This window comes from Bacillus sp. SIMBA_154, assembly GCF_046536015.1.
Taxonomy (GTDB): domain Bacteria; phylum Bacillota; class Bacilli; order Bacillales; family Bacillaceae; genus Bacillus; species Bacillus pumilus_P.
On sequence record NZ_JAWJBV010000010.1, the window covers coordinates 55,922 to 112,332 of the forward strand.

56 protein-coding genes, 1 pseudogene and 2 other annotated features (1 of these 59 cut by a window edge) are annotated in these 56,411 nt (G+C 40.2%); of the genes and pseudogenes, 24 read left to right on the plus strand and 33 right to left on the minus strand.

Annotation, left to right across the window (positions count from 1 at the left end; genetic code table 11):
- From R0K30_RS14090 to R0K30_RS14115, 6 genes are all read right to left on the minus strand, one after another.
- Positions 1–1,184 carry the 5' portion of a hypothetical protein gene (locus R0K30_RS14090; RefSeq protein ID WP_410611303.1) on the minus strand. The gene continues 97 nt to the left of window position 1, outside the view, so 1,184 of the gene's 1,281 nt are visible here — the first part of the coding sequence; the start codon lies at positions 1,182–1,184; its stop codon lies off the left edge, out of view.
- A 32-nt stretch (positions 1,185–1,216) separates the two neighbouring features.
- Complete coding sequence (locus R0K30_RS14095) at positions 1,217–1,786, minus strand: hypothetical protein (protein WP_410611305.1); 570 nt, start codon at positions 1,784–1,786, stop codon at positions 1,217–1,219.
- A 192-nt stretch (positions 1,787–1,978) separates the two neighbouring features.
- The gene (gene thrS / locus R0K30_RS14100) at positions 1,979–3,907 is read right to left on the minus strand and encodes a threonine--tRNA ligase (RefSeq protein ID WP_410611307.1); all 1,929 of its coding nucleotides are present in this window, start codon (positions 3,905–3,907) and stop codon (positions 1,979–1,981) included.
- 51 nt (positions 3,908–3,958) lie between these two features.
- Positions 3,959–4,183, minus strand: a binding site (T-box leader).
- Between the two features lie 37 nt (positions 4,184–4,220).
- Positions 4,221–4,445 (minus strand) — a binding site (T-box leader).
- A gap of 74 nt (positions 4,446–4,519) precedes the next feature.
- Complete coding sequence (locus R0K30_RS14105; RefSeq protein WP_410611309.1) at positions 4,520–5,704, minus strand: DUF1835 domain-containing protein; 1,185 nt, start codon at positions 5,702–5,704, stop codon at positions 4,520–4,522.
- 172 nt (positions 5,705–5,876) lie between these two features.
- Positions 5,877–6,200, minus strand: coding sequence for a carboxymuconolactone decarboxylase family protein (locus tag R0K30_RS14110; protein ID WP_099727643.1), 324 nt, complete (start codon positions 6,198–6,200; stop codon positions 5,877–5,879).
- A 26-nt stretch (positions 6,201–6,226) separates the two neighbouring features.
- Positions 6,227–6,616 (minus strand): tautomerase family protein, encoded by a 390-nt coding sequence (locus R0K30_RS14115; RefSeq protein WP_099727644.1) that lies wholly within the window; start codon positions 6,614–6,616, stop codon positions 6,227–6,229.
- A gap of 112 nt (positions 6,617–6,728) precedes the next feature.
- Between R0K30_RS14115 and R0K30_RS14120 the strand changes: the two genes are divergently transcribed.
- Positions 6,729–7,613 carry a LysR family transcriptional regulator gene (locus R0K30_RS14120; protein WP_099727645.1) on the plus strand — a complete coding sequence of 295 codons (885 nt, stop codon included), beginning with the start codon at positions 6,729–6,731 and terminating at the stop codon, positions 7,611–7,613.
- Positions 7,614–7,724: 111 nt separating this feature from the next.
- Here R0K30_RS14120 and R0K30_RS14125 read toward each other — a convergent pair whose 3' ends face one another.
- The 5 genes and pseudogenes from R0K30_RS14125 to R0K30_RS14145 all read right to left on the minus strand — a co-directional run bounded on the left by R0K30_RS14125 (position 7,725) and on the right by R0K30_RS14145 (position 12,054).
- Positions 7,725–8,135: a DUF6508 domain-containing protein gene (locus tag R0K30_RS14125; RefSeq protein WP_099727646.1), complete on the minus strand. Its 411-nt coding sequence runs from the start codon at positions 8,133–8,135 to the stop codon at positions 7,725–7,727.
- Between the two features lie 282 nt (positions 8,136–8,417).
- Entirely contained in the window at positions 8,418–9,179 is a 762-nt protein-coding gene (locus R0K30_RS14130; RefSeq protein ID WP_410611313.1) for a class I SAM-dependent methyltransferase, read from the minus strand.
- Positions 9,180–9,563: 384 nt separating this feature from the next.
- Positions 9,564–9,691: pseudogene (locus R0K30_RS14135) on the minus strand (peptidoglycan-binding domain-containing protein); the annotation flags it as partial.
- A 5-nt stretch (positions 9,692–9,696) separates the two neighbouring features.
- On the minus strand, positions 9,697–11,088 hold the full coding sequence (gene rlmD, locus R0K30_RS14140; protein WP_410611315.1) for a 23S rRNA (uracil(1939)-C(5))-methyltransferase RlmD: 1,392 nt from the start codon (positions 11,086–11,088) through the stop codon (positions 9,697–9,699).
- A gap of 96 nt (positions 11,089–11,184) precedes the next feature.
- Positions 11,185–12,054: a DNA-3-methyladenine glycosylase family protein gene (locus R0K30_RS14145; protein ID WP_230031560.1), complete on the minus strand. Its 870-nt coding sequence runs from the start codon at positions 12,052–12,054 to the stop codon at positions 11,185–11,187.
- 435 nt (positions 12,055–12,489) lie between these two features.
- Between R0K30_RS14145 and R0K30_RS14150 the strand changes: the two genes are divergently transcribed.
- Both R0K30_RS14150 and corA read left to right on the plus strand, forming a co-directional pair.
- Positions 12,490–12,996 (plus strand): stress protein, encoded by a 507-nt coding sequence (locus R0K30_RS14150; protein WP_410611317.1) that lies wholly within the window; start codon positions 12,490–12,492, stop codon positions 12,994–12,996.
- 132 nt (positions 12,997–13,128) lie between these two features.
- Entirely contained in the window at positions 13,129–14,088 is a 960-nt protein-coding gene (corA, locus tag R0K30_RS14155; protein ID WP_099727651.1) for a magnesium/cobalt transporter CorA, read from the plus strand.
- A gap of 34 nt (positions 14,089–14,122) precedes the next feature.
- Here corA and pdaA read toward each other — a convergent pair whose 3' ends face one another.
- On the minus strand, positions 14,123–14,902 hold the full coding sequence (gene pdaA, locus R0K30_RS14160; RefSeq protein WP_410611370.1) for a delta-lactam-biosynthetic de-N-acetylase: 780 nt from the start codon (positions 14,900–14,902) through the stop codon (positions 14,123–14,125).
- A gap of 114 nt (positions 14,903–15,016) precedes the next feature.
- Positions 15,017–15,208, minus strand: coding sequence for an SE1561 family protein (locus tag R0K30_RS14165; protein ID WP_034323464.1), 192 nt, complete (start codon positions 15,206–15,208; stop codon positions 15,017–15,019).
- A 148-nt stretch (positions 15,209–15,356) separates the two neighbouring features.
- Between R0K30_RS14165 and yfkAB the strand changes: the two genes are divergently transcribed.
- From yfkAB to R0K30_RS14205, 8 genes are all read left to right on the plus strand, one after another.
- A complete protein-coding gene (gene yfkAB / locus R0K30_RS14170) occupies positions 15,357–16,478 on the plus strand; it encodes a radical SAM/CxCxxxxC motif protein YfkAB (RefSeq protein ID WP_249705292.1) in 1,122 nt (373 codons plus the stop codon).
- 7 nt (positions 16,479–16,485) lie between these two features.
- Positions 16,486–17,322, plus strand: a complete 837-nt coding sequence (locus R0K30_RS14175) for a mechanosensitive ion channel family protein (protein WP_099727654.1) — start codon at positions 16,486–16,488, stop codon at positions 17,320–17,322.
- 102 nt (positions 17,323–17,424) lie between these two features.
- Entirely contained in the window at positions 17,425–17,826 is a 402-nt protein-coding gene (locus R0K30_RS14180) for a nuclear transport factor 2 family protein (protein WP_249705291.1), read from the plus strand.
- Between the two features lie 131 nt (positions 17,827–17,957).
- Entirely contained in the window at positions 17,958–18,677 is a 720-nt protein-coding gene (locus tag R0K30_RS14185) for a YebC/PmpR family DNA-binding transcriptional regulator (protein ID WP_099727656.1), read from the plus strand.
- Positions 18,678–19,255: 578 nt separating this feature from the next.
- Positions 19,256–19,969 carry a YIP1 family protein gene (locus R0K30_RS14190; RefSeq protein ID WP_410611322.1) on the plus strand — a complete coding sequence of 238 codons (714 nt, stop codon included), beginning with the start codon at positions 19,256–19,258 and terminating at the stop codon, positions 19,967–19,969.
- Positions 19,970–19,987: 18 nt separating this feature from the next.
- On the plus strand, positions 19,988–21,544 hold the full coding sequence (locus R0K30_RS14195) for a hypothetical protein (protein WP_410611324.1): 1,557 nt from the start codon (positions 19,988–19,990) through the stop codon (positions 21,542–21,544).
- Positions 21,545–21,558: 14 nt separating this feature from the next.
- Positions 21,559–22,221: an ATP-binding cassette domain-containing protein gene (locus R0K30_RS14200; RefSeq protein ID WP_060595779.1), complete on the plus strand. Its 663-nt coding sequence runs from the start codon at positions 21,559–21,561 to the stop codon at positions 22,219–22,221.
- Positions 22,214–22,780 (plus strand): stage II sporulation protein M, encoded by a 567-nt coding sequence (locus R0K30_RS14205; protein ID WP_410611327.1) that lies wholly within the window; start codon positions 22,214–22,216, stop codon positions 22,778–22,780. Before R0K30_RS14200 ends, R0K30_RS14205 begins: the two co-directional genes overlap by 8 nt.
- A 38-nt stretch (positions 22,781–22,818) precedes the next feature.
- Here R0K30_RS14205 and R0K30_RS14210 read toward each other — a convergent pair whose 3' ends face one another.
- From R0K30_RS14210 to R0K30_RS14220, 3 genes are all read right to left on the minus strand, one after another.
- Positions 22,819–23,601 (minus strand): YfkD family protein, encoded by a 783-nt coding sequence (locus tag R0K30_RS14210; protein WP_410611329.1) that lies wholly within the window; start codon positions 23,599–23,601, stop codon positions 22,819–22,821.
- A gap of 67 nt (positions 23,602–23,668) precedes the next feature.
- Positions 23,669–24,736 carry a calcium/proton exchanger gene (gene cax / locus R0K30_RS14215; protein ID WP_099727657.1) on the minus strand — a complete coding sequence of 356 codons (1,068 nt, stop codon included), beginning with the start codon at positions 24,734–24,736 and terminating at the stop codon, positions 23,669–23,671.
- 64 nt (positions 24,737–24,800) lie between these two features.
- Complete coding sequence (locus tag R0K30_RS14220) at positions 24,801–25,178, minus strand: OsmC family protein (RefSeq protein WP_410611332.1); 378 nt, start codon at positions 25,176–25,178, stop codon at positions 24,801–24,803.
- Between the two features lie 75 nt (positions 25,179–25,253).
- Between R0K30_RS14220 and R0K30_RS14225 the strand changes: the two genes are divergently transcribed.
- Both R0K30_RS14225 and R0K30_RS14230 read left to right on the plus strand, forming a co-directional pair.
- Positions 25,254–26,417 (plus strand): MFS transporter, encoded by a 1,164-nt coding sequence (locus R0K30_RS14225; protein ID WP_410611334.1) that lies wholly within the window; start codon positions 25,254–25,256, stop codon positions 26,415–26,417.
- Between the two features lie 17 nt (positions 26,418–26,434).
- Complete coding sequence (locus tag R0K30_RS14230; protein WP_367308296.1) at positions 26,435–26,944, plus strand: GNAT family N-acetyltransferase; 510 nt, start codon at positions 26,435–26,437, stop codon at positions 26,942–26,944.
- 209 nt (positions 26,945–27,153) lie between these two features.
- Here the strand turns inward: R0K30_RS14230 and R0K30_RS14235 are convergent, their stop codons facing one another.
- Genes R0K30_RS14235 through R0K30_RS14245 form a run of 3 tightly spaced genes read right to left on the minus strand, consistent with a single transcriptional unit; the run spans position 27,154 to position 28,814 of the window.
- A complete protein-coding gene (locus R0K30_RS14235) occupies positions 27,154–27,972 on the minus strand; it encodes a YihY/virulence factor BrkB family protein (RefSeq protein WP_099727660.1) in 819 nt (272 codons plus the stop codon).
- 18 nt (positions 27,973–27,990) lie between these two features.
- Complete coding sequence (locus R0K30_RS14240; RefSeq protein WP_410611339.1) at positions 27,991–28,323, minus strand: hypothetical protein; 333 nt, start codon at positions 28,321–28,323, stop codon at positions 27,991–27,993.
- 20 nt (positions 28,324–28,343) lie between these two features.
- A complete protein-coding gene (locus R0K30_RS14245; protein ID WP_230031554.1) occupies positions 28,344–28,814 on the minus strand; it encodes a low molecular weight protein-tyrosine-phosphatase in 471 nt (156 codons plus the stop codon).
- A gap of 174 nt (positions 28,815–28,988) precedes the next feature.
- On the opposite strand from R0K30_RS14245, the gene R0K30_RS14250 reads away from it, so the two are divergent.
- Both R0K30_RS14250 and R0K30_RS14255 read left to right on the plus strand, forming a co-directional pair.
- Positions 28,989–30,344, plus strand: coding sequence for an alanine/glycine:cation symporter family protein (locus R0K30_RS14250; RefSeq protein ID WP_099727664.1), 1,356 nt, complete (start codon positions 28,989–28,991; stop codon positions 30,342–30,344).
- Between the two features lie 77 nt (positions 30,345–30,421).
- Positions 30,422–30,637, plus strand: a complete 216-nt coding sequence (locus R0K30_RS14255; protein WP_034323493.1) for a DUF1128 domain-containing protein — start codon at positions 30,422–30,424, stop codon at positions 30,635–30,637.
- Positions 30,638–30,747: 110 nt separating this feature from the next.
- Here R0K30_RS14255 and R0K30_RS14260 read toward each other — a convergent pair whose 3' ends face one another.
- Positions 30,748–31,266 (minus strand): type 1 glutamine amidotransferase domain-containing protein, encoded by a 519-nt coding sequence (locus R0K30_RS14260; protein ID WP_249705288.1) that lies wholly within the window; start codon positions 31,264–31,266, stop codon positions 30,748–30,750.
- A 254-nt stretch (positions 31,267–31,520) separates the two neighbouring features.
- Between R0K30_RS14260 and R0K30_RS14265 the strand changes: the two genes are divergently transcribed.
- Complete coding sequence (locus R0K30_RS14265; RefSeq protein WP_410611343.1) at positions 31,521–35,801, plus strand: multifunctional 2',3'-cyclic-nucleotide 2'-phosphodiesterase/3'-nucleotidase/5'-nucleotidase; 4,281 nt, start codon at positions 31,521–31,523, stop codon at positions 35,799–35,801.
- Positions 35,802–36,034: 233 nt separating this feature from the next.
- Here the strand turns inward: R0K30_RS14265 and R0K30_RS14270 are convergent, their stop codons facing one another.
- The 7 genes from R0K30_RS14270 to R0K30_RS14300 all read right to left on the minus strand — a co-directional run bounded on the left by R0K30_RS14270 (position 36,035) and on the right by R0K30_RS14300 (position 44,485).
- Complete coding sequence (locus R0K30_RS14270) at positions 36,035–36,469, minus strand: terpene synthase (RefSeq protein ID WP_410611345.1); 435 nt, start codon at positions 36,467–36,469, stop codon at positions 36,035–36,037.
- A gap of 71 nt (positions 36,470–36,540) precedes the next feature.
- The gene (gene treR, locus R0K30_RS14275; protein ID WP_099727668.1) at positions 36,541–37,269 is read right to left on the minus strand and encodes a trehalose operon repressor; all 729 of its coding nucleotides are present in this window, start codon (positions 37,267–37,269) and stop codon (positions 36,541–36,543) included.
- A 19-nt stretch (positions 37,270–37,288) separates the two neighbouring features.
- The gene (treC, locus tag R0K30_RS14280; RefSeq protein ID WP_099727669.1) at positions 37,289–38,989 is read right to left on the minus strand and encodes an alpha,alpha-phosphotrehalase; all 1,701 of its coding nucleotides are present in this window, start codon (positions 38,987–38,989) and stop codon (positions 37,289–37,291) included.
- Positions 38,990–39,004: 15 nt separating this feature from the next.
- On the minus strand, positions 39,005–40,441 hold the full coding sequence (treP, locus tag R0K30_RS14285) for a PTS system trehalose-specific EIIBC component (protein WP_230031551.1): 1,437 nt from the start codon (positions 40,439–40,441) through the stop codon (positions 39,005–39,007).
- A gap of 163 nt (positions 40,442–40,604) precedes the next feature.
- Positions 40,605–40,991, minus strand: coding sequence for a DnaJ family domain-containing protein (locus R0K30_RS14290; protein WP_099727671.1), 387 nt, complete (start codon positions 40,989–40,991; stop codon positions 40,605–40,607).
- A 79-nt stretch (positions 40,992–41,070) separates the two neighbouring features.
- Entirely contained in the window at positions 41,071–42,795 is a 1,725-nt protein-coding gene (locus R0K30_RS14295) for a methyl-accepting chemotaxis protein (protein WP_230031550.1), read from the minus strand.
- A 31-nt stretch (positions 42,796–42,826) separates the two neighbouring features.
- Positions 42,827–44,485: a pyridoxal phosphate-dependent decarboxylase family protein gene (locus tag R0K30_RS14300; RefSeq protein WP_099727673.1), complete on the minus strand. Its 1,659-nt coding sequence runs from the start codon at positions 44,483–44,485 to the stop codon at positions 42,827–42,829.
- A 577-nt stretch (positions 44,486–45,062) separates the two neighbouring features.
- Between R0K30_RS14300 and ltaS the strand changes: the two genes are divergently transcribed.
- Positions 45,063–47,045 (plus strand): lipoteichoic acid synthase, encoded by a 1,983-nt coding sequence (gene ltaS / locus R0K30_RS14305; RefSeq protein WP_410611350.1) that lies wholly within the window; start codon positions 45,063–45,065, stop codon positions 47,043–47,045.
- A gap of 97 nt (positions 47,046–47,142) precedes the next feature.
- On the plus strand, positions 47,143–47,730 hold the full coding sequence (locus R0K30_RS14310) for a YjgB family protein (RefSeq protein WP_410611352.1): 588 nt from the start codon (positions 47,143–47,145) through the stop codon (positions 47,728–47,730).
- 245 nt (positions 47,731–47,975) lie between these two features.
- Here R0K30_RS14310 and R0K30_RS14315 read toward each other — a convergent pair whose 3' ends face one another.
- On the minus strand, positions 47,976–48,482 hold the full coding sequence (locus R0K30_RS14315; protein ID WP_099727676.1) for a DoxX family protein: 507 nt from the start codon (positions 48,480–48,482) through the stop codon (positions 47,976–47,978).
- 195 nt (positions 48,483–48,677) lie between these two features.
- Here R0K30_RS14315 and R0K30_RS14320 point away from each other — a divergent pair, with 195 nt between their 5' ends.
- Positions 48,678–49,436 carry a DUF817 domain-containing protein gene (locus R0K30_RS14320; protein WP_367308304.1) on the plus strand — a complete coding sequence of 253 codons (759 nt, stop codon included), beginning with the start codon at positions 48,678–48,680 and terminating at the stop codon, positions 49,434–49,436.
- 18 nt (positions 49,437–49,454) lie between these two features.
- Here the strand turns inward: R0K30_RS14320 and nagE are convergent, their stop codons facing one another.
- A complete protein-coding gene (gene nagE / locus R0K30_RS14325) occupies positions 49,455–50,819 on the minus strand; it encodes an N-acetylglucosamine-specific PTS transporter subunit IIBC (protein ID WP_367308305.1) in 1,365 nt (454 codons plus the stop codon).
- A gap of 188 nt (positions 50,820–51,007) precedes the next feature.
- On the opposite strand from nagE, the gene map reads away from it, so the two are divergent.
- The 3 genes from map to R0K30_RS14340 all read left to right on the plus strand — a co-directional run bounded on the left by map (position 51,008) and on the right by R0K30_RS14340 (position 52,315).
- Positions 51,008–51,757, plus strand: a complete 750-nt coding sequence (gene map, locus R0K30_RS14330; protein WP_410611356.1) for a type I methionyl aminopeptidase — start codon at positions 51,008–51,010, stop codon at positions 51,755–51,757.
- 124 nt (positions 51,758–51,881) lie between these two features.
- Entirely contained in the window at positions 51,882–52,043 is a 162-nt protein-coding gene (locus R0K30_RS14335; RefSeq protein ID WP_099727680.1) for a hypothetical protein, read from the plus strand.
- Between the two features lie 134 nt (positions 52,044–52,177).
- On the plus strand, positions 52,178–52,315 hold the full coding sequence (locus tag R0K30_RS14340) for a YflJ family protein (protein ID WP_003214303.1): 138 nt from the start codon (positions 52,178–52,180) through the stop codon (positions 52,313–52,315).
- 42 nt (positions 52,316–52,357) lie between these two features.
- Here R0K30_RS14340 and R0K30_RS14345 read toward each other — a convergent pair whose 3' ends face one another.
- On the minus strand, positions 52,358–53,008 hold the full coding sequence (locus R0K30_RS14345) for an MOSC domain-containing protein (RefSeq protein WP_410611359.1): 651 nt from the start codon (positions 53,006–53,008) through the stop codon (positions 52,358–52,360).
- Between the two features lie 121 nt (positions 53,009–53,129).
- On the opposite strand from R0K30_RS14345, the gene R0K30_RS14350 reads away from it, so the two are divergent.
- Positions 53,130–53,402 carry an acylphosphatase gene (locus R0K30_RS14350; RefSeq protein WP_249705282.1) on the plus strand — a complete coding sequence of 91 codons (273 nt, stop codon included), beginning with the start codon at positions 53,130–53,132 and terminating at the stop codon, positions 53,400–53,402.
- A 16-nt stretch (positions 53,403–53,418) separates the two neighbouring features.
- Here the strand turns inward: R0K30_RS14350 and R0K30_RS14355 are convergent, their stop codons facing one another.
- The 3 genes from R0K30_RS14355 to R0K30_RS14365 all read right to left on the minus strand — a co-directional run bounded on the left by R0K30_RS14355 (position 53,419) and on the right by R0K30_RS14365 (position 55,715).
- Positions 53,419–53,847 (minus strand): hypothetical protein, encoded by a 429-nt coding sequence (locus R0K30_RS14355; protein WP_249705281.1) that lies wholly within the window; start codon positions 53,845–53,847, stop codon positions 53,419–53,421.
- Positions 53,848–53,946: 99 nt separating this feature from the next.
- Positions 53,947–55,053: a nitric oxide synthase oxygenase gene (locus R0K30_RS14360; RefSeq protein ID WP_410611362.1), complete on the minus strand. Its 1,107-nt coding sequence runs from the start codon at positions 55,051–55,053 to the stop codon at positions 53,947–53,949.
- Positions 55,054–55,157: 104 nt separating this feature from the next.
- Positions 55,158–55,715: a PadR family transcriptional regulator gene (locus tag R0K30_RS14365; protein ID WP_367308308.1), complete on the minus strand. Its 558-nt coding sequence runs from the start codon at positions 55,713–55,715 to the stop codon at positions 55,158–55,160.
- Positions 55,716–55,827: 112 nt separating this feature from the next.
- Here R0K30_RS14365 and R0K30_RS14370 point away from each other — a divergent pair, with 112 nt between their 5' ends.
- Positions 55,828–56,313: a phenolic acid decarboxylase gene (locus R0K30_RS14370; protein WP_099727689.1), complete on the plus strand. Its 486-nt coding sequence runs from the start codon at positions 55,828–55,830 to the stop codon at positions 56,311–56,313.
- Positions 56,314–56,411 lie beyond the last annotated feature (98 nt).

The following is a 56,411-nucleotide window of genomic DNA, read 5'->3' on the forward strand; positions in this document are numbered from 1 at the left end:
TCAAAGACATAGATGGGTGTAAGCTCCAGGTACTCTCTCAATTTTTCAAAGGCTTCTTCCTTTGATAGGGTGATTTTATCTGGAGATTGGAGTTCATCCAACATCCCACACATCTTGAACATTTGTTGTCTATCTATGTAATTGACTGCTTCAAATGTATAGGCATCAATGAATATCATGATTTTACCTGTAAGCACGCTTTTCTCTTGTGTATTTGCTTTTACTGTTGCATGAATGTAACCATGATCACGGTGGAGAGAAAGTAAGATCCATTTTCCGGTGTCGTTAGGATATTCCTGCCGCAAAAAGATTTGAACTGCTTTCAAACACTTATCTTTTTCTTCTTCTGAAATTGGCATTGTATCTGGTGAAGGTTCACATGAAAAGGCTTGATCAGCTGAGATATCTTCTTGAATATTCAATTCCTTTCCTACAAAAGGTTCACTTATCGGGTCCTCCCATTCTATGAATTTATTTATATTGAAACAGTGATGTTCCTGAATCGTATCTTCAAACGGAATCGTTCCTGTTCCATCATTCTTAATATACACTTCTTCTAACGCATAAACAGGTCGGATTTTATTCTGCTCAAAGGAAGGCCATTCTACTCTTTGCACTTGCTGTTGTGCTAAGCTCTCGATCATCTCAATGAAAAGCGAATATTTTTCAGCTCTCAACATTTTTTTAGCTAGAAATGGCCCGTGATGAATAAAGTAAATGAGTTGTCCATGTTCATCCCATTTCACCTCTATCATGCCTGAAGGAGTCACTGGTACATCATCCATTTTTTCTTCGAAAAGAAGTTCCCCTTCTTTCTCCTTATGTAAGTGAAAATGCTCTCCATAGATCAAATTTGTTTCTTGTTCAATCCATTTGATGACTTCATTTGGATGGGCGTTATCAAACTGAACCCCTTTCTTTGCATATGTCTTGCCCATAACAAAAACCGCACTCTCAACCTGTCCCGTATTCAAATTCACTTCAATCACGGCTGTGCCATCAGGGTTTAAATCGTCATCCTCAGGTTCCGTTTCATAAGGAGGAAACCACTCCATATTCAATTTATAAATGGTTTCATTGAACATGTTGACATATCGATAAAAACCGTGTCTTTTTAAATGGTAATGAGCTAAGCCAAATTTCATCCTTGTCTGATCTATCAGTTGTTGAATGTTTGCATTCATTTATTTCACCTCAAAATGTTAAGTAATCAGTCTTATGGAAGGACAAAGACGATGATAAAGAAAAATATAACGATAACTGTCAAGAAACCTAAAGCTATTGCCATCATGTTTGTTTCCTTTGTATACCCTTTTAATTCATGCTCTTCAGTTGATCGGTCAATTTTTCTAAAGCGAAAAAGCATGCTTACATTGATAAGGGCTAGAGCAATAACCAATAAAAAAATTAGAAATATAGGTTCTATATCAAAGAATGGATTCGTGACATTTTGGAAGCTAAATGCCTGAAAGAACATAAGCCCACTCAATATCAATTTCCAAATATTTTCTGTTCTCTGTTCTTTTTCCCACTCTTTCCCCAATTTCGTCTTTTCATAAATGGCTACCTGTTCAAAAAGTGGAATAAAAGACTTCGTCGATCCTTTTTTGATAAAACCAAAAATGCTTTGAAGGAGCATTAAAATCCCTAAACAAAAAAAGAAATGTGTAAATCGAATTTCAGAAATTTGAATCAAGATAAAAAAAATTACGATCATGATGCCGGCTATTAAATTAGAGGCGGCGATTTGTTTTATTCTCATTTTTTTTAGCGTTGCTTGTTCCATGTAATGCTCCTCTCCGTTTCAAATGTTTCTGATGAGCGCTCTATCTATATTACGATTTTATTGAGTAAATGTTTCAATATTTTCCCTTTCATCCGTTTATTCGGTTTTTTAACAAATGAAAATAAGGGTTAAACGCCCATCATTTCAATGAACGCTTAACCCTTCGATCTTCCTTATCAATGGTGAAAAACATCACACTAATTCTTGAGCAATCTTTCTTTGTTTTATTTGTTGAGCTATCGAGCCTTTAAAATCCTCCATAGACATCTGCTCTGAAGCCTTTTCTCCATGCCGCCTAATATTTAGCGTTTTTTCTTGCATTTCTTTATCGCCAATCACAGCGATATAAGGCGTTTTTTGCATTTGTGCTTCTCTCATTTTATAGCCGAGTTTTTCATCCCGTTCATCAATTGTGACTCTTATCCCTACACTTTTTAAGTACTGCTGAACCTCCAAGCAGTGATTGAGGTGAACGCTTGAGACAGGTATGATTTGTACTTGTACTGGTGCTAGCCATAATGGAAAGGCTCCTGCAAAGTGCTCGATTAAGATGCCAAGGAAACGATCAAGAGAACCAAAAATGGCACTGTGAATGACAACCGGCCGGACCTTTTCGTTTTTTTCATTGATATATGTTAAGTCAAATTTTTCAGGCATTTGGAAATCAAGTTGAATTGTGGCGCACTGATGGCTCCGCTCTAGTGCATCTTTAATATGAAAATCGATCTTTGGACCATAAAAGGCCCCATCTCCTTCATTTAGCTGGTAGCCGACCTTTAGCTGGTCAAGCACATTCTTTAGGGCTGTTTCAGATAGATGCCAAATTGCATCATCCCCTAATGCTTTTTCTGGACGAGTCGAAAGTTCAACTGAATACTCAAATCCAAAAGTTCGATATACGTGATCAACTAATTGGAAAATCTGTTTGATTTCAGACTCAATTTGATCTTCTCTCAAAAAAATATGGGCATCATCTTGGCAAAATGTCCTGACCCTGAACAATCCATTTAATGCACCGCTATATTCATGACGATGCACCTGACCAAATTCGGCCATCCTGATTGGAAGATCCCTGTATGAATATAAGTTGTTTTTAAACATGAGCATATGCCCTGGACAGTTCATCGGCTTTAAAGCAAAGCTTGTATGGTCTACTTCTGAGAAATACATATTTTCATGATAATGATCCCAATGGCCTGACTGTTCCCAAAGTTCTTGGTTCATCATAAATGGCGTACTCACTTCTTCATATTGTGCTTTACCTCGCACTTCTCTTGAAAAAGCCATTAATTCATTTCTGACAATTTGCCCTTTTGATAAATAAAATGGCATACCTGGAGCTTCTTCAGAGAACATAAATAGAGATAATTGTTTGCCTAATTTTCGGTGATCTCGCTTGTTTGCTTCTTCTATGAAACGAAGATAATCAGCTAGATGTTTTGAATGTTGAAACGCAACACCATACACCCGCTGCAATACATCGTGATTGCGATCCCCTCGCCAATAAGCCCCTGCAACACGTGTTAATTTAAATGCCTTCATATATCCTGTAGATGGCAGATGAGGACCACGGCATAAATCTATAAATTCTCCTTGCTGATAAACCGTGATTGTCTCTTGTTTAGGGAGACCTTTTAAAATATCCAGCTTATATGGGTCATTCGCAAACAACGCTTCAGCTTCTTTGTAAGACACTTCGATTCTTTGGATCAGATGATTTTCGTTCATGATGTTTTCCATCTCTTTTTCAATCGCTGCCAGATCTTCTAAACGTAAAGTTCGATTTAGTTTCATATCATAGTAAAATCCATTTTCGACGACAGGTCCGATCCCAAGTGTTACATCATCATACAACCTTTTCACGGCTTGGGCTAATACGTGTGCAGATGTATGACGTAACACTTCAAGCCCTTCTTCCGAATCGAGTGTCAAAATAGACAGCACTGCATCGCTGTTTAGCTCATAACTTAAATCAACTGTTTGATCATTTACCTTTCCCGCCACTGCTTTCTTTCTTAAACTCGGACTAATATAGGAGGCAATTTCTGCGACAGTCGTACCTGCGGAAAACTCCTTCGCCTTTCCATCCGGAAATTGAATCTTCACCATGTTTTCTCTCATGACTGACACACCTTTCATTTTTTTGAAATAAAAAAACACACCCATCCCTCATAGAGGGACGAATGTGTAATCCGTGGTTCCACCCAAATTCCCATAATGCATATTCGCTTTATGGCTCTGGTGCCGTAACGTGGCAAAGACGGTATTGGATACTGCAATTTTCCCCAATACAACTCAAAGGTGGTAAGACAACTTTTCTGCGTTAGGAAGATTTCAGCTTTACTTCCCTCTCTGGTAACCGTTAAAAGCTGCTCATGTCCTTTTCAAAGCAATGATGATGTAGGAGTGAACAAAAAAACACACCCATCCCTCATAGAGGGACGAATGTGTGATCCGTGGTTCCACCCAAATTCCCATAATGCGTATTCGCTTTATGGCTCTGGTGCCGTAACGTGGCGTAGACGGTATTGGATACTGCGATTTTCCCCAATACAGCTCAAAGGTGGTAAGACAACTTTCCTGCGTTAGGAAGATTTCAGCGTGACTTCCCTCTCTGGTAACCAGTACAAATTGCTCATGTCCTTTTCTTCGCTTTTAATTTCTTCATATCTTACATGATGATGACTAATCATGTAAAGCTTTATTTTGTGCAGAGCGATTGAAATTCATTCTTTAAATAAAATGTTGAGTGATTTCACTTGGGCTATACTCGACTTGATACGTAGGAGATAATGCACGTTTTACTTCTTCCGTCATGCGCTCTCCTTCTTGATTGAACTTCTTTTCCATTTCTACCCCATCTGGCAGCAAGTCTTCTGTCTCTTCATCAAACCAGCGGCCATACTGTATGGCCCAATTCCAGATTTTCGAGAAGAGCGCATCGCTTAGAGGTACATCATCTCTTTCTAAATGGGATTGACAGTGTCCACATTGAAAAGGTTCACCACCGTAGGTCCCTTCTATTTTCACATAAGGGTGATCCTCAAACTCGCGACAGCACACCCATTTTTTGAAGTGCTGACCGAATTCTGTCAACTTAATCGAATAAAAACGCATTGAAGATCGTTTTCCTATCATGTCAAAAATACCTTGATCAATTAATGTCTTTAGACGATACTCAATAAAGTCATCACCGATATACTGATCTAAATGACCGATGACTTCTCCAATTAAGCGTGGAGTTTTGATGTACTCCCCTTCTGACTCGGACTGCTGAACTCGCTTAGCCATTTTCACTAAATAAGCATCAAATTCATCTTCTGGTACGCTGATCGTTTGTCCTTTTTGCCATATCCGCAGCGTATGATTTTCTTTAGCAAATGAAAGCCATTCGTTTTGTAATCTTTCTCTTTCTTCTTTTGTCATTGTGTGAATATGCTCTTTACTCTCGTACAAAATTTTAAATTTTTCAGATGTGATCTCCCCGGCATGTCGAAGGATCATTATTCTTGTATTTGTATTGAACAGCTGGTCAAAAGCAGTCGTTGTATTGATTAAAGACAATTCTATCCTTTTCTCTTTTAATAAATAGATGGCATAACGTAAACCAATTTGCTCATGTGCATTACTGCCTGTCCAGATGAGTATACGACTGCCATCTTTTATATCTTTTATTTGCTGAAGCATTCTGTGCTGATCGTTGACCATGTCGTCAATATGTCCAAATTCATTTGATATCACCTTACGCAGCCACTCTTTACGCTTCTCCTGTCCTTCATGTTCATGCAAATGCAGAAGAGGTCCAATCGAATAAATGTCATCAAAGGCGATAATATCATCAGCCTGATCTTGCTTCACTTCGCTTAATGCTTGTTTTAAACTACCAGCAGGTGCTGCCCCAAATACGATATGTATCATCATTCGTCTCCATTTATCTTACAGTTTATTTCATCTTGACCTATTCATGGTTCTTACGTCAATTCTATTGAGTCAATTTCATTCAAAAGTATGACATAGAAGATTTTAAAATCCAATTTATTCGCATAGAAAAAAGCCCTAACTCAAATAAGGGCTCGTTGATTTGATTGTTTTATTTTTCCTCCAACATGTGTTTAGCTGCTTCTAATGCTGAAGCTGCTTTAGGCCATCCGATATAAAAACTAAGGTGTGTGATGACTTCAATCAATTCGTTCTTCGTTACACCATTTTCTTTGGCTAGATGTAAATGGTATTCCAGCTGATTTAGGCTGCCTGCACTTACTAAGGCTGAAACTGTAATCATACTTCGATCTCTTAGCGAAAGTTCCTCTCTTCGCCACAAATCCCCAAAGAGAACTTTTTCGGAGTACTCAACAAATGCTGGAGCAAAATCTCCGAGGGTTAAATTCACAGTTGACTTAATTGGTTGATGCATATCTATTTCCCCTTCCATTCATTTCGTTACTTGATCATTTGAGCAAGTCCTTCTCCAAAGGACCAATTCTCCAAGCCCGTCTCAACCAGCATAATGAATACATTTTCTTTCGGTATATGGAGTTGGCTATATAACTGGTCAGCTATTTCCTTATATAAAGACTGCTTCTGTTCGTAAGTTCTTCCTGAACCACATGTAATATGGATATATAAGAGACGATGATCCCTATCATGACGAAGAAGATAATTGGGGTCATAATAAAATTCTTCTTTCTTATGTGAATGGAACACCTGAAAGTAGTCTTTTTCAGGAACATGAAATTCTTTCATCAGAGCCTTCATGATCGTTTGGCTAACTGAGGCTAAGCTTTCTTTATCGTACTCAGTTTCAATATAACTGACTCTTACAAATGGCATATGGATGTCAACTCCTCTTTCTGTCTTACTTCATTTTACGTCTCAACACTCGTTTTGTATAATTGAATAATATATAAAATATTATTCATAAAACGAATGGAGATTATCAGGAATGGACTTAAAAGAATTAAAAGCATTTCAAGCCGTGATTCAAGAAGGGACATTTTCAAAAGCCGCTCAAAAATTGAATTATGCACAGTCGACGATAACGAATCAAATCAAACGATTAGAAAAGGAGTTAGGGTTTCAATTGTTTGTGAGAGGATGGGAGGCTGAATTAACCCCTTCAGGGCAATTGTTTGCCAAAGAGATTGATCAGCTGATTCTCCACTGGAATTTTGTATTAGATCAATCTCAAAAACTCCAAAAAGAAGAAGTCGGAACCTTGAATATAGGTGTCATAGAACCAATTGCTATCTCTATTCTTCCTTCAGTCCTTCAAACCTTCAGAAAGCAAAAACCGAATATCACATGCCACTTTATCATCGGTAATACAGATTCCCTTCACAAACAGCTACTCAAGGGGGAGATCGATTTTGCTATTGCAGGAGAACCGGCGATGAACCCACTTCCGTTTGAGGAATTGTACAAAGAGGAAATGTCTTTTATTATCGCAAAAAAGCAGGCAGATCAAGTTGGAACGATTTCATTGATCAAGGATCTTTATCAACAACCACTGATCATAGGTGGGGAAAGTTGTTTATATCACATGAAGTTACAAAAGGAACTCTCAAGAATAAATATTGAGCCGTTCACTTATACTATCAGCCAGATTTCAGCAATTCCGCCATTTCTAAAGGAATTCCCCTCCGTCGGAGTCGTACTTTCCTCTACACCATTGTCAGACGAGTTTGTGAAAGTTCCAATCGAAATGGAGGACCCTTTTATTCCTATAGGAATCTTATCTCATAAGGAACCTCATCTATTTCTGAAAAACACCAAGCAGCTCTTGCTTGATCTATTTCGTCAAAAAGCTGGGAAGTTAACATGCTCGTGACCTTGTTCGGAAACAGAAGAAATGTTCCAAAAAAACCTAGATTTCATATCATCTAGGTTTTTCATTGTTTCAATCCATTCATGTTCAGTTTTTATCAAACGTACACATCCCTCACTCCAAACAATCCAATCTTTCAAGGCACTTTAATATGGTTCCGCTTTTAAAGAAATTGAAGATGGCACCATCGCAAAACCACTCAGCCATCACAACCCCCATGATGAGAGCCAGTACACACTGCGCATTTAAATCTGAAACATCCACATTCCCCAAATCGTTCGTTCCACCTTCAATGCCATTTTCTTTGAGGATTTCTCTGTAGCGAGTAAGCTCCATCTCTTGATGTTGTTCTGCAAAGGTATAGACATCTTCGATAAAGTGACGGACCGTTTCAGAATCATTCACAAAGGGCATCTGGATTGGGTGTTCAGCTGTTCCATCATTTGCTTGATCGATTTCCCATTCTCCGATACGATCCTCCTGAAGCATCGGTTTGTATTTTGTCAGGATCTCGAATTGGCTCATCGTTATCCTCCTATATTTTTTTTGAATGCTTTTAAGCCCAACAATTAGTTACATATAATAAAGGATTCCGTTTGGATCCATGAAAATAAATAAAAGGTTATGGAGAAAAAAGCAGCCTAGCATTTAATTAGTGATTATCTTGAAGGCAGCAGTTAAAAAACTCTCCCGAATGTAGTCAATCCATGACCAGTAAAAGCCCTATGATTTGATAGTGCTGACAGGAGTGGTATTAGTTCAGAATTAGAATGGAGCCTTCAAATATATCGAAGGCCCCAATTCCAACTATATTGCTTTAGCTAAAATAATAAATCGGTGTTGTTTTGCGTCAAAATAACCCTTTTGTTCAATGGTTTTATGAATGGTGTATAATTCATCCTTGAAATTACTTATTTCAAAACCTGGCACTTGCCAAGGAATTGCTTTAAGATAATACACCAATGCTCCAATATCATAAAATCTTAGAATGGGGAACTCTTCGGCACTTTTCAAAACCTCAAAATGATTCTCCTGTATTTCTTTTAAAGCTAGCTTTAAGTTCCAATCAATAAATTCCTCATTTATTGGTTCCCTTAGATGTTCATTAATCTCTATGCAATCGAGTCCACCGACTTGTTGTGTTAGAAAAATACCTTCTTTCGAGATAATTCTTCTCACCTCTTTAGATGAAAATGACTCATGTTGATTGATGATAAGATCAAATTTTCCAGTCTCAAACGGAAGAATTCCATCATTATCAATTTGAACTACCTTAACTCCTAAAGGTGTTAATCGTTCTTTTGCGATAGGTACATTAGGCATGTAACCTTCTGTAGCATAAACTGATGTTGGAAAAGGTCTTAATTTTGATAAAAACTCTCCACCACCTGTTCCCATATCTAGTATTGATTTTGCACTTTGAACAAGAGAAATAGCTATACTACCATATGACCATGAAAGCAACTCACTTTTCATTCTTCCAGTTTCAGATATGAATGAGAAATCCCACCCAACAAAAGGTTCATCTGCTTGTTTTATAAATGAAGAAAACTGTTTGTCATTCATCATAATCCCTCCAATAATCATTTTGCAGTTTTAATGATTAAATATTTGGTGGGCCTCTTACGAATGTATAAAGTTGTTATATTTCATGTTCTTTCAGTCTCATATTTAATAACTCCCTGTAAAAATTGTGTTTAAAGAGTACCTTGCCAAAGACCCTGATTGGCTATTATATGCCTTTTTGGGTTTTTAAAATTTATTTTATATTCATACAGCTGATATTTGAGTGAGACAATAAAAAATGATTTGTTTGAGAATCGAGGGCTCCTGATGGATGTCTCATTATAGAGTACTAAGTACAATGATAGAAGAGAATACGAAATGAGCGCTTAGGAAAAAAATAAAATAGATTGTTAGTTAAAGTAAAACCCCTCCTGTTGGAAGGGTCTTTTATTCATTTAGATAATGTGCCTTTTCTATTGCTGTTTTCGTTTTCGGTCCATCAATTCTGCTGTGTCCATGCATGGTTGGAATCGTTTGACCGCATTTGCTGTTTTTGGTCCATCATAGCCGTCAATTCTTATTATTTAAGGGATAAAGACACCACACACTCCACATGCGCCGTATGCGGAAACATGTCGACTGGCTGCATGTATTCGATCTTGTAGTCTTTTGACATGTATTGCAGGTCTTTTGCTAGTGTGGATGGGTTGCAAGAGACGTATACGAAGCGTTTTGGTTTGACTTGTTTGACGGTGTCTAAGAAGGTGCTTTCGCAGCCTGTTCTTGGCGGGTCCACGACGATGACGTCAGGGCGGAAGCCTTCTTTGACCCATTTTGGGAGCCAATGTTCAGCTGTCCCTGTCACATAGGTTGCGTGTTTCATGCCGTGTTTTTTGGCATTTTTCTTGGCATCATCGATCGATTCTTTGATGACATCCATTCCTCTGACTTCTTTTGCGCCATCTGAGAGCCACATGCCGATGGTGCCAACGCCGCAATAGGCATCGACGAGCTTTTCTTTTCCTGTCAGTTTGGCCGCTTTTTTCGCTTCATCGTAAAGCTTTAATGTCTGCTTCGGATTCAATTGGAAGAACGCACGTGCACTTAGTTCAAATGAGACGTCTCCTAAAAATTCTTGGATGACCATGTTGCCTGCTAGTTGAGATGTTTTATGCCCGAAGATGACCGACGTTTTTTCGCCATTGATATTGTGCATAATGGACGTCACTTCTGGCAGACGTTTTTGAATGGCTTCGGCAATTTCTTTTTTCTTTGGAAATTCAGGTTTTGATGTGACAAGGACGACCTGTACTTCACCTGTTTCAAAGCCGACTCGCACGACAATCGACCGCACGTCGCCTTTTCTTGTCCGTTCATTGTAAACCGATACGCCGAATTTCTCTAAAATTTTGCGGACAACGCCTGTTGTTTTGTTCGTTTTCGGATGCTGCACAATACATTCCTTAATCGGCACAAGCTTATGAGAATTCAGTCCATAAAGCCCAGCGATGATGTCGCCGCTATGAGACCGCCCTACTTGGAACTGACTTTTGTTCCGGTAGTGCCACGGATCTTCCATGCCGATCGTTGGTCGAATGTCTAGCGTTTCAACCGATAGCTTCGTGTGTCGTTCCATTGATTGAATGACAATATCACGTTTTTCCTTTAGCTGCTGCTCGTACGCCAAATGCTGAAGCTGACAGCCGCCGCACTGCTCGTATACTGGGCATGGCGGCTTCACTCGATGCTCCGAGCGCTTTCGCACTTTTCTGACCGTACCTTCTGCATATTTTGCCTGTACATTTGTTGCTTCAACGACCACTTCCTCACCTGGAAGCGCACCCGGGACAAAGACCACTTGCTTTTTAAAATAACCGACCCCTTCCCCATTAATACCAAGGCGTTTAATGGTAAGCGGGAACTGCTGCCCCTTTTGCAGAAGGGCCCCTTGCTGTTTTTCTTTCAATTTCATTCTCTCCGTTCTATTTGAACCGTTATAGGTTGTCCTCATTTTATTCCATCTCATTAGTATATCACGACTTGGACAAAGAGAGAAAATGCCTTTCATTTATTTATCTGTCTCAATGCTTCTCCATAAATAAAGGGAAGCGTAGCTTAAATAAGGCGTCCACTCCTTGCTTAAGGCTGCCATCTCCTCTTTTGTCGGTTTTTCAGGCAGGTCAAAGTGCCGTTTGATGGCGTTTTGAATACCAATATCTGCTACCGGAAAGAGATTTGGTCTTCCAAGTCCATTCATCAGGACATTTTGAACCGTCCAAGGTCCAATGCCTCTAATCGGAAGCAGACGTTCCTCAATTTCTATATCCGGCAAATCGTGTAATTCCTCTAAACAAAGAGAGCCGCTCACAATTCGCTTTGATACATCAATAACGTATTCTGCCTTCCGCTGACTGAATTGGAGCTTTCTCAGATCGTCTGTTTCAAGCGATGCGATGGTTTCCGGTAAAGGGTCAAACCAAACGCCTTCTATTTGCTCACCGTACGAATGAACAAACCGTTTCGTGAGCTCATAAGCAAACGCAAGATTGAGCTGCTGATGAATGATGCATTTCATCAAACAATGATATAAATGAAAGTCCAGCATGAGCGGTGTTCCGATGTGACGTTCAAAAATAGACGCTAGATTCGTTTGAGAAAAATGGTTATGAACAACGTGTAATTGATGCTCCATGCCAAAAATCCGCTTCACTTCAGAAATGATGGGTTCCTCAGGGCCGTTTGATTGCACCCGAAACGTAGGCGTTTCTTTTGTTCCTGTGGCTTGAACGACTGCCACGTACGGCTTTTGATCCAATCTCATCGGCACTTTGATTTCTCTTTTGTTTAAATCGACTGCCTTTAATGGATCACTTGATAAGCGTCTGAGCACTTGATCAAAGTGATATGGCGGCTCAACCACCAGCTGTTTTTCCCACATGTTTTTCCTCTTCCTTTCTGTAAACACACGCGGATGTGATTGTTTCATTTTGCGTGAATCATTCTCTATATTGAATACTTTTAAATATAAAGAGTACAAGAATTTATCAGTTATATCTTCCTTATTCTTGGTCATTTTCCTTTTGGATTGATGAAAGTTTTAGTCGAATTTAGCTAATATTCGACACGATTATTCAACATTTTAGGATCATTTTCCTTAAATTAGAAATAGAACCTCTGGGTGATATCTTCTATTTCAAAAATATTTGTATAATTATGACATATCAAGGAGGTGAACAAAGGAATTAGCGGATTAGGCAATCATTTGTTTCATCTTGCAGGAACATATTTACCTCATTGATTACCGGCTTCACCTAGTTTCACGTTTTACGAAAAAGAAGACCCAAAAAATTCAAAAACAAAGGAGATCCGACCAATGAAAAAAACTATTCTTTCTGTTGCCCTTGCCACTGCTGTTTCTTCAACACTACCAGTATTCGCTGATGCTGCTGAGCAAAAAGCTGCTCCAGTTTCAACAACTGTTCAGCAAACTGTTTTAAACAAAGCTGCTGAAGGTAAAGCATCGACAAATGCGGCAAACGTAAACATTAACTTTGACGTTCTTGGAATTGCAAATGCACTGATCAATGCTGCAAATGCAAACACAAACCGTGAAGGCTTTGTCAAAGGTTTAATGGAGTCTGCTTTCTATGCTGCTGGCGCTAAATACAATGTCATGGTATTTAACTTAAGCCAAGGCTACGAAACTCGTTTTAGCGGAGTCAAAACGTTCGCTACTGTGAAATACGGAAGCATCACTTACGGAGTTTGGGTATTTGAAAATGGATCTTTCACAAATAAAGGTGACGGCGGCTACATCAACTGGGCATTTAGAGGCTGGTTTGACCGTAACGGTGGTTTCGTCAACTTCCGTCGTCCTTAATTCTCGCTTTTATCCATCAATCATACACGCACATGGACCGATCTCAATCATGAGATCGGCTTTTTTTGTGGATAAGATGAATAAGTTTGTGCACGCTGCTTCATGATATAATGCAAGTCTGGAGGGGTGTATATGCTGAAAAAACTTGCAGTGACAAAAAACGGAGACTTGATTGAACATGCAACATTGCAGCAGCTTTCAAGCCCCGATATCGCCTGGTATTGGATTGACTTTCATGCGCCAACGGAAAAAGAAGCAGCGCTGCTGAAGGAATTCTTTCAGTTTCATCCGCTTTCAATTGAAGATTGCTTCCATTATTTACAGCGGCCTAAGCTTGATTTTTATGAAGAGTATTTATTTTTCGTTCTTCATGCGCTCAATCAAAAAACACTTCGTTCAGAGGAAGTGGATCTGTTTGTTGGTGAAAGTTATATTGTCACCTTTCACTTAAAGGAAGCACCATACATTGATCGTGTGATTCGAAAGCTAAAAGCATCTGAACACGCACGAAATAGTGGACCTGAACATCTTGCCTACATGCTGATTGATGATCTGGTTGACGATTATTTCCCGATTATTTATCAAATTGAAGACAGGCTAAATGAGATTGAAGATGAAGAAGGTCATAAAACGTATGGCACTTTAATGAACGAAGTATTCGGGATTCGGTCAGACTTGTTAAAGCTAAGAAGGACAATTATTCCGATGAGAGACCTTTTATACCGTATCGTGAACATGAACATGATGAAAAACGACAAAAATCGCCAAGCCTATTTCAATGACATCTATGATCACCTTCTAAAATTGACAGAGATTGTCGAGTCGAACAGAGACATGACAGCAGATTTAAGAGACAGCTATCAGACGCTGAATTCCAATCGGATGAATGCGATTATGATGACACTGACGATTGTGTCGACTATTTTTATCCCACTGACCTTTATTGTTGGGGTTTACGGGATGAACTTTGATAACATGCCTGAATTGCACTGGAAATACGGCTATTTTGGCGTGCTTATTTTCATGGGTCTGCTCGTCTCGGGTATGCTTTTATGGTTTAAGCATAAAGGGTGGTTCCGGATTTTTAAATAACCAAAAAGCCTGCAGTTCCTCTGCAAGCTTTTTTCTATAGCTGCGGCAAATGCCATACTTTTTCAAGCATGAGATCGTCTAGGCTTTTAAAGGAATACCCCTGTTTTTTAAGAGCTGTGATGGCCTCATCCAGTGCCTCGGCATTGTCTCGTGAGACGGTGTGAAGTAAATAAATCGCACCTGGATGTGCCTGCTTCATCATTTCATCATAGGCATATTGTTTTCCTTTTTGATGATGGATATGCCAATCCACAAAGGCAACTGACCAGAAAACGGTTTGGTAGCCAAGCCTCTTTGTTTCCTTTAATACTCTTTCGCTAAATACCCCGCGCGGCGGACGTAGATAGAGGTTATCTTGTTTTCCCGTAATTTTGTACACCGCTTCATTTACACTGTCTAGCTCTTCTTTAATTTCTTTCGCACTCTTTTTCGTTAAGTCTGGATGGTGATAGGAGTGGTTGCCAATGATATGTCCTTCCTCTGCCATACGTTTCACAAGCTGCGGCTGATCCTTCACGAAGTGCCCTGTCACAAAAAAGGCGCCTGGTACTTGGTGTTTTTTCAGCACGTCTAAAATTTTAAGTGTGTACCCATTTTCATAGCCATTGTCGAATGTGAAGTAAATCTCTTTCTTTTTCGTGTTTCCTAAATAAAAGGCATCATATTTTTTTAGGAGTGTCGTCATTTCCTTTCCAGCATCTGCTGGTTTGTGCTCTTTGCTTTTAGCGAATCCCCAGTGGATGGGCTTATTAGACTCGGCTGCTGCTTCTGACAGAGGCATTGAAACAAAAAGCACACATAAACAGATCAGCATATATTTTTTCATCTACGTCACTTCCCAGTTTTTCTTTTATTGTGCAGAATATGACCGAGACTCATACGTCCATTCACCTGCCAATTTAAAGAAAAAAGCCCGCATCCGCGCGAGCTATTCTTCCTTCCAATCTTTTTTAAACCGTTCATATTTCGCTTCTAGATCGTCAATCATCTGGATCAGTCTGTCTATATCCTCAACGTCTGTTGATTCGGGATCTAATGAATCAATCACATTCATAAACATATCTAATCGGTTCTTTAAATAATCAACCTGCTGCTCTTTGCTGTCTGCTGCCTTGCCCATAAATACACTCCCTTTAGCATTTGTTTATAGCTTATCTTTCTTTCTCTTATAAATCAATTGTCTCCCCCCCTTGCGTATAACGGGCATGGGGCTTAAAATTAACTGTTGGCGGGTCTGCGTTTGCCCGAATGAAAAGGAGATAGATACCATGAATCAAAAAACAGCACTTCGTCCGATCACACCTGCATACGACCCTTGGGAAGCCTATCTCGATGTGCAGGATTACGGAGAAATGAAGCTGACAAATATTGAACTGACGACAACGACTTTATGTAACATGAGATGTGAGCACTGTGCGGTTGGCTATACCTTGCAGCCAAAGGACCCACATGCACTGCCACTTGATTTGCTGCTTCGCCGTTTAGAGGAAGTTCCGCTTTTGCGCTCACTAAGTATTACAGGCGGAGAGCCAATGCTTTCTCTCAAGTCTGTGCGGGAATATGTCGTACCTATATTAAAGTATGCCCATGAACGCGGCGTCCGCACACAAATCAATTCAAACTTAACACTTGATTTGGCGCGTTATGAAGAGATTATTCCATACTTAGATGTTCTGCACATTTCACATAACTGGGGCACTGTCGAAGAGTTTGCAACGGTCGGCTTTGCGATGATGGATAGAAAACCAACCTTGCAGCAGCGCGAAAAATTATTTAACCGCATGATCGAAAATAGTCAGGCACTTGTGAAAGCGGGTGTCACAGTATCCGCTGAAACCATGCTCAATAAGCGCACGCTTCCTTACATTGAACACATCCATCGTCAAATCGTGGAGGAGATGAAATGTCAGCGTCACGAAGTTCACCCGATGTACCCAAGCGATTTCGCTAGTGCACTTGAGTCATTAACGCTTCCGCAAATGCGTGATGCGATTCATCAGCTGCTTGATATTCGTGATGAGAACACATGGATGCTGTTTGGCACCTTGCCATTTTATTCATGCAGCACAAATGAAGAAGACCATCGCCTCCTAAAGCGATTGCGCCAGGAGAAAAATATCACTGTACGAAATGATCCTGACGGCCGCTCAAGGTTGAATGTGAATATTTTTGATGGGAATATTATTGTGACAGACTTTGGCGATACGCCGCCGCTTGGAAATATTGAAACCGATACATTGCAATCTGCATATACACGCTGGATGGACACGAAATTAGCGAAAGAACTGAATTGTCATTGTCCAAGTGTGCAATGCCTTGGTCCGAATGTTCTTGTGAAAAACAGCTATTATCAAGATGTTGATTTTACTTCTCGTACAGCCAGGGGGTAACCGATAAATGGACGATACATTTCTGACAGTGGTCAAGAACAAATACATTGAAATTCTAATTGTTGGGCTTGTTCTTTGGTTTGCCGTCTTTATTATCAACAAAGCCCTTCAAATTTTCTTTAAACGAACGGAGTTTATTGAAGATAAGAAGAAGAAAACGATCGAGAGCTTGGTCAAATCTGTGACGAAGTACACAGCTTCAATTTGCTTTGTGTTCTATGTCATTTCTCTCTTCTTTCATGACTTTGGAAAAATTCTTGCTGGTGCTGGTGTTGCCGGAATCGTCATCGGTTTTGGCGCCCAGACGCTGATTCGTGATATTTTAGCAGGCATCTTCCTGATCTATGAACGGCAGATTCATAAAGGTGACTACGTGACGGTGAATAATCTCTTTAATGGAACCATTGAAGAAATTGGTCTCCGTTCTCTGCAAATTAGAGAATGGAGCGGCAAGCTGTTAACCATTTCTAACGGAGACATCCGGCAAATTCAAAACTACAACATACATTACATGCGTATCACGGAGTCGGTGTTAATTAGTGCCAATCAGAACCCAGACATCGCCTTTCAAGCGCTTGAATCAGCTTGTGACCAGCTGAATCAAATGCATCATGATTTTCTCAAAAAAGATGAATTCCAAAACGCCATTGAACCCTTTCAGGTTCATGGAATTATGGGTCTCAATAAGCTTAATCGCGGGATAGAAATCACTGTGAAAGGGATGGTCGAAGATGAAAAATACTTCGAAGCCGCCCTCGCTGTACGTAAAGAAATCATCAAGCAGCTTCATAAGCACGATGTCAAATTGCTTGAAGAGCTCGTTTATCCTCAGCCTGCAAAATAACCTCATTCTTTGTGAGGTTATTTTTTGTCATTGTTTTTTGTTAACCAGTTAATTATAATGTTATTTAGTTAGTCAGTTAATAAAAAGAGAGGATGTTTATAGATGACAAAGGCAGAAGCGATTTTTTTCATCAAGAAAATGTATCAGGAAGTATTAACTGAATTAGATGTACAAAAGGTGGAGACTTATTTTTCTCCTGACTATCAGCAAGTGACCGATGGAAAGGTCTCCATGCTTGATGAATTTAAAAAGCATCTATCCACATTAAAAGAAATGACAAAACAGCTCAAGATCCCCGCCTTTCATGATGTGTTATTTGATGAAGAGACGCAGCAAGGATGTTTTCGTTACACTGTACATGTCGAGCTGACCAGCGGAGATCGTGGTCTTATAGATGTAATGGCTTTATTTACTTTATTAGACGGCAGGATCATTCAATGTGACGAGCTGACTAGACCTCATGAGAAACATGAGACGCTTGAACAGCTTGGACACATCAGCTAAGGAATTTCTTCATTTCGGCCCTCTTGCTTCTATCCCCTTGACTGATTCATGTATAATAGAGGGCAGAATGATTTCATGCAGCATGGGGACCCTCATACTGTGTATTTACTAAGTGAAAGAGAGTGAATAAGATGGGTCGTAAGTGGAACAACATTAAAGAAAAGAAAGCATCAAAGGATGCCAATACAAGTCGTATTTACGCAAAATTCGGGCGTGAAATCTATGTGGCTGCCAAACAAGGTGAGCCAAACCCAGAATCAAACCAAGCACTTCGCTTTGTCCTAGAACGTGCAAAAACATATAGTGTCCCAAAACACATTGTGGACCGTGCGATTGAAAAAGCCAAAGGTGGTTCAGAAGAGAACTTCGATGAGCTGCGCTATGAAGGATTTGGTCCAAACGGATCGATGGTGATCGTCGATGCCCTCACCAATAACGTGAACCGTACAGCTTCGGATGTTCGTGCGGCTTTTGGGAAAAACGGCGGAAACATGGGCGTCAGTGGATCTGTTGCTTACATGTTTGACCAAACTGCGGTCATCGGTGTCGAAGGGAAAAGCGAAGAAGAAACGCTTGAGCTCTTAATGGAAGCAGACATTGATGTACGTGACATCATGGAAGAAGATCAAACGGTCATCGTCTACGCTGAGCCAGATCAATTCCATCACGTACAAGAAGCATTCAAACAAGCCGGTGTCGAAGAATTCACTGTCGCCGAAATCACGATGCTTCCACAAAACGAAGTGACATTAGATGATGAATCTAAAGCACAATTTGAGAAACTAATCGATGTATTAGAAGAGCTTGAAGACGTGCAGCAGGTTTATCATAATGTGGATTTAGGGGAATAAAAGGAAATTTTGCCATAACATAAGTTTATTTAAATAAACTTATGTTATGGCTTTTTTATTTAAAACTCATAATATCTTTTGAAAGCAAAACTTTATATTCAAATTAGGAAAAGCGTATCTTAATAGAGTAAAGTTAAATATTCTATTATTGTGTAAAATTTAACAAAAAAGGTTTACTACTCCTTTGTCTAGTTGTATTATAGTGATTACGAGAAATAATACATAATTTTATATATAAAAGTTAGGTGGTGTTATTATTTTTAAAATATGGTGGAAACAGTATTTTGGATTTATGATCATACCATTTATTACTATGGGGTTTATCTTTAACAACTTCTCTCACTTTACAAAAATTATCTATTTCCTTTTCCTTGCTTGGTTATTATTTAATGTTATTGACTTTTATAGAAGTGAGGTAAGAAACAAAAAGGACAAAAAGTCATGAAAGGGGGTGTAGACGTTGATATTTGAAATAGCCACGAAATTTTTTTTAACTATTGCAACAGCAACGGAAATAGTTAATGCTGTAAATAATGGTTTAGGAATTCTAACGATAATAGGACTTGCTGGTGCTACGTATGGCTGGGGAGCAATTGCTTACCCACTTATTAGAGGTGCTGTCGCAAAGTGGGGAACAAAACAGGCAATACACTGGTAGTATACTAGATTTAACAAAGAGGAGAGGATTCTCTCCTCTTTTAATGAAAGGTTGTTCTTACGTTATGAGATTTTTCAAGATTTTTTATCAGCCATTAGAATTGATGTACTCTCTTAATAAAAAACCTAACATAGCTCTTCCATTATTATTTTCTGCTTTAATACCCTTACTTTATATTCAAGTCATTTTTGAACGCTTTGAACATGTGGAAAGCAAGTGGTTATATTTAATAGCTTTAGGTATGAGTTTTTTTTCATTAATGACTTTTTTCATTACTTCTTTTACCATCTATTTGTTATTAAATACTTTTATGTTAGATAGAGAAATCAGTTTCAAAACGACCATTTCAATTTATGGATTTAGTCAAATGCCAAAAATCTTTTTTGCCATCAGCCTTTTATTCTTTCCATTTTTAGATAACACCAATATATCTCAGTACGATCATTTTCTAACAGCCCTTGCCATCTTTATCATAAATCCCTTTAATATCTGGAGATATATGTTGTTAATATGTGGATTTCATGTACTAATCAACATGAAAATAAAAAAATTAATTGCTATTGCGATAATTTTCGTAATCATTGAGGTATGTATTATATTTTTCGGAAGTGATATAACTCATATTTTTAGATAAAGGAGAATCATTTTTCTAATGAGAAATGTACTAACATATATTTATTTTAGACAAAAATCTTTTTTTTACTATCGACTTCCAAAATTAAAAATAAAAAATGACTTATTTGTTTATGTCGCTCTATCCGTCATTCTTTTATTCAGCGCAGTTTTTACCACTATAATGACTCAATTATATACCAATCATTTATTTTTACATAACGAGATCTTTTACATATCAACTTTTTTCATCATTACTTTTTTATTAACAGGAATTCAGCAATCCATTACAAATACTGTTTATAAAACATCTACAAAAAATGACCTGAAATTATTAATTGTATCACCACTTTCTTTTCACGAGTTGTTACTAGCAAAATATTTTGAAACCACATTTTTGAAAGAGGTTTTAATCTCTTCAATTCTTATTCCAACACTTTTTTTATATCATTATTCACAAATAGGTTCGGTTTTTTTAGGCATTGTATTTACACTTAACTCTGTATGCTTTCTTTATATAATGAAATTTGCGGTTTTCTACTTATCTGTCATTGGGTACCGTTATATTGCGACAGCATACCAATTGTTTTTTTCAATTCTGAGAATTTTTGTTTTGTCTATATTAGCTGTTATTTTTTTATCCAACAAAATAGATTTCCAATCTCATTCAATGCTTAATTGGTTTTTCAACTGGATATCCAAAATGCCTTTTGCGATTTTACCAAAAATTTTCCAATATAAATTCATCATTTTTTTACAAATTTCATTATTAATCATCGTTATGTTATTGATTCGAACTTCTTTTTCTAATGGGGTAAGAGCACATTTCATTGGTGAAAATTCAAAAAAAAGAAAGGTTAAAACAATGATTTCTCACCTTTCCTTTCATGAAAGAAAGGAGCTGTCTCTCATCCAGTTAATGATTGCTTACATCAAAAGACAAAGAAAACAAGAAATTATTATGACATACTTGCCTTTATTTAGCTCGCTATTTTCTATCATACTTATTTTATATTTGCTTTATTATAGAATACCAACATTTATGAATGCTAATGAGAGTTTAGTTTTTATCATTCTGTCAGCTGCCATTGTTAAAATGTTATCAGATACATATTGCTTTCTCGCAAGCATCGATTTTCATGGTGCACGTTTTCAACTTCTGAAATTGACTGGGATTCATCCCAAATTCATCGTACGAAGTCACATTATTCTCTCTAGTTCAATTAATATCACGCTGTTCATTATCCTTTTTACAATAGCTGCAATCATATTTCAAATGTCTTTCCCTTTCTTTATTTTCATTTGTGTTATGGCAATAACACAAATGATCTTATTCAATTGTATTTATTTCTTATCAAGCATTAGTTATCCAGAATTTAAAAGAAATTTTGTAAGTAATCTTCCTTCAAGCAAAGCAAAAATGACTGCGAATTTGCTAATTCTATTTTGTTTTTTGCTGGAAGGACTGATGCTAATCATATTTGATAAACAGCATTACCTTGCTTTTATTATCTCTACATTGATTTATTTGATATTTATTTTTATTATTTTGAAAATCTCTAGTCTTAAGATACAATTTCTTAATTTAAATAAGTAAAAAGGGGAAGTAAAATGTTAAAGTTAGATAATATTCATGTCCAAATTAACAACAAATCCATTCTCCATGATTTGTCTCTTCATGTTAAGCCACATGATTCTGTTGGTATTATAGGAAAAAACGGCGCAGGAAAAACGACTCTATTTGAGATCATTTGTGGCATACGATTAACTGATGATGGCGTTATCCGCTTTTTAGATAAGCAACCTAAGGATCGTCATTATTCAAGTCACCTTTTCTTTGTACCTGATGATTCTCTTGTATATGAATACTTAACTGCATCCGAGTATATCAATTTTGTTTCTAGACTCTACAACAAAAAGTTAGACTCAACAGAAATCAATACTATGCTTTCATTCTTTGAACTTGACTACCTGTCCAACAAATTAATTAGAGACTATTCTAAAGGAATGAAAATGAAATTAGCTATTTCACTTGCTCTTTTATTAAAACCTCGATTACTTATTTTAGATGAACCCTTTAATGGGCTAGATCCATCTAGTTGTATTAAATTAGTTCAGAAGCTAAAAGAATTTCTTCAATTTGGAAGTGTGCTTTTTTCATCACATACTTTAGATTTTGTTGAAGAGCTCAGTCACTCTACATATCTTCTTCGGAATCAGCAATTAACAAACGTGACGACAGAAAATTTAAAAGAGCTGTTTACTGATGAGTAAAGCAATTAAGAGTTACTTAAAAGATTTTTACCATGCTTTAAAAGTGCTTATTTTACCTTCTATTTTCTTCATAACAATTGGAATGGTCATGGGATTTTATATGACAAACGGAGATTATTCAGAGGATATTGTTAGAATAAATGATCAACGTCATTTTTTTGATTATTTCTTTCAAAATTTATCTATATGTATCATGATGATAGTTGGAATGGTTACTTTTGGTTTATCTAGTGTATACATATTGTTTATCAATGGATTAATGATTGGTGGAGCTTTTAAAATTTCGATTCCGTATTTAATGCATCCTTTACAATCATTACTTCTTATCTTACCTCATGGTATAAGCGAATTGATGGCTATTATGATTTCTGGTGGTATTGGTTTTATCCTTCTGAAAGAGGCCATCCTTTTATTGTTTGGTAAAAAGAAGAAAATAAATTTTAGAAATATATGTAAAATTACTTGTACAGGGCTTGTGCTAGTAACTATACTATTATTTTTCTCGGCCATCATAGAGTTTTATATCACGCCTGACATTAATAACTTTACGACAAATTAAACCCCCTCTTCTATAGTGAAAGAGGGGGTTTTACTATGTTAATTCATCCCTTGAAACCCAAACGTCAGGTGATCCTGCACAGGAATCCATGCGCCGATTCCTTGTGAGGTCACGTTTTTCACGACGAGTTTGCGTTTATTTCCTTTTAGCACAAGGTACACTTCTCCGTATGTGACCTTTCCTTTTTCGTTAATGGCTGGTGCAAAGGCATGAAGTGATGCTGCTTTTTTCGGAGAAACATGGTATGACTGATCTCGTTTTGTTCCTGCGCCAATCACCGTGTCGAAGGCGAGCGGCAGCTTTGTTTTTTGGATGGCTTTTTGCATCATCAATGTTTTCACATCTTCTGGGTTTGGTACTTTTGCTGTGAGCCCTCCGCTTACTTTCACTTGCTGCTTTTGAACATATTTGCCGATGGCTGTTTTGTTTCCGCCTCTGTTATCAATGTGATTGGTGTTCACTTTTTTGTATTCCCAGTTGGCGACGGTTTCATTTGAATCGTAGCTCAGTGCCCATCTTCCGAGGAAAATGGTCGCACGATATCCAACAGCTAACGGCGTTCCTGAGATGCTGGATTCATTCAGCATTTTAATCAAATGGGTATTTTCAATCGGTACATTCGTTGTTTTAAATAATTCGGCCGTCAGCTCGCTCGGCTGAAGCAGCGGCTGATCTTGTGACGCGTTTGGATACGTATTTTCCTTTGAGATACTGGCGACAGACGATGGTATCTTAAACGGCTTAGCCGCCTCGGCTGGAAAGCTGTATAGAAAACTTAAGGATAAGAGAACAACAAACATGATGCGGGGCATCTTTTTCATATCATCACTCTTTCTCATTCATTTTTCCATAGTATTTTCCGCAAAGACGTCCCTTATCCACAAAAGATTATAAAAGGAAAAATCCAATCGCCATAATAAAATAGGCAGCGAGTAATGTGGCCCCTTCAAACCAGTTCGTATCACCATCATTTGATAGAATGACCGTCAGTAAGACAGCGGATGCCATTGCAATGAGTTCTGGTAAGGAAAAAATCAGCGGCATCTGCTTTTCGAAAAAAAGAGAGCTGATGACAAGGATAGGCGCCACCATCATGGCGACCTGAAGCGTTGAGCCGAAGGCAATTTCCACCGCCACATCCATTTTGTTTTTATACGCCATGATGATAGCAGAGGCGTGTTCCGCTGCATTGCCGACGATAGCGACAATAATGACCCCGATAAACAGCTCACTCCAGCCAAATTGTTCTCCGACCGTGTCAAATGTATGAACGAGCCGCTCTGAAATGTACGCAACTGCAATCGTTGCAAGCAGCAGGATCACAGTGGCAAACTTCCCGGACCATTCAGGTGTTTCTTCTTCCGTTTCAGATTTACCGTTCACGCTCTCCTGCTTGGCAACATAGACTCCTCGGTGGCTGACCAGTTTGAAATAAAGCGCTGCGACATATATCAAAATCATCACAATGCTAATGCCAATACTTAAAACAAATTGTCTATCCTCTGCCATCTCCATTGAAAACACTTCTGGAATGACAAACGCCACAATGATGGCAAACATGAGCAAGCCAGAGTTGTGCCTTGCATCGTGGACATTGAACTCTTGGCGCTTATATTTTAATCCGCCAACGAAAAAAGACAGCCCTGCCACGAGCAGTAAATTCCCGATGACCGATCCAGTTAATGAAGCAAGTACAATGGCAGTCAGCCCTTGCTTTAAGGCAAAAAACGAAATGATTAACTCCACTGCATTTCCAAATGTAGCGTTTAATAGTCCACCGATTCTTGGCCCCGCAATGATGGCAAGACTTTCTGTGGCTCTTCCCATAAAACTAGCAAGACCAATAATGGCGATACAATAAACAGCGAACATGACAACCTGCGGGAAGTGAAGAAAACTGCCAATGACAGATAGTGGAACACCGATTGCGACAATCACAAGAAACAAACGATTCATACAGCCATTCTCCTTTTCATATGTCTGACTGTTATTCTTTCGTGAGTGCCGGCATCGTATACATTTAGATTCGCTCGTGTGACATGGTGATGTCGATACTTCCTTTAACGGATTGCACCATGGAACAATGCTTCATTGCAAGCTTCATCACTTTTTCTATTTGTTCATCAGAGGTACTGATGCTTTCAAAGGTCATATGTAAGTGGATGCGGGAGATTTTGTTTGCCGCTCCTTCTCTTGTCGTTTCAGGTGTGATGGTCAGCCCTTCATAGAATATTCGTTTTTTCCCGCATACATGAATAAGCATTTCTCCAAAACAACCTGCAATAGCTGAGATGAACAATTGATATGGCCGGTATCCAGCTTCTTCTTTTCCTGAAATATGCAGCTGTCCATCATCAGTATGTGCCACCCACCGATCATTTTCGTATGTCAGCTTCATTCCTTTTCCACCTTTCTATTGAAACCCCTATGGTTCCATTGTACGATGAAAGCATGAACTTGTAAGGAGCTTCTTATGCCGAGAATTCACTTTATGATTTTAATTTTACTTGTATCCGTATCTGGCTTTTCACAGGGAGCGTTACTTCCTGTTATATCCATTATTTTCGAACATGCGGGCACTTCCCCTACGTTAAACGGACTGCATGCCACTGGCTTATATCTCGGCGTGCTGCTTGCATCTCCTTTTATGGAAGCGCCGCTTCGCCGTTTTGGTTTTAAGCCGTTAATCGTCATTGGAGGCGCTGCGGTCTTTTTAAGCTTGTTCAGCTTTGTCTTTTTTGAATCTTATGTCGTCTGGTTCTTCCTGCGGCTTATGATTGGCATTGGTGACCATATGCTGCATTTCTCCACACAGACGTGGGTGACCTATGCTTCGTCATCTAGAAATCGCGGGCGGAATATTTCATTGTACGGGTTATCCTTTGGACTCGGTTTTGCCGCTGGGCCTTTTTTAACTCCACTGATTGAAATCAATCCATCATTGCCTTTTATCGTTTCTGGTGCCGTTAGTTTATGTATTTGGCTGCTTGTGTTTGTTTTAAAAAATACATATCCAGATACAGGCGAAATGCAGACGTCAGAGCAAACAAACAGTTTGAAGCGCTTCAAAAAAGCCTTTCAATTTGGCTGGGTGGCCTTTATGATGCCTTTTTGCTACGGCTTTTTAGAAACGACGCTCAATAGTAACTTCCCTGTGTATGCACTAAGAAGCGGGGTGACAGTAGATGCTGTTGCATTTATTTTACCTGCTTTTGCCATTGGAAGCATTGTCTTTCAGCTTCCTCTTGGCATGCTCAGCGACCGGTTTGGCAGACGCCGAATCATTTTATGTGTCACACTCGCTGGGTCCTTCTTTTTCCTTTTGGCAGGTATTTTCATTCAATCCGTTTTGACTGTTGCAATTTGTTTCTTTATTGCCGGAATGGCTGTAGGCTCTACATTCTCACTTGGCATCAGTTATATGACCGACTTATTGCCAAAGCATCTGCTTCCTGCCGGTAATTTAATGTGCGGGATGGCGTTTAGTGCAGGCAGTATTCTTGGACCGGTTCTTGGAGGAATCTTTGTTCAAACGTTTGAGGGGATGAATTTACTTTACCTTGTCAGCATCGTGATTCTATTCGTGTTTTGCTGCGTTCGATTTGGGAGAACGACGGCAATGGTTGAAACTAATTAAAATGGAGGATCAATTTCTTGTTTACACTAGACATCACAAATGAATTGAAATTGGAGATTTTACAATTAGCTGATGCCGAACCATTATTTACTCTCATTCAAGAGAATAAGACTCACTTAGGAGAGTGGCTGCCTTGGGTTCATCACTGCAAGAGCATAGAAGATGTCAAAACATTTATTCAATCGACTCGCACCTCCTATGCCGAACAAAAAGGAATGGAAGCTGGCATCATGCTGAACGAGCAATTGATCGGTGTGTTCCGTCTGACGTTTCATAATAGAATAGGCAATATCGGTTATTGGATTGGTCAAGGTGCACAAGGTCGAGGTATCGTGACGAAAACAGTGAAATATATGACAGGAACATTTGCTCATAAAGTCGATGGATTTGAAATCTTTTGTCCTGTTGGTCATGTTCGAAGTGAACGTGTAGCGATTAAGGCTGGGTTCCAGCTCGATCCTCACTATCAGCCCAAACCTGATACAGATTTTGTCCTTAGGCGGTATATACGAATGTTGAATCAATAAAACCTCCCCTGCACCTGTGCAGAGGAGGTTGTTTTCATCTAATGATATCCATTTTGCCCGTTCGCACTGCCGCTTGTTTTGTGCTTTGGCTGATGGCCTTTGTTTTGTTTTGTGTTGCTTCCGCCTTTTTTCGATTGTTTGGACATATGTGATTCCCCCATCTTTCAAGATTGAACTCGTTCGTTCTTCTTTAGGATGCCCTGTTTTCTTTAGAGCTTGCCTGGTACGATTTTACGCTTATGTAAAAGCGCATTGAGCTCGCCTCCGAGGATAATCATGATGCCGGTTAAATAAAACCAGATCATTAAAATAATGATCCCCCCGATGCTACCGTACATCGCACTGTAGTTGGCAAACTCGCCTACGTAAAATGAGAACAGCATGCTCACCAGAATCCAGCCGATAGACGCAAAAATGGCGCCTGGCAGAACAAATTTCAATTTCAGCCTGATGTTTGGGGCAAAATAATACAAGGATGTAAAAACAATCAGTAAAATCAACGGACTAATGATCCACCTCATGGCTGTCCACATGGTGAGGAAGGCATCTGACTGCCCAACTAATTTGGCAACAAATAAACCAAGCTCTTTGCCAAAGACAGGCAGCATCAAGGCGAAAATAATCGTAAGAACCATCGCAATGGTTAAGATGATTGATGTTAAACGTACGAGAATGAAGGAACGATTTTCCTCAACTTCGTAAGCGTGGTTAAACGCTCTGACGACCGCATTAATGCCGTTGGATGCAGACCAAAGGGCGGCAATAATCCCGAACGACAATAACCCGCCGTTACGGTTATTCAGCGTCTGTTCGGCAATGGATTCAATCATCGAAAGCGCTCCCTCTGGCGCATAACCAGAAATGACGCTCAGAACATCCTTTGACGTCAGCGGCAAATACCCAACCAGCGTCAGCACGAAGATGAGAAACGGAAATAATGAAAGTAAAAAGAAGTACGCAAGCTCAGCAGATTTAGCCGGTCCTTCATGCAGTAAAAAGCGTTCAATTAACGCTTTAACAAAACCCATACGCCTCATCTCCAATGATCAATCTTTCTGTTTCGTTCGAAAGTGATCCTTTGTTTCTTCAATAATCTCTAATACCTTTGGGGTTGTTTCCTTTAACTGATTCACCTGTTCATTTAAAAATGATAAATCATCTGAGACCGTTCGCATTAGCTGCTTCGTTTCTTCCATTTTTTCTTTCATGCAAGCAGACATCCTGCCCGGCTCCTGGCGGTACTCATCCAGCTTTTGCTGGCAGTCATTCCATTTGTCTTTTAGTGCAAGTCTTGTTGGCCGATGAAATAATGTCAGCAATACACCGCAGGCTGCTCCTATGACAGCTCCTTGAAGCACGATTTGATTTTTCTCTTCCATCTCATCTGATCTCCTTTCAGTTAAAGGTGTTTCTCTTTCTTTACATACGTCAAAAAACGGTCAATTCCTGTTTCAATTAAATCATGTACTTCCTCAAAGTTCCCTGTGTAATAAGGATCTGGCACATCATCTCGATCGTCGTCTTCAACAAAGTCAAGAAGACGGCCAATAAAGTGATGTTTCCCATAGCCGGCTATACTGCGGAGTGCCCCTGCATTTTCAGCATCCATCGCAATGATATAGTCGTATGTTGTGATATCCTCATCGATAATTTGTCTTGCGGTCATTCCTTCATAGCTGATTCCTTTTTCTTCAAGCAGCTTTCTTGTTCCTTCATGGGGCGGACTGCCTTGATGCCAGCCGCCAATGCCTGCTGAATCAATGACAAAGTGCTCGCTAAGGCCTTCATCTTCTACTCGTTTTCTAAACATGGCCTCTGCCATCGGTGACCTGCAAATATTACCAAGGCACACAAATAATACATGAATCATCCTTCATTCTCCTCCTATCTTTTCCCTAAGAGTCCCTTTCAAAAACCTTTCCCCTATCATATCAAGACCATTTTCTCTTGAAAACTTTGCAAGAAAAACTCTCATCGGCATTGACAAATTACACAAAAACAGGAGAAACTTTAGGAGAATTACACAAACAAAGGGGGATATTTGATGGGAATAATTGAGCAGTTTGTCACGACGATGAACAATTTTTTGTGGGGACCTCCCCTGTTGATTTTAATTGTTGGTACTGGAATATACCTCACCTTTCGCGTTCTCTTCATTCAAATTAGATTACTTCCTTATTCTTTAAAGCTCGCATTTTCGAAACAAGACAAAACATCAGAAGGGGATATCTCCCATTTCCAAGCATTAATGACGGCTCTGGCTGCAACTGTCGGCACAGGGAATATCGTAGGTGTTGCTTCGGCAGTTATAGCTGGTGGTCCTGGTGCTGTATTCTGGATGTGGTTTGCCGCATTTTTTGGGATGGCAACAAAATTTGCAGAAGCCGTTCTTGCTGTTAAATACAGGGTCAAAAACGAAAAAGGCGAAATGTCTGGCGGACCTATGTACTACTTAGAGCATGGCTTGAAGCAAAAATGGCTAGGGGTGCTATTTGCTATTTTTGGTGCCTGTGCTGCCTTTGGGATCGGGAACCTTGTGCAGTCTAATTCAATCTCAGGGGTTATGAATTCTACCTTTCAAATTCCAACATGGGTGACAGGTATCATTATTACTGCCTTTACGGCACTTGTCATTTTAGGCGGAATTAAAAGCATTGGCCGTGTAACCTCTATTTTTGTACCAGTCATGGCTTTATTTTACGTCATTTGTGGATTAATCATTCTTATTATGAATGCTGATCTTGTCCCAGGCGCAGTTGGGCTCATTTTATCTGATGCCTTTACTGGTCAAGCCGTTGCAGGAGGTGCGATTGGAACTGTCATTCGCTGGGGTGTGGCACGTGGAGTATTTTCAAATGAAGCTGGTCTTGGCTCCGCACCGATCGCAGCTGCTGCTGCCAAAACGGATATGCCTGCCCGTCAGGCTCTCGTGTCTATGACACAAGTATTTATTGATACAATCATTGTTTGTTCCATTACTGGCATTACCATTGTGATGGCAGATATGTATTTAACAGAAAAAAGTGATGCACTGACCTCTTTATCCTTTGCCCATTTCCTTGGACCAATTGGCTCAACTATCGTAGCAATCGGGTTACTTTTGTTTGCTTATTCAACGATCATTGGCTGGTCGTATTATGGAGAGAAATGCTTTACATATTTGGCGAAAGATTCGTACGTCATGTATTATCGCATCGTGTTTGTCATTGCTGTCTTCTTCGGAGCCGTGTTTAAGAATGACTTCGTATGGGGTTTTGCAGATATGCTAAATGGGCTTATGGCCATTCCAAACTTAATTGGGCTCATCGGTTTATCAGGGGTTGTGGTATTTGAATCAAAACGAATCATTGATAAGATCAAAGAAGAGAAAAAGGAGAAAAACACCTCCTTGTTGTCTTAATAGCCCTTTTATTCTTTTGCATTTCTGTTAAAATAGACATATTATTCAACACACATGCAGGAAAGGACGTGCCGCCCTTGTCAGAGCAAAAAGCGGCTGAAGTCAATCAGCTGATTGAAGACATTTCGCAAAAGCTAAATATGCTGAACATTGGAGTCATCAAAGCCGAGGACTTCAGTCCAGACAAGTACGAAGATATTGAATTTCTTCACCAAATGGTGATGAAAAAATCTTCATTCAGCCCAAGTGAAATGCAAGCCATCGCAAGCGAGCTGAAAAGCTTACGAAAATAATTGTGCAAAGGGAACTGCCCTGTGGTCTTCGTGCAGTTTTTCTTGATCAACACGCAGAAAATCCAGCACTTTATGAAGTGCTGGATTTTTTATGCTGTAACAACTGCTGTTTATTTCGCAAGCAGTTTTAATGATTCACGGTTAAATGCTGGAATGTCGTCTGGTGTACGGCTTGTCACAAGCTGATCCTGACAAACGACAACTTCTTCGTCTTTAAATTTAGCGCCTGCGTTTTCCATATCGACTTGAATGGATGTATAGCCAGTTGCGCCTCTTCCTTCCAGCGTCTTCGCTGTAATAAGCAATTGCGGCCCGTGGCAGATCGCAAACACAGGTTTTTTCTCGTCCATAAATGCTTTAGTGAATTGGACGTAACGCTCATCTGCACGCAGAATGTCTGGTGAGAAACCGCCAGGAATGAGAAGTGCATCGAAGTCTTCTGGCTTCACGTTATCAATGGACGCATCCACTCTCACTTCAGCCTCTCCTTGCTTCCCTTTGACTGTTTTTCCTTTTTCGTTTTCAATCACTGTGATGTCATGGCCTGCGTCTTTAAAAGCTTTTGCAGGCTCGGTGAATTCAACATCCTCAAAGTAATCTGTTAATACAACTGCAATTTTCTTACCCATGTAGAAACCCTCCTGCTTGATTATCGTTTACACTACACACTATACCCGGGCGCGATGAAATCAAACATCCTATCCCTATCAGAAAACCCCTTATGACAAAAATAAGCATTTAGACTCATCCTCTTTCCCTTAACAAGGTAATTCGTATGATTTATGTTATCTTTACAATAATCTGCAAAAAATAACTACAAAAGTTAACGAAACATTTCTACAATAGGTATTGTGGTCAAAAAAATTAGAAAGGCGGAGATCAGGTGAAGAAGCATACGCATAGGTCTAAACGAAAAAAAAACCTGTCTATTCTGCTCACTTCCATTATGATGATTAGTCTCATTCTCCCAGCAGTACCTACTCATGCAGAAACAGAAAGCGGCAATGCCGTGAAGATCAGCATCTTAGCCACAACCGATGTTCATGCGAACATGATGAATTACGATTACTACAGCGACAAAGAAACAAATGAATTCGGTTTGGCGAGAACAGCCGAACTGATTGAAAAACACCGTTCACAACATCCTAATACACTCCTTGTTGATAACGGAGACCTGATTCAAGGAACCCCTCTTGGAGAATACGTTTACAAAAATGAAAAAGACAGCATCATCAATCAAACAAAGGTTCATCCCATTATTCATACACTCAACAAACTAAAATACGATGCAGGAACACTTGGCAATCATGAATTTAACTACGGATTATCCTTCCTTGACGGTACCATTGCGGGCGCCAACTTCCCGATTGTCAATGCGAACGTCAAAAAGTTAAATGGAGAACATCGCTTTACTCCTTATGTGATCCAAGATAAAACCTTTCAAGATGCAAACGGAGTATCACAAAAAGTGAAAGTCGGTTACATAGGATTCGTCCCACCACAAATTATGACGTGGGATAAGAAGCATTTAGATGGACAAGTTCAAGTGCAGGATATCGTCGAATCTGCCAATGAAACCATTCCTGAAATGAAGGCGAAAGGCGCAGATGTCATCGTCGCTCTTGCCCATACAGGAATTGAAAAAACCGCTTCGCCTAAAGGGTCAGAAAATATGATCTTTGACCTTGCCACTAAAACGAAGGGTATCGATGCGATTGTGTCTGGTCATCAGCACGGCACATTCCCAAGCTCTGAATATAGCGGCGTAGACAAATTCGATGTCTCAAAAGGAACCATCAACGGCATTCCAGTCGTCATGTCAAAAAACTGGGGAAGCTACCTCGGAGTTATTGATTTGACACTAGAGCCTGACGGCAGCAGCTGGAAGGTCACAGACGGAACAGGAAAAATTGAAGCTGTTGCTGGGGTGTCACCTCAAAACAATACAGTGAAAGATGCCATTCAAACGACACATCAAAACACACTTGATTATGTCAGAAAACCTGTTGGTAAAACAGAAGCAGACATTAATAGCTTTTTTGCTCAAGTGATGGATGACCCGTCTATTCAAATTGTGACAGATGCACAAAAATGGTATGCACAAGAAAAAATGAAGGACACGGCGTATAAAAATTTACCGATTTTATCTGCGGGTGCACCATTTAAGGCCGGCGGCCGAAATGGCGTAAATTATTATACAAATATCGCAAAAGGAGATTTAGCGATTAAGAATATCGGCGATCTCTACCTTTACGATAACACCGTACAGATTGTGAAACTCAAAGGCAGTGAAGTGAAAGACTGGTTAGAGATGTCTGCTGGGCAATTTAACCAAATCAAACCAAACGATTCAAAAGAACAGCCTATTTTAAACGAAGAATACCGCTCATATAACTTTGATGTGATCGATGGTGTGACGTACCAAGTCGATGTGTCTCAGCCTGCTAAATATAGCACAACAGGCACACTAGTAAATGCCAATGCGCACCGTATCAAAAATCTGTCTTACAATGGAAAGCCTGTCTCTGACAATCAAGAATTTTTAGTCGTAACGAACAACTACCGTGCTTCGGGCGGTGGAGGCTTCCCGCACCTCACGCAAGATAAAGTCGTGCTTGCCTCAGCGGATGAGAACCGTCAAGTGCTGATGGATTATATTATCGAGCAAAAAAACATTAACCCAACTGCGGATCAAAACTGGTCCATTGCACCAGTCAAAGGCGCTACTTTAACGTTTGAGTCTTCTCTTCTAGCAAAGCCTTTTGCAGAGAAATCAAACAGCGTAGACTTTGTTCGCAACGCAAGCACAGATGGCCTTGGCGTATACAAGCTAGCCTTCAAAGAGGACGGCACAACAGAACCGCCTGCCTCAGACAACTGGAATTTAACGGTGATGCATACGAACGATACACATGCACACCTAGACGATGCTGCAAGACGTGCGACAAAGATCAAAGAAGTTCGTGCTCAAAGTGAGAACAATATTTTATTAGACGCTGGTGATGTGTTCTCTGGTGACCTATACTTCACAAAATGGCAAGGACTTGCCGATCTGAAGCTGATGAACTTGATGAAATACGATGCCATGACGTTTGGGAATCATGAATTTGACAAAGGCCCAACTGTCCTTCGTCAATTCCTGACAGGAGATGCATCAGACGTAGATGCTAACAACCGTCATCAATTTGAAAAGCCTCACTTCCCAATTGTGTCATCAAACGTTGATGTTTCTAAGGAAAAACAGTTAAGAGACCTAGTGAAAAAACCAGCCATGTTTAAAGCTGGTGAGAAAAAAGAAGCCGGGATTTACCCGTACATCCTGCTTGATGTAAACGGCGAAAAGGTGGCTGTATTTGGCTTAACCACTGAAGACACGGCCATTACATCCAGCAGTGGTCCAAACATTCAATTTAAAGATGCATACAAGAAAGCAAAAGAAACCGTCAACACCATTCAAACAGAAGAAAAAATCAATAAAATCATTGCTTTAACACACCTCGGCTATAACCGTGATCTTGAGCTTGCTCAAAAAGTAGACGGCATTGATTTAATCATTGGCGGTCACACACACACCCTTGTTGAAAAATTAAAGGTCGTCAATAAAAAAGAACCTACGATCGTCGCTCAAGTGAAAGACTACGGACAATTTTTAGGGAAAGTAGACATGGCCTTTGACAAAAAAGGAGTTGTACAGCCAAAAGAATCTTCTTTTGACCTGATCCCCATCGATGACTCTGTCAAAGAAGATGCGGATGCAAAAGCGATTCTTGATCAATACAAGGCAGATATTCAAGATATAAAAACGGAAAAAGTCGGGACGACCGCTGTCCTTTTAGACGGGCAGCGTGAGCACGTTCGTGCAAAGGAAACGAATCTTGGAAACTTTATTGCTGACGGCATGCTGCAGAAAGCGCAAGAATCTGCCGGTGCTGACCTTGCACTCACAAACGGCGGCGGGATTCGAGGAAGCATCGAAAAAGGTGATATCACATTAGGTGATATTTTAACGGTGATGCCTTTCGGAAACACACTTTATGTCGCAGATTTAAAAGGCAGTCAAATTAAAAAAGCGCTCGAACAAGGACTGTCAGGCATCGAGGAAGGCGGAGGCGCATTCCCTCATGTAGCTGGCATTGAATATACGTTTACACTGAGTAAACCAGCTGGCAGCAGATTGATTGATGTGAAATTGAAAGATCAAAAAGGTCAACTGACGGACCTTAATGATGAGAAAACATACCGCGTAGCCACAAATGCATTTGTCGGTACAGGCGGCGACGGCTACAGTGTCTTTACAGAAGCTTCTCACGGCGAAGATTTAGGCTATGTTGACTATGAAATCTTCAAAGAGCAAATTGAAAAGGCAGACGGTCAAATTTCTCCTGTCATCGATCATCGAGTGAAAGAAGTGTTCCTTCCTCGCATGACAGGAAAAGGTGCTTATGACATTCAAGATAATGAGAAATTCCAAACGTATGTGCAGCATACAAACAAAGCATTACTCTATCTAGACAAAGCAACCGAAGCGAAAAACGTTCAATTGTCCCTTTCAAAAGCGCAAGTAGCCGAGCTGAAGAAAAGAGAGCAAGATCCAAACGTCACCATCTATCATGACAAAGTCGGACTAAAATTACCGCTTTCCAATTTGTCAGATAAAAGTGCAGATATACGAATGGCGAAAACAGATAAGGTGAAAAACGCATTAACCGAATCGTATGATTTCCAAATCAAACAAGATCAGAAAAAAGTTTCTACCTTTAAAGATCCTGTCACACTTTCCTTTACATTAGACGAGCCTCAAAAGGCGGAGAAACCTGGTGTTTATTATGTGGATCGTGAGAAAAATCGTTACACTAAAACAAATAACGGTTCGTTCGAAAACGGGATCGTAACAGGTGAAACAAAACACTTTAGTGAATACACAGTGCTCAATCAAAGTGAAGCAGCTGGAACTGCCCCAGATCAAACCGGTGAAGACGGCGGAACATCGGCACCAGGCGGAACGGATCCAAGCCAAGATGGAACCGGGCTACCAGGCGGCACTTTGCCGAATACGGCAACGATGATGTATACGGCTGTATTGATTGGCTTGCTCATGCTCGCCTCAGGCGGTATCCTTTATTACTACCAGCGCAAGCGAACAAGAAAAAATATATCATCCTAAAAGAAATGGACAGAGCTTATGCTCTGTCCTCATATTATTGACAAAGGGCTAAAATGATTTTAGCCCTTTGTCTTCTTTTCAGCGTGTTTTGAAAACCCTTGAAGTCTAGGAAGGACGAGTACCGGAGCGAATTTGACATTCGTGAGCATCGGAACGCAGGGCTGACACAGAATGCGAGGGGTTGTCTACACGCTGAAATAGAGCATAGGCTTTGTCCTTTTTTCATTTCCACATCAATCTTGAGATAAATAAATCCAATTTCTATCGTCAAATTCTTTCACATCATCTGATCCTATATGACGTAACATTCTATTAAAGAAAGTGACGTCATCTTCATCATCGACATCATATAAATCCTTTAGAACATATTCTCTCGTAATAAAATTCGTTAAGTTCGTATTATTCACAAAATCAGCAAAGTACGATTGGACAAGAGTTAAATCCTCTTCATTCAATGTTTCATCACTAATAATTGAAATATGAAACACATTCAAAATCGCTTGAATATCTTCTTCATCCATATAACATAATGGATCTAGTTTTCTGTCTTCTTCCGTAAATGGTTTTCTCGTATCTTCAATGATGACGTAACATAAAATCATGTGATCTTTCATCACGCTAAAAATTTCTAAATCCCGTAATTTTAGTGGTCTATTCAGTCTAATCATTTTTCCTCCTGAGATTTTGCTCTTGTCGTTGTTTATCCCCTTGCTCCCCCAAAACCTGAAATAGACAGAGCCTATGCTCTGTCCATTTTTTCTCTTCTTGCAAAATCGACGAATCTGAAGCGGTCTAATCGGTGACGGCTTTCTGTGTATTGAAATAGACTTGTATCCTCTAAGAACACGTAATTCTTCACCACTACTACATGGTCAAACCCATTCAAATCAAGATACTTGGCATCCTCTTCTGTACATGGCTCCACCACAAATTCCTTCTGAGCATAGCTAATCGATACACCGAGTTCTCCTTCAATATACTCGTAGATCGATCCGTTGCATATGTCCTTAGACAGTGTCTGCACATGCCTTTGCAAAAAGTAATCCTTGTCTAAAATGACTTCTTCCCCGCTAATATTGCGAGAACGAATAACTTCCCAGACGTCTTCCTGCCCATTTATTTTCAGCTGAGACTGAATATACTGATCCGGTTTGATTAAACCAAATTCATGAACAGTTGTGACCGTCTTCCGGCCAAGCGTTTGGGAAAGCTCTTTAAAGCTGACGAGACCTGAAACAGGGAACTGCATTTTCTCCCGATTCAGCAATACAGAGCCTTTCCCGCGGATTTTTTGAATATAGCCATTTTGCACAAGGATGTTTAATGCCTTTCTCACCGTCTCCCGGGACGTGTCGTACATTAAGGAAAGCTCATGCTCTGATGGAAGGATGCCTTTATCCTGCCATTCACCTTGTTCAATTCGTCGTGCGAGCTGATCATAAATCACTCGAAATTTATTCTCTTTCATTTTCCTTCCGCCCCATTTATTAGCGTTTGGTTAAATGATAAACGATTGACTCGTATGGACGCAACGTAAAGCCCTTGATCTCTGCCGGAACATCCTCATAATTGGATAGCAGGACTTGAACGTCCATTTCATCTGCATCCTTTAATAGCTCATCAGGAAGCGTAAAGTCCGCTTCTCCTGCATAAAAGTGGTTGATCACGAGGAGCTTCTCATCCTTTCTTTCTCTCACATAAGCAAAAACCTTTGGGTCATCTTCCAAAAGTAAAGTGAAGCTGCCATACGTGATCACATTATATTCTTTACGCAGTCTGCAAAGAGCCTGATAATGATAAAAAATAGACGTGCGGTCTTTTAATGAAGCTTCCACTGAAATGTCGTTATTGGCAGGCTCAATCCAAGGCGTTCCTTTTGAGAACCCTGCATTTTTTTCTGTGGACCATTGCATTGGTGTACGGGCATTGTCTCTTGATTTGATCTGTAAAATCGCCAGTGCTTCTTCCTCTGATTTCCCTTTTTCAAGCATGGCTTCGTACATATTGAGCGACTCAATATCTCGATAGGACGAAATGTTCTCAAAGCGAGGATTCTTCATGCCAATTTCCTCACCTTGATAAATATACGGAGTTCCTTGCATCAGATGAATCGTGGTCGCCAGCATCTTCGCTGATTGCTGATGATACGTACCATCATCACCGTATCTTGAGACGATACGCGGCTGATCATGATTGCACCAGAAGAGTGCATTCCATCCGCCTCCCTCATGCATTTTCGTCTGCCACTCAGCCAGAATCGACTTCAATTTTTGAAAATCAAATGGCGCGATGGCCCATTTTTCACCGTTTGGATAATCTACTTTTAAATGATGGAAGTTAAACGTCATATCGAGCTCCTGCCGATCTGGTCTTGTATACCGAATGCAGTCTGCGATATTCGTTGAAGACATTTCTCCAACTGTCATGCTATCGTATTTTGAAAAAACCACCTCGTTCATTTCATGCAGGAACTCATGAATTCTCGGACCATCTGTATAGTACATACGGCCGTCCCCCTGCACAGATTGTCCGGCATCATCTAGGAACCGTTGATCCTTTGAAATGTTATTGATGACATCCAGCCTGAATCCATCAATTCCTTTTTCAAACCAAAAGTGCATGATGTCATATACTTGCCTGCGCACCTCATTATTTTCCCAATTGAGATCCGCTTGGGTGACATCGTATAAATGAAGATAATAGTCACCTGTCGCTTCATCTAGCTCCCAAGCTGGACCGCCAAATTTTGACTGCCAATCATTCGGCGGAGATCCGTCCGCTTTTGGCTCCTTCCAGATATAATAATCTCGATAAGAGTTATCCTTTGACTCACGCGAGGCTTGAAACCACTCATGGAAAATCGATGTATGATTGACTGCTAAATCCATGATGACACGAATTCCTCGTTCATGTGCTTCCTTCAGCATGTGCTCAAAATCAGCCATTGTGCCGTACATATCATGGATTTTTGTATAATCACTAATATCATAGCCATTGTCATACTGCGGTGACTCATACATAGGGGTCAGCCAAATACAATCTGCCCCCAGTTCTTTTATATAATCGAGCTTTTTCGTCACACCATTGATATCACCTGTACCAGAGCCTGTTGTATCTAAAAAACTCTTCGGATAAATTTGATAGACCACCGCTTTTTTCCACCACGGTTCGTTTGTTTGTTGATTCAAATTCCTTCACCACCACTAGTTAAGTTCTTGTGAAAAATCCTTCTTCTTTTTTAATTTTGCATATAAAAGGGTACCAATGAACGGAACAATCAGCACAATCACCATGCCTATTGCAAATGCGCCCCAATATTTCGGAATGATCGAGAAGATCCCCGGAATGCCTCCAACTCCGACCGAGCTTGCCAGTACACCTTGAGAGGCGATAAACATACCAGCTAACCCTGAGCTGATCAGTGCAAAAATAAACGGGAATCGATAGCGCAGGTTGACCCCAAACATCGCTGGCTCGGTAATCCCTAAGTAAGCGGAAATACTTGAAGTCAGCGAAAGTCCTTTTTGCTTTTCATCTTTTAAGACAAACATCATCGCAAGCGCAGCTGATCCTTGTGCGATATTGGACAGTGCGAGCATCGGCCATAGGAACGTGCCATGCAATTTTGAGTTAATCAATTGAATATCGACAGCTAGGAATGTATGGTGCATACCTGTAATAACTAACGCTGCATACAATCCGCCGTATAAAAGACCGCCAAGTGCTGCGAATTGCTGGAATACGGTCACAAGTCCAGAGGTTAAAACGTTTCCGATCGCAAATGTAATAGGTCCAATGACGATAAACGATAAAAACCCAATGAGTAATAACGTAATCGGTGCAACGACTAACAGCTGAATACTTTCAGGTGTCCGCTTAGTCATAAATAATTCGAGCTTTGCAAGTAAATAGGAGGCGACGAGTATCGGAAGAACCTGTCCCTGGTATCCTACCTTCTGCACTTCAAGTCCAAACAAATTCCAGACAGGAATGTCTCCAGACTTTTCAGCCGCTCCATAGCCCCACGCATTTAACAGATCAGGATGTACGAGCAACAGTCCAAGAACCATCCCTAAAAGCGGATTTCCTCCAAATCGCTTCACAGCCGACCAGCCAATTAATGCCGGCAAGAAGGTAAAGGCAGTTCCTGCAATCAGGTTGATCATATTCGCTAAATCAGCCCATGCCGGATACACATCCACAATCGATTTTTGATCAAAGAAAATATCAGGAGCTGTTAAAATATTATGAATCCCCATTAATAAACCGGCTGTGACGATAGCAGGAAGGATCGGAATAAAGATATCCGCAAGCGTTTTCACAGCACGCTGCAATGGATTTAATTTCTGATCAGAGGCTCGTTTGACGTCCTCTTTCGTTGCTTCCCCAATTCCCGTCTGTTTGACCATTTCAGCATATACCCGATTCACGACCCCTTGGCCAATGACGACTTGGTATTGTCCATTCGCTGAGAAAGATCCCTTCACTTCTTCAATTTGTTCAAGTGCTTTCTCATCAACTTTTCCTTCGTCTTTCAGCACAAAGCGCAGTCTTGTCACACAATGTGTCGCTTGATCAATGTTTTCTTTGCCGCCGATGGCTTTCACAATCTGATCTGCTGCTGCCTGATAATCAGCCATGCTATCCCCTCCGAGACCGTTTTTTTATAAGAAAAAAGAATCAAAAACTTGTATATACATGTTTACTTCATATTTTATATTTGTATATACATGTAGTCAACAATAAAATGTAGCGCTTTCATAAAAAAAGCTCCCTCAATGTGCTAGAGGCAGCGACGTGTCATCATCTTTTTTTATGCTCCGTTAATTTTTCGTAGACCCTGTTTTTATAAAAAGAGGAGGCTGGACGGGCAAACGTTTGGCGCTTTGATGTGAGTTCATCCAGACGTTTTTGTTTTTCTTCACATATGAGAGAAAGTTTTTTTCTTTCTTCTCCATCTATACTGGTTTTGAGTAATTCTTTGACGGTCATGAGTTCTTTTTTAAGTGCCGTTTCTTCCCCAGCAAAGCCGGCATTTTTCATGATGCGGTAGCCCATCCTCAGTTCTTCAGGTACATGAGCAGCGTCATCCTTTGGCAGAGGTTTCCCAAAGCCTGATAATCCTTCAAAAGCTCCATTGTCCATCGCCTTTTTGATCCGTTCTTCTGACAATCTCTGCGCAAAATCCATGGCGCTTCTCCTTTCGGCCGCATGTATTTGATTAAGCATAGCAAAAAAGCTGACTCTCTCACAAGAGCCAGCTTTCTGCTTATTTTTTGTCGATTTTAAAGGTGGATACCATCTGGGCCAAGTCCTCTGACATATCAGAGAGCTGTTCAATCGCACTTGAAATTTGCTGCATGCCAGCACTTTGCTGTTCTGTTGCTGCCGCTACTTCTTGAGAGCTCGCAGCATGTTCTTCTGACACAACCGAAATTTGTTCAATCGATGTAGAAATCGTTTGATATGCTCGTTCTACCTGCTTGATGGATTGAAGCAAATTGTTCGTTCTGCTTGCAAACTGAGACACTCCATCATAAATAACAGCGAAGTTCTGTGACGTGCCTTCCATTTGCTCACGTCCTTCTTCCACTGCCTTACTGCTTTCCTCTACACTTTCAAGAACACGCTGACTGTTTTCCTGTGTACCGATGACTAAATCTGAAACGGTTTTAGCCGCATCAGCTGACTGCTCAGCTAACTTACGCACCTCGTCAGCCACAACAGCAAACCCTTTTCCTTCTTCTCCAACACGCGCTGCTTCAATTGAAGCATTCAGTGCAAGCAAATTCGTTTGCGCTGAAATGTCGGTAATAATGGAGATGACACTTTCAATCTCAGTTGAATGTGATTGTAATTCTTCTGCTGCCTGCTTTGAGTTTGTCATCTTGTCGTGTAACATATTGAGATGCTCAAGGACATGCTGCACCAGTTTTTGACCAGATTCTGACTGCTCTTGTACTTCTGATGAAACAGATTTCATTTCATCTACTTCTTTCGTTACGCCTTCAATTTGAGTATCGATTTCCGCAACAGAGGTCGTACAGTCTGTAATATTTGCTACAGAATCATTAATTCCTTCACTCATATTCGTCATCGCTTCTGACACTTGCTGCGCACTTTGACTCGATTCGTTCGTCACGGTGCGAAGCTGTGAAGACATTTTCGATACTTCGCTTGATGAGTTTGAGATCTTCCCAATGAGCTCTTTGATCCGTCCCTGCATCTTTTGGAAAGAAGCGGCTAATTGACCGATCTCGTCTTTACTTTCAACCTCTACCATTCCAGTTAAATCGCCATCTGCAATACGGTTCGCTGATTCCATCAATGAACGTGCTGGCTTCGCAATTCTTCTTCCCATGAAGAATGAGAAGAGTAATCCGCCGATGAGCACAATAGCAGATGCAATCGTGATATAGATCGTCAGCTTCTTCGTTGTTTCTGGCACAACAGACGCATCTAAATCAATTCCTAGAATACCAGTAAGCTCACCGCCTGAATCTTTGATTGGTAAAAAGACTGATTTATGTGTTCCAAATGAATCTTTGTAAATATCACTTTTGACCATTTTATCTTCAGAAAGAGCTTGTTTCATCTCATCTGAGAATACATAATCTTGATCAAAATCATTGTCTTCCCCAGTTAACACAATGATTCTTTCCTTGCCGCCTTTATTTGATAATACGTATAAGTTCTCAAGCGTATGATCTTCTTGAAGCTCTGTGATTTTCTTTTTAATCTCGATATAAAGAGGATCGTCCTTCCCGCTAATGCTTAGGACGTTTCCATCGATACTGTCGATCTCTTTTTTAGCTGTATCGATATCTGTCGTTAACCGATAATCAAATTGCTTTAATAACTGGGATGATAAATCCTGGCTGACTAAATAAAATGTTAGAACGAATAGTGCAACGGTTGCGAGTAATGTGCCGACAACGACTGACATGATTTTGGAGGATATCGTGAGTCCTCCAAATTTCCTTTGTTTCGCCATTTTTTTCTACATCTCCACTCTCAGATTTGATTTAAGCATGTACACTTTCAAATTGTCCACAAACAGATGCAATCACGTCTTTTAAATAAGATACGATATGAGGGATATGCTCCGGTAACGTATAAGGTGAGATCACAAAAAACTTACTTACACTTAGATAAAATTCTTGACCTTCTTTCGCATTCACAAGTAAAAACTTTGTTGTATCGCCAAAGAACATTTCGTCTCTTTTCTCTCCAAGCTTTTCAAACAGCATTTTGTTCAATTGATTGTTCCGCTCAATTTCCATTGAAGTCGCCTCTCCGGAAATCTCTTCTTTAAAGCGCGGAGATCCGTCTAGGTAAATTCTAAACAATGTAGCCATTCCGACGTTGCCATCGTTTACGACTTCTGCTTGCGGAATTTCCTGACTGAGTGCTTCTCTGAATGCAAGGTTCACCTCTAAAAATTGACCGAGCAAGCGCTGGTATCCTTCAATCCCAAACGTTAACAGCACGCTCAGCATGCTGATAGAGCTTCCCATTCTTGAGCATTCAAGTGTATAACCCGTATGGTATTCCCCGTAGCCTCTATGTCCAACATATGGTGTCTCTTGTTCTTCTAGGTCTAAACGCTTTAAGTCAGCAGCGTTTTTCACTAAGAATAAACTGGATGTGTAAGGTGTTTGACCGAGCTTTTGAAAATCAAAGCACATCGTGTCTGCAAGAGAGAGGTGCTGGAATTTCACTTTGATTTCTTTTAGCATACGAAGAACACCGTCTGAGAATTGCAGCGGGTTTTTAGATACATCATACTCATTAAAGAAAGCAAAGAATCCGCCAAGCGCCGAATCTGCATGAATATGCGGCACCTTTAGACCATACTTCTCAGCAATGGCTTCTGCTGTTTCACGTACCCCTTTTACATCATCAATTGCGATGGCATCTGTTGTTCCGGTTGTTGCCACAATATAAACGGGAATTCCCCCATTTTGCGCAACACATTCCATTTGACAACGCAAATCTTCCATATCCATTGAATGATCTTTATTTGTCTTAATTCTGATTAAATTGTCTGTGCCAAGTCCGGTTGCTTCCATTGACTTAAATAGGCTGTAATGTGCTGCATCAGAACAAAACGCATAAAGATTTTGCGGGACACCTTTTCGTAATGACTCCGGTGCGACTTTCGCAATCGCTAAACGAAGCCCTGAGAAAATAGCCCCCTGACCTCCCCATGTTGTGTATCCCCCGCTCACATTTGGATCATATCCGATGAGCTTAGACATCATTGAGACCACTCTGACCTCAGCTTCCGCACCTGCTGGTCCATAAACATCCCATAGGTTGTTTCCATTTACCAGCATCGCCGTCAGCATGCCTAGAATTCCTGGTGTACTTGCCATTGGCAAAATGTTCGTGAAGAAATACTTTGTGTGGTATGGATGGTTATGTAAAAGCTTAAGTAATTCTTCATTCACAAGTTCCGCTTGTTGTCCGTTCACCGGAATTTGACTTGTTTCAGTGAGCTTTTGATAAAAATCCTCCCCACGATTCTTTTCACCTTTTAGGTGAGCACGGTTCGGATCCTTCAGGTGATCGACCCCTGAAATGATTTGTTCCATTAATTTGATGAATTCTTTACGCTCTTCTGCATTTCCGTCCTCACTCGGAAACCAGTTCTGAACGAGGTTCTCAGCTCGTACAGTCATATACTATCAATCCTTTCAATGGAAGATTTCCTGTCAATCTCTATATCGACTTCAATTGAAAAGTTTATAGTCTCAAAATGTCCACTTAAGTATATTCAGATAATTTGTTCACTCATCAAAATTAACAAAACCCTTACAAAACAAATAAAAACCATTTTTTTGTGAAACAACAAAATATATCAATATATTATCTAGCAGGAATTTTTATCCACCATCATTCACTGTTCATTGACTCATTTTTTTTACTTAACTTGCATAAACATTAATAAACACTGGAAATTCTCTCGAAATCACCATTGTAGAAATCAAATTAATTCTTTAGACTTGTGTCTTTTTACCTGTTTTATTGATATAACAACAGGAAAATTACTGAATTTTCTGTTAATATTAGGATAAATTTCATAAAAAGTTTTTCGAAGATCGAATATTTTCGATTTCTTTCCTTATATTGCTCGGACAGGCTGAACACGTAGTTCATCGGTTATGACTTTTCTATTTGCGGATTTCGTGGTATATTCTAATGGTTCGTTTTCTTTCGTTCCGCCTCTTCCGTATAACGGAGAAAAGGAGTGTTTATATGAAAACATTTATTCAAAAAAGAGGCCTCGGTTTCTTTGTGATTGCGGCCATCCTACTTTGGCTCAAAACGTATACAGCTTATTTAATCGAATTCAAACTTGGTATATCAAATATGCTTCAGCATATTTTGCTTTTCGTGAATCCTATTAGCTCCAGCTTGTTCTTTCTTGGCTTTGCTTTATTGTTCAAGAAAAAATGGCAGCCTGCCGCTATCATTGTGATTCACTTTTTCATGTCTTTTTTACTTTATGCAAACATCGTGTACTATCGATTCTTCAATGACTTTATCACGCTGCCTGTTGTGATGCAGGCAGGAACGAATGGCGGACAATTAGGTGATAGTGCATTTTCACTCATGCGTTGGACTGATGTGTTTTACTTTATCGATACAATCATCTTGATCGTACTCGCAGTCCGCATGAAAAGGCAGCAGCAAACAAGTACAGCAACTGTACCTGTTCAAAAGTCAAAATCGTTTAGACTCGTTCTTGCGTCCTCTGTTGTGATCTTTGTTCTCAACTTAGTCGCTGCAGAGATTGATCGTCCAGAGCTTTTGTCAAGATCGTTCGACCGCAATTATTTAGTCAAATATTTGGGTGCTTATAACTTTACCGTGTTTGATGCCATTCAAAATGTGAAATCAAACAGCCAGCGTGCACTGGCAAATTCAAATGATGTGACAGATGTAGAGAATTATTTAAAGGCGAACAGTGCTGATCCAAACCCGGCTTATTACGGGAAAGCGAAGGGCATGAACGTGATTACGATTTCTCTTGAATCTCTGCAAAACTTTGTCATTGATTATAAGGTGAACGGAAAAGAAGTCACTCCATTCCTTAATTCATTGGCACATGCCAACAAAACGTTTTATTTTGATAACTTCTTCCATCAAACTGGACAAGGTAAGACATCTGATGCCGAATTTATGATGGATACTGGGCTATTCCCACTATCACAAGGCTCTGTTTTTATTAACAAAGCGCAAAATACGTATCAGGCACTTCCCGGCATTTTGAAGAAGGATCAATACACGTCAGCAGAATTCCACGGGAATACGAAAACCTTCTGGAACCGTAATGAAATGTTTAAGTCCTTTGGATATGACAGATTTTACGATTCTGAGTACTACGATATGAACGAGCAAGATACGAAGAACTATGGTTTGAAAGACAAACCGTTCTTCAAAGAATCAATGCCAATGCTTGAAAATCTGAAGCAGCCGTTTTATTCGAAATTCATTACGTTATCGAACCACTTCCCATTTGGCATGGATGAAGGTGATACCGATTTCGAACCTGGTGATTTCGGAGACTCTGTCGTCGATAACTACTTCCAATCTGCTCATTATTTAGATGAAGCCATTGAACAGTTCTTCAAAGACTTGAAAAAATCAGGTCTATATGACAATACAGTGGTCATTATGTACGGAGACCATTACGGCATTTCGGAAAATCATAATGAAGCGATGGAAAAAGTGACTGGACAAAAAATTGGAGATTATGAAAATGCCCAGCTCATGCGTGTGCCGCTCTTTATTCATGTGCCAGGCGTAAAAGGCGGACAGATTCATAAATACTCTGGTGAAGTCGATATCGCTCCAACCCTTCTGCACCTGCTCGGCGATGATACGAAGAACTATTTAATGTCTGGTTCTGATATCTTATCGAAGAACTTCAAAGAGCTTGTGCCATTTAGAAATGGAGACTTCGTGTCCAAGGACTACACGAAAGTAGGCAATAACTATTACAGCAACAAAACAGGCGAGAAAATCGAGCCAACTGAAAAAGCATCGCAAGAAAATGAAACGGTGAAAAAGATGCTAGAGACATCTGATAAGATCGTCACAGAAGATTTACTCCGTTTCTACAAGCCTAAAGGCTTTACACCGATTGACCGCAATGAGTATGACTATACAAAGAAAGTACAGGATGAAGAAGATTCCTCTTCCGCCAAAGATGAATCCAGCACTTCTTCAAAGTAACTTTCTCAATCAAAGAACCAGCCGATCCTGATCAGCTGGTTCTTTTGACGTTTGATCCTGATTGCACCGGGTATAGGAGATCAAGGAGGGATTTATCATGAAAAAAACAGCAGCTTTTATCGTGACTGCCTCACTTGCTTCTTCCGCCCTATTCGGTTTCAGCCCTGCGATCACAGCACACGCCATAACCAAAACGGCGGCAGAACAATCCATTCCCCAAGGTCCTCAAGCCTCACTAAACAGCATTTATAAGCTGGCGAATAAAGGACAAATGCCCTACTATGCAGAAGGGCTCAAAATAGGCGTTCTAACAAAAAAAGACGTTCATCATAAGCTCGGACAGCCTTATCCAGAAACAGGTCAAAGTGGCTTTGATTTGTATCATGCTGAAATGGGGAATCCAGGATTTGCTTTTCACTATGACAAAAAAGGCAAAATTGACGAAATCCGTTATTTCGGAACAAATGTAGAAAAAGAAACGAATATCGGCGGAATGACCCCTTCCCTATTAAAGAAACAGCTTGGACCGGCCGATTCAGTGAGCACCATCCCACAAACAAAAGAGAAGAAATACGTTTACCGAACCGGTGATTATGAGCTCGAATTTTTCGTCGGACATGATCCAGATATCAGCCAGCACGAGCTCACTGTCCTGCATATCAATCTCATCAAAGCCGATTCTTAAATAAAAAGGCATCCTGAGCATAAGCTGAGGATGCTTTAGAATGTTGACAAAGGGCTAAAATGATCTTTATTTTAGCCCTTTGTCTTCTTGTCAGCGTGATAGAAAACCTTTGCAGTCTAGGAAGGACGAGTACCGGAGCGGAGTGAATTTGACATTCATGAGCACCGGCACGCAGGACTGACACCGAATGCGAGGGTTTGTCTACACGCTGAAGCATCCTGAGCAAAAGCTGAGGATGCTTTTCTTTATGATGATGCCACTTCTAAATGCGGCTTTCTTTTTATTGTTCGTTTGAAGACTGGACCTGCTACATAATCAAGACCAAATTTCCCTGCGTTTCCTTTCGCTGCCATAATGATGACAGCAATCAGAAGAAGGAGTGGGTTGACAGAGACGGTACCAGCAAGTAAGAAAGAGACATTCATCACGCTACCGAAAAAGGCTGCCGTTGTTGTGAACAATCCAACAATTAACCCTAGACCAACTAAGATTTCTCCCCACATGACCATCGCACTGAATAGTCCGGCATTTGGCAAGGCGACATTTTCTAAAAACCATACATAGAACGGATAAACAAGATGGCCATCTTTGACAACGGGTTCAGATATCGCAAATTGCAAATACCCTGATGCATCGAATCCGCCTGTTAGTTTTCCAATACCAGATGTCAGCCAAGTCCATCCGATATAAAGTCTTGCTGCCAAAAGTATAACGGCTGCCCACACATTCGTTTGTAAGAATTTTGTAAACATGATGATGCCCCCTTTTAATTTATGTGAAATATTTCACATTTTCTTTATGATCTTATTATACTATGTAACATCTAATTTGTGATCTTTTTCACATATATATTCACAAATTGTTCATGAATATCTAGTCGAGGTAAACTTTTCCCTTCCTTTAACCGTCTAAGTCATTTCAGACAAATAAAAGGGGTTTGAACATGTATGAAAACATTATTCCATTTCGCTTATTTACAGGCCATATCGTGTCTATTCCCTGTCATGATCTTTGCAGCACTTGCACTATCGAAAACGGTAACTATTCCTTTTCTTCATCGCTATGATTTCATTCTTCTGCTTTGTCTCATGGCACAGATCCTCATGCTGACGCTTCGGCTAGAGACGTTGACTGAACTGAAGGTCATTTGTTTATTTCATCTCATTGGAATAGGTTTAGAAATTTATAAAGTACATATGGGTTCTTGGTCCTATCCTGAGGATGCTTATACGAAAATCTTTGGGGTACCTCTCTATAGCGGCTTTATGTATGCGAGCGTGGCAAGCTATATTTATCAGGCACTTTCACGACTTCGCGTAGAGGTGACGGCCTGGCCTCATCCGTTTTTTTCGATTGGAATCAGTATGTGTATTTATCTAAATTTCTTTACTCATCACTGGATCTATGATCTCCGCTGGTGGCTGACATTGCTCCTTGTTGTAGTGTTTCGAAAAACGACGGTTTCCTTTCAGGTCGGTTCATCTGCCTATCGAATGCCGCTTGTTGTTTCATTTCTCTTGATTGGTTTTTTCATTTGGATTGCTGAAAATGTCACTACCTTTTTAGGGGCATGGCAATATCCAAATCAACAGCACGCTTGGTCTCTCGTACATCTAGGGAAAATCAGTTCATGGTTTTTACTTGTTGTCATCAGTATTGTTCTAGTGATCGAACAACGCAAACAAAAAAACGTTCAGCCCATTTGACCTGGCTGAACGCTTTTTTTAATCTCGATCGACTTCCTTGCGGAGATCATCTGCGACAAATTCCACATTCGTTCCAATGATGATTTGTACGGATGTTTTCCCTGAAGTCAGTACCCCTTTAGCACCTGCTTTTTTCAATGTGCCTTCGTTCAATAAATTCGTATCCTCTACTGTTAAGCGAAGGCGGGTGGCACAATGATCAATGGTGGTGATATTGTCTTTGCCGCCAAGCCCCTCTACGAGCATACTCGCTCCGGCAGTATTTGCATCATCTGCTGGGATATCTTCAATGTCATCATCTTCTCTGCCCGGTGTTTTCAGCTTTAACAGTTTAATGAGGAAATAGAAGACAACAAAGTAGATAACGCCATAAATCACCCCAACCACAAGCAGCATGATTGGTTTTTGAGCAATGCCAAAGCTTAAGACGTAATCAATCGCACCTGCTGAAAAGGCGAAGCCGCTATGAATCCCCAGGGTGTTCACGATAAAGAGTGACAGACCAGTTAATATAGCATGGACACCATATAAAAGTGGAGATAAAAACATAAATGAAAATTCAATTGGTTCTGTGATCCCTGTAATAAATGACGTTAGCGCCATTCCAATCATCAGACCAGCTGTTGCTTTTCTCTTTTCTGGCTTTGCTGTTACAATCATGGCTAGACATGCCGCTGGCAGACCAAACATCATCACTGGGAAGAACCCGGTCATGAAGACGCCTGCACTTGGATCTCCTTTAAAGAATCGCGCTAAGTCCCCTGTTGCCCCGTTGAAGTCCCCAAATTGAAACCAGAATAAGTTATTAAGCACATGGTGAAGTCCTAGTGGAATGAGCAATCGGTTAAAGAAACCAAACAGCCCCGCACCCGTTGCACCAAGACTTAAAATCCATTCCCCTAAATCATTGATCACACTTTGAATCGGAGGCCATACATAACCGAAAACGGCTGCTAATAGAATGGTGAAAAGTGCTGTCATAATTGGCACAAGCCGTCTTCCGCTAAAGAAACCTAAGTATTCCGGCAGTTTCGTATCCTTAAATTGATTGTAAACGTAACCTGCTAAGAGCCCGCATAAAATACCGCCCAATACCCCCATATTGTTGGTCGAGTTAATCGACGTTGTACCTGCTGACAATATGAAATAAGAAATGGCCCCTGATAACGCCGCTGCTCCGTTACCATCCTTTGAAATGCCGATCGCTATACCTATTGCAAAAATCAAAGCCAAATTCGCAAAAATTGCATTCCCTGCCGCATGAATAAACGGGATATTGAATACATCCTCCCGTCCAATGGCCAAAATAATACCTGCTGCAGGAAGCACAGCGATTGGAAGCATAAATGATTTTCCTAACTTTTGAAAAAACTGAAACACCATCTGAATTTCCCCCCTTTGTCATCATCATGACCAAATCACTCATGATGTTCATAAAAAATATATCATATGCACGTCTAGTTATCTATACCAATTTGTCCATATCTACTCGAAATCGCACTTTTACTCTTCTGCCGTAAAATGTGGTAAGCTATTGAATAGAATGAAGTTATAGAAAGCGGGAATGAACAGTGATTGTCAAACATGATCATGAGTTAGAAGCCTTAAAAAAAGTCGGCCGAATTGTCGCTTTGGCAAGAGAAGAAATGAAAAGCCAAGCGAAGCCAGGCATGTCTACAAAGGAATTAGATTTGATTGGGAAAAAAATATTAGAAGAGCATGGGGCCAATTCAGCGCCTGAAAAGGAATATGACTTTCCTGGTACCACTTGTATTAGCGTGAACGATGAAGTCGCACACGGTATTCCAAGTGAAAAAACCATTTTACAAGAGGGAGACCTCATTAATATTGATATCTCAGCAGAGCTTGATGGATATTATTCCGATACTGGAATTTCATTCGTACTAGGCACAGGTGATGCTCGGCTTAAAACATTATGCCAGTGTGCGGAGGATGCATTCCTTGAAGGGTTAAAGCATGCAAAAGCCGGTAAAAGACAAAACCAAATTGGCCGTGCGGTTTACAATACCGCCAAAGAACAAGGTTTTACAGTGATTAAAAACCTGACAGGACACGGCATTGGGAAAAGTCTACACGAAGCACCAAACCATATTTTGAATTATTATGATCCATTCGATAATGCTTTGTTTAAGAATGGCACAGTCATTGCCTTTGAACCTTTTATTTCAACAAATGCTGAATCCATTTATCAGGCTGATGATGGCTGGACATTTAAAACGCCAGATAAAAGCCTGGTGGCACAGATTGAACATACCATTGTGATCACAAAAGATGAACCGATTATTTTAACAAAGCTGTAAGTCAATCCATCCTCTCCTTTCAATGGAGGGGTTTTTTTCGTATCCCTTTCACGAATCTGTCACGACTAAACAAAAATGCCTGTGGTAAAATAGGCAAAGATATGCGAAAGGGGTCTTATTTGATATGTGGTTCATCATCATTGGTGTCATCTTTTTCATCGAAAGTATTATCTTAACGGTTGTGGGTCTCAAGAAAAAACAATCCATGATGACATATCTTGGTGTTGTCATCATGATTATGACGATCGGGATGATCATTGTCACCCTCAATCCACCCAATTCATAATTCATCATTTCCAGCATATACATGCACCATAGGCAGATAGAATCAGTTTTCATTTCTTAACACCTGCACACTTTTCACGTCCTTTTTTGAGATGTTACAATGCAGGCAGTTCCAATTGAAAGGAGTTTTCTATCATGCATTATGGTAGCAAAGGCTGGTATGTCGAAGAATTAAAGAAGCTTGGTGTGACCAAGCATGAAGGAAGAAAGCTTCAAAGCTTAAAAACTTATTTCCTTGCAAATCTTCTTGAGCAAAAGAAACCAAGCTCATAAACGCTGAAAAGCCGTACATCTTGTGCTGATGTACGGCTTTTTTTAAATATGCCGGATTCGTTTTTCTAAAGACCTCCTCACTGCATCTGCCAAGGCATCTACTTCAAGAACGGCTTTCAGCCTCTGTGGATCTGCTTGATGGTATTTTACTTCGTTGACCTCATGAACCGTAATCTGATGGGACGCTTTCTCTACTAACACAAGAGGTTCATCAGGCGACACCATTCCTTCTTTTAACACACGCAAATAAAAGCCTGTATACCCAGTTTGCTGCACTTCCTTCACAAGCTTCATGTTGCCGTGCTTAAGGGATAGCTTCACACATGGCTGTCTTGGCTGACTAACCTCAACAAGCGCTTCTCCAAGCTGAAACACATCTCCAATGCACACCTCTGTCTCCACAAGTTGATGCACTGTCAAGTTCTCGCCGAAGGCCGCCTCCTGTAACGAAACACCTAAAAATTGCTCAAAGTAATCATAATGATCATATGGAAAGACGCAGATCGCTTTATCATAGCCCCCGTGATGAACCAAATCACCTTGGCCATCTCCCTCAAAATTGAGCTTGCTCAAATACACAGGTTCATGAATACGCCTTTTGTTGATGGCTGTTTTGATTTCTTTTCCATTTGCATTAGTGGTGATAGGTTGTCCTACTTGAATCCCTTCTATGTCGTAGCTTTTCTGTCCCACTATGGCCATCTCCTTTGGTTGTCTCATTGCTTTTATTTTACATCGTTTGACAGCCAAATCAAAGTCGATGCGTGAAGGAACGATGCTGGCTATGGTACGATGAGAAAAAGGAGAGATGACATTGGTTCATTATCACGCCATTGTAAAAGGACGAGTGCAAGGGGTCGGATTTCGTTATTTTGTCCAAGGTGAAGCCGTCAATCGAGGGATGAAAGGCTGGGTGCGCAACACAGATGAAGGTCATGTCGAATTAAAAGTAGAAGGTGAGCAGCAGGAGGTTCATGACTTCTTAGAGACAGTCCGAAAAGGAAGTCCTTTTTCAAAAGTCACAGATATGCAGATGGAACCGCTCACCGAGTTAGTCCATTATCAGGACTTTCGGATAAGAGGATAGTTTATGACTATCTTTTCTATTTCATAACAGTAAAAGTATTTGCAACATAGTAACCGATCAGCGTCGTACGTGAAGCGTCTTTGTACAGGCTCACATGAACATCATAATTTGCTGATCCACTGCTAGGAAGAAACAAACGAGTAGGTGCTGTGAAAGCTGCTTTTCCAGAGATAGCCCCCTGGTGTGTAAAGGCAGGAGTCACTGGGAAAGTAAGCTTTCGAATACTTGCTGTATAATAGAGCGTTTCATTTGTCGTTGTCGCCATGTTGACATTGATTTGAGGATGAAGCGAGGAGTAAGTTGAACGGTCTGTTTTAACCTTCAAATCGACGGAGTTTTGTACCATTGAACCTACATCAGTTGCATTCGCACTTTCAGCACATAACGGTAAAAATCCCAACATACTTAATACAGCCGCTAACATCATCAATGTGACTTTCTTCATCATCATTCCCCCTTTTTCAATCCCCTTTCATTAAACTATAAATTCCCAATACAGGCATCATTCAAAGGATTCATTTTACAGAAAAAACCCAGCTTTTGGCTAGGCTTTTTCTGTCCCTTGATAGGGCTTTTCCTGATAAAAATAGTTCGGTTTCAGAGTGGTATTGTCATAGTGCCGGTGGAAGATGTGGGTAGCAGCTGGTGACACCGGCGGAATCAGCCATGTCCAATCTCCAGTCAGCTTGCGATCGGCCTTCTCTTCCTGCTTTTCAAACTGTTTGAGTTGATGCGCAGCTGTATGGTGATCGACAATGGTCACCCCTGCTTCGCGGTAAGAATGAAGAACCGCCACATTCAATTCCACAATGGCTTTGTCCTTCCAAAGTGATGCATTCTTTGTCGTGTCCAGCCCTAAAATAGAAGCGACTTTTTTCAACATATTGTAGCGATTTTCATCCGCTAGGTTACGTGCGCCAATTTCTGTTCCCATATACCAGCCGTTAAACGGCGCAGCGTTGTAATGGATGCCGCCTATCTCTAACTTCATATCAGCAATAATCGGAACAGCGTACCATTTCAATCCTAAATCACGAAACCCTTCATATTCAGGATGGGTAATCTCGACTTCTTGAACGATCTCTTTCGGAAGATCATACAGAACCGGCGGCTGACCTTTCAGCTGAAACATGAGAGGGAGAATATCAAAATGCGTGCCCTCCCCTTTCCAGCCATAGGCTTCACACAACTTTGTTAATTCAAGGGATGCCTCGTCGCCGATGATGCCATATTCCGTTTCATAGCCTGCATAACGAACAAGCTGATGATTATAAATGACGACATCCTTCCGTCCCTCTTGCTCTGGCGGAAAGATCGTGATGGACGGTTTGATTTTCCCGCCATTTGTCGCATACTTAATATGATGAAAGAGCGCCTCTTTCACCTCATCCTCTGTCTTCACATGCCGGCAGTCGTGAACATGCAGGGTCGACCAAAATAAACGGCCAATGCAGCGGTTACTGTTGCGCCAAGCCATTTTCGCCCCGTGAGCTAGCTCTTCTGGTGTATGGGTGTATATACCTTCAGACTCTATTTCTTTTTTTATTTCATGCAGACGTGCTGCTTTCTCTTCATTTGATTTGTTTAATTCTTCATAGCATAAAGAAACAAAAGCTTCTGCTTCATTCCACAACGCTTCTTGGTTACTCAAACATACTCGCCTCACTTTAATACGAATATATCCATTGTAGCGGTTTCTATTAATAAATTCACTTGTTTCAAGCCATTTTTTATCAAATCATCCGACTATTGTCCTTAGACAGTGGATGAATTAATCAATTCTAGGGTCTTTCGAAGCCAATGAACATACCCTTTTTCTCTTTCAATGGCTCTTGTCAGCACTAAATAATGCCCAAATTGTGCTGAATGCAGCGATTCGGCGGAAGGGTCTTCCTCCGTTAAAGCGTGCAGCTTTTGTTCAAGCATATCTACTTTTTTCGTGCGCTCTAGCAGTTGATGTGTAAACAGATCAGCCGCTTCCTTTTTATCCATGGAGGAGATAAAGAATGTTTTTAGCATAAATTCATCCTTTGATGTTTCTGGAATCGGGTCTTTTGTCCTTAGCCACTTATGCAAGTCCGTTTTTCCTGCTTCTGTGATTTGATAGACCTTCTTCTCTAGCTTCTTTCCTTGTATGTGAATATCAAATTCAATAAATCCTTCTTCCGTTAAACGCTTCAGCTCGGGGTAGATTTGGCTGTGCTTGGCACTCCAAAACTGTCCAAGGGAATCCTTAAAGTGTTTTGTGATATCATATCCCGTCAGCTCACGCTGATCTAGTAAGCCAAGAATGGCATATTTCAGTACTCTCATGATGGGCCTCCAACGCATATTCTTTGACAATAGTATACCATACACTCTAAAATAAACATGTAAATCATGACATGTTTGAAACAACATCATTCTAATGAAAGAAGGAATAAACATGGAACAATTCGTTGGACTTCATATGATTTATACGTATGAAAATGGCTGGGAATATGAGATTTACATTAAAAACGATCACACCATTGATTACCGCATTCATAGCGGAATGGTCGGAGGCCGCTGGGTCCGTGATCAAGAAGTGAATATTGTGAAGCTGACAAAAGGCGTCTACAAAGTCTCCTGGACAGAACCAACGGGGACAGACGTTTCTCTGAACTTTATGCCTGAGGAAAAACGTATGCATGGCGTCATCTTCTTCCCAAAATGGGTGCATGAACGTCCAGATATCACGGTTTGCTATCAAAATGACTACATCGATCTCATGAAACAATCTCGTGAAAAATACGAAACATATCCGAAATATGTTGTTCCAGAATTCGCTGACATTACGTATATGAACCATGCAGGTGTAAATGACGAAACGATTATCGCAGAAGCACCGTACGAAGGCATGACAGATGAAATAAGAGCTGGGCGAAAATAGTAAAAGCGGCACAATGCGTGCCGCTCAGATTGTAGAGAAACTCATGTTTTTCTACAATCTTTTTTATTTTTAACGTATGTATGAAGAATGAAATGTAT

Bases quoted from the DNA above. Each gene is read 5' to 3' on its own strand.
- R0K30_RS14095 (WP_410611305.1), bottom strand. From the start codon at position 1,786: ATGGAACAAGCAACGCTAAAAAAAATGAGAATAAAACAAATCGCCGCC.
- thrS (WP_410611307.1), bottom strand. From the start codon at position 3,907: ATGAGAGAAAACATGGTGAAGATTCAATTTCCGGATGGAAAGGCGAAG.
- R0K30_RS14105 (WP_410611309.1), bottom strand. From the start codon at position 5,704: ATGATACATATCGTATTTGGGGCAGCACCTGCTGGTAGTTTAAAACAA.
- R0K30_RS14110 (WP_099727643.1), bottom strand. From the start codon at position 6,200: ATGCATCAACCAATTAAGTCAACTGTGAATTTAACCCTCGGAGATTTT.
- R0K30_RS14115 (WP_099727644.1), bottom strand. From the start codon at position 6,616: ATGCCATTTGTAAGAGTCAGTTATATTGAAACTGAGTACGATAAAGAA.
- R0K30_RS14120 (WP_099727645.1), top strand. From the start codon at position 6,729: ATGGACTTAAAAGAATTAAAAGCATTTCAAGCCGTGATTCAAGAAGGG.
- R0K30_RS14125 (WP_099727646.1), bottom strand. From the start codon at position 8,135: ATGAGCCAATTCGAGATCCTGACAAAATACAAACCGATGCTTCAGGAG.
- R0K30_RS14130 (WP_410611313.1), bottom strand. From the start codon at position 9,179: ATGATGAATGACAAACAGTTTTCTTCATTTATAAAACAAGCAGATGAA.
- rlmD (WP_410611315.1), bottom strand. From the start codon at position 11,088: ATGAAATTGAAAGAAAAACAGCAAGGGGCCCTTCTGCAAAAGGGGCAG.
- R0K30_RS14145 (WP_230031560.1), bottom strand. From the start codon at position 12,054: ATGTGGGAAAAACAGCTGGTGGTTGAGCCGCCATATCACTTTGATCAA.
- R0K30_RS14150 (WP_410611317.1), top strand. From the start codon at position 12,490: ATGAAAAAAACTATTCTTTCTGTTGCCCTTGCCACTGCTGTTTCTTCA.
- corA (WP_099727651.1), top strand. From the start codon at position 13,129: ATGCTGAAAAAACTTGCAGTGACAAAAAACGGAGACTTGATTGAACAT.
- pdaA (WP_410611370.1), bottom strand. From the start codon at position 14,902: ATGCTGATCTGTTTATGTGTGCTTTTTGTTTCAATGCCTCTGTCAGAA.
- R0K30_RS14165 (WP_034323464.1), bottom strand. From the start codon at position 15,208: ATGGGCAAGGCAGCAGACAGCAAAGAGCAGCAGGTTGATTATTTAAAG.
- yfkAB (WP_249705292.1), top strand. From the start codon at position 15,357: ATGAATCAAAAAACAGCACTTCGTCCGATCACACCTGCATACGACCCT.
- R0K30_RS14175 (WP_099727654.1), top strand. From the start codon at position 16,486: ATGGACGATACATTTCTGACAGTGGTCAAGAACAAATACATTGAAATT.
- R0K30_RS14180 (WP_249705291.1), top strand. From the start codon at position 17,425: ATGACAAAGGCAGAAGCGATTTTTTTCATCAAGAAAATGTATCAGGAA.
- R0K30_RS14185 (WP_099727656.1), top strand. From the start codon at position 17,958: ATGGGTCGTAAGTGGAACAACATTAAAGAAAAGAAAGCATCAAAGGAT.
- R0K30_RS14190 (WP_410611322.1), top strand. From the start codon at position 19,256: ATGGCTGGGGAGCAATTGCTTACCCACTTATTAGAGGTGCTGTCGCAA.
- R0K30_RS14195 (WP_410611324.1), top strand. From the start codon at position 19,988: ATGAGAAATGTACTAACATATATTTATTTTAGACAAAAATCTTTTTTT.
- R0K30_RS14200 (WP_060595779.1), top strand. From the start codon at position 21,559: ATGTTAAAGTTAGATAATATTCATGTCCAAATTAACAACAAATCCATT.
- R0K30_RS14205 (WP_410611327.1), top strand. From the start codon at position 22,214: ATGAGTAAAGCAATTAAGAGTTACTTAAAAGATTTTTACCATGCTTTA.
- R0K30_RS14210 (WP_410611329.1), bottom strand. From the start codon at position 23,601: ATGAAAAAGATGCCCCGCATCATGTTTGTTGTTCTCTTATCCTTAAGT.
- cax (WP_099727657.1), bottom strand. From the start codon at position 24,736: ATGAATCGTTTGTTTCTTGTGATTGTCGCAATCGGTGTTCCACTATCT.
- R0K30_RS14220 (WP_410611332.1), bottom strand. From the start codon at position 25,178: ATGAAGCTGACATACGAAAATGATCGGTGGGTGGCACATACTGATGAT.
- R0K30_RS14225 (WP_410611334.1), top strand. From the start codon at position 25,254: ATGCCGAGAATTCACTTTATGATTTTAATTTTACTTGTATCCGTATCT.
- R0K30_RS14235 (WP_099727660.1), bottom strand. From the start codon at position 27,972: ATGGGTTTTGTTAAAGCGTTAATTGAACGCTTTTTACTGCATGAAGGA.
- R0K30_RS14240 (WP_410611339.1), bottom strand. From the start codon at position 28,323: ATGGAAGAGAAAAATCAAATCGTGCTTCAAGGAGCTGTCATAGGAGCA.
- R0K30_RS14245 (WP_230031554.1), bottom strand. From the start codon at position 28,814: ATGATTCATGTATTATTTGTGTGCCTTGGTAATATTTGCAGGTCACCG.
- R0K30_RS14250 (WP_099727664.1), top strand. From the start codon at position 28,989: ATGGGAATAATTGAGCAGTTTGTCACGACGATGAACAATTTTTTGTGG.
- R0K30_RS14260 (WP_249705288.1), bottom strand. From the start codon at position 31,266: ATGGGTAAGAAAATTGCAGTTGTATTAACAGATTACTTTGAGGATGTT.
- R0K30_RS14270 (WP_410611345.1), bottom strand. From the start codon at position 36,469: ATGATTAGACTGAATAGACCACTAAAATTACGGGATTTAGAAATTTTT.
- treR (WP_099727668.1), bottom strand. From the start codon at position 37,269: ATGAAAGAGAATAAATTTCGAGTGATTTATGATCAGCTCGCACGACGA.
- treP (WP_230031551.1), bottom strand. From the start codon at position 40,441: ATGGCTGATTATCAGGCAGCAGCAGATCAGATTGTGAAAGCCATCGGC.
- R0K30_RS14290 (WP_099727671.1), bottom strand. From the start codon at position 40,991: ATGGATTTTGCGCAGAGATTGTCAGAAGAACGGATCAAAAAGGCGATG.
- R0K30_RS14295 (WP_230031550.1), bottom strand. From the start codon at position 42,795: ATGGCGAAACAAAGGAAATTTGGAGGACTCACGATATCCTCCAAAATC.
- R0K30_RS14300 (WP_099727673.1), bottom strand. From the start codon at position 44,485: ATGACTGTACGAGCTGAGAACCTCGTTCAGAACTGGTTTCCGAGTGAG.
- ltaS (WP_410611350.1), top strand. From the start codon at position 45,063: ATGAAAACATTTATTCAAAAAAGAGGCCTCGGTTTCTTTGTGATTGCG.
- R0K30_RS14310 (WP_410611352.1), top strand. From the start codon at position 47,143: ATGAAAAAAACAGCAGCTTTTATCGTGACTGCCTCACTTGCTTCTTCC.
- R0K30_RS14315 (WP_099727676.1), bottom strand. From the start codon at position 48,482: ATGTTTACAAAATTCTTACAAACGAATGTGTGGGCAGCCGTTATACTT.
- R0K30_RS14320 (WP_367308304.1), top strand. From the start codon at position 48,678: ATGAAAACATTATTCCATTTCGCTTATTTACAGGCCATATCGTGTCTA.
- nagE (WP_367308305.1), bottom strand. From the start codon at position 50,819: ATGGTGTTTCAGTTTTTTCAAAAGTTAGGAAAATCATTTATGCTTCCA.
- R0K30_RS14335 (WP_099727680.1), top strand. From the start codon at position 51,882: ATGTGGTTCATCATCATTGGTGTCATCTTTTTCATCGAAAGTATTATC.
- R0K30_RS14340 (WP_003214303.1), top strand. From the start codon at position 52,178: ATGCATTATGGTAGCAAAGGCTGGTATGTCGAAGAATTAAAGAAGCTT.
- R0K30_RS14355 (WP_249705281.1), bottom strand. From the start codon at position 53,847: ATGAAGAAAGTCACATTGATGATGTTAGCGGCTGTATTAAGTATGTTG.
- R0K30_RS14365 (WP_367308308.1), bottom strand. From the start codon at position 55,715: ATGAGAGTACTGAAATATGCCATTCTTGGCTTACTAGATCAGCGTGAG.
- R0K30_RS14370 (WP_099727689.1), top strand. From the start codon at position 55,828: ATGGAACAATTCGTTGGACTTCATATGATTTATACGTATGAAAATGGC.